65 protein-coding genes, 1 pseudogene and 1 riboswitch (1 of these 67 running past the window's edge) are annotated in these 55,889 nt (G+C 47.6%); of the genes and pseudogenes, 14 read left to right on the forward strand and 52 right to left on the reverse strand.

Translation table 11 applies throughout. The annotated features are described in order from the left end of the window. A partial coding sequence (locus BLP63_RS09505) for a fasciclin domain-containing protein (RefSeq protein WP_139159804.1) occupies window positions 1–581 on the reverse strand: 581 nt, incomplete at its 3' end. Window positions 582–844: 263 nt separating this feature from the next. Here BLP63_RS09505 and srtB point away from each other — a divergent pair. Beyond that, on the forward strand, window positions 845–1,624 hold the full coding sequence (gene srtB, locus BLP63_RS09510) for a class B sortase (RefSeq protein ID WP_170829387.1): 780 nt from the start codon (window positions 845–847) through the stop codon (window positions 1,622–1,624). A 202-nt stretch (window positions 1,625–1,826) separates the two neighbouring features. On the opposite strand, the gene BLP63_RS09515 is transcribed toward srtB, so the two are convergent. From BLP63_RS09515 to BLP63_RS09595, 18 genes are all read right to left on the reverse strand, one after another. Next, complete coding sequence (locus BLP63_RS09515; protein WP_092590932.1) at window positions 1,827–2,243, reverse strand: secondary thiamine-phosphate synthase enzyme YjbQ; 417 nt, start codon at window positions 2,241–2,243, stop codon at window positions 1,827–1,829. A gap of 65 nt (window positions 2,244–2,308) precedes the next feature. Next, window positions 2,309–4,255 carry an ABC-F family ATP-binding cassette domain-containing protein gene (locus tag BLP63_RS09520; RefSeq protein ID WP_092590934.1) on the reverse strand — a complete coding sequence of 649 codons (1,947 nt, stop codon included), beginning with the start codon at window positions 4,253–4,255 and terminating at the stop codon, window positions 2,309–2,311. Window positions 4,256–4,553: 298 nt separating this feature from the next. Further along, window positions 4,554–5,198 (reverse strand): tetratricopeptide repeat protein, encoded by a 645-nt coding sequence (locus BLP63_RS09525; RefSeq protein ID WP_092590936.1) that lies wholly within the window; start codon window positions 5,196–5,198, stop codon window positions 4,554–4,556. A gap of 70 nt (window positions 5,199–5,268) precedes the next feature. After that, window positions 5,269–6,498, reverse strand: coding sequence for a protease inhibitor I42 family protein (locus tag BLP63_RS09530; protein WP_092590938.1), 1,230 nt, complete (start codon window positions 6,496–6,498; stop codon window positions 5,269–5,271). 259 nt (window positions 6,499–6,757) lie between these two features. Then, entirely contained in the window at window positions 6,758–7,645 is an 888-nt protein-coding gene (locus tag BLP63_RS09535) for a hypothetical protein (protein WP_092590940.1), read from the reverse strand. A 99-nt stretch (window positions 7,646–7,744) separates the two neighbouring features. After that, window positions 7,745–8,644, reverse strand: coding sequence for a pentapeptide repeat-containing protein (locus BLP63_RS09540; protein WP_242870866.1), 900 nt, complete (start codon window positions 8,642–8,644; stop codon window positions 7,745–7,747). Between the two features lie 58 nt (window positions 8,645–8,702). Then, a complete protein-coding gene (locus BLP63_RS16855; RefSeq protein WP_170829388.1) occupies window positions 8,703–8,843 on the reverse strand; it encodes an OadG-related small transporter subunit in 141 nt (46 codons plus the stop codon). Between the two features lie 87 nt (window positions 8,844–8,930). Next, the gene (locus BLP63_RS09545) at window positions 8,931–10,058 is read right to left on the reverse strand and encodes a sodium ion-translocating decarboxylase subunit beta (RefSeq protein ID WP_092590942.1); all 1,128 of its coding nucleotides are present in this window, start codon (window positions 10,056–10,058) and stop codon (window positions 8,931–8,933) included. A gap of 2 nt (window positions 10,059–10,060) precedes the next feature. Beyond that, on the reverse strand, window positions 10,061–10,510 hold the full coding sequence (locus tag BLP63_RS09550; RefSeq protein ID WP_092590944.1) for a rhodanese-like domain-containing protein: 450 nt from the start codon (window positions 10,508–10,510) through the stop codon (window positions 10,061–10,063). Window positions 10,511–10,526: 16 nt separating this feature from the next. Continuing rightward, a complete protein-coding gene (locus BLP63_RS09555) occupies window positions 10,527–10,961 on the reverse strand; it encodes a pyridoxamine 5'-phosphate oxidase family protein (RefSeq protein WP_092590946.1) in 435 nt (144 codons plus the stop codon). A 136-nt stretch (window positions 10,962–11,097) separates the two neighbouring features. Next, window positions 11,098–12,609 (reverse strand): protein adenylyltransferase SelO, encoded by a 1,512-nt coding sequence (locus BLP63_RS09560; RefSeq protein WP_330387131.1) that lies wholly within the window; start codon window positions 12,607–12,609, stop codon window positions 11,098–11,100. After that, complete coding sequence (locus BLP63_RS09565) at window positions 12,596–12,922, reverse strand: hypothetical protein (RefSeq protein ID WP_092590948.1); 327 nt, start codon at window positions 12,920–12,922, stop codon at window positions 12,596–12,598. The genes BLP63_RS09560 and BLP63_RS09565 overlap by 14 nt, the downstream gene beginning before the upstream one ends. 1 nt (window position 12,923) lies before the next feature. Beyond that, window positions 12,924–13,226 (reverse strand): DUF2089 family protein, encoded by a 303-nt coding sequence (locus BLP63_RS09570; protein ID WP_092590950.1) that lies wholly within the window; start codon window positions 13,224–13,226, stop codon window positions 12,924–12,926. A 258-nt stretch (window positions 13,227–13,484) separates the two neighbouring features. Next, window positions 13,485–13,724, reverse strand: a complete 240-nt coding sequence (locus BLP63_RS09575) for a hypothetical protein (protein WP_092590952.1) — start codon at window positions 13,722–13,724, stop codon at window positions 13,485–13,487. A gap of 169 nt (window positions 13,725–13,893) precedes the next feature. After that, the gene (locus BLP63_RS09580) at window positions 13,894–14,121 is read right to left on the reverse strand and encodes a DUF2164 domain-containing protein (RefSeq protein ID WP_092590954.1); all 228 of its coding nucleotides are present in this window, start codon (window positions 14,119–14,121) and stop codon (window positions 13,894–13,896) included. Between the two features lie 173 nt (window positions 14,122–14,294). Then, the gene (locus BLP63_RS09585) at window positions 14,295–14,711 is read right to left on the reverse strand and encodes a hypothetical protein (RefSeq protein WP_092590956.1); all 417 of its coding nucleotides are present in this window, start codon (window positions 14,709–14,711) and stop codon (window positions 14,295–14,297) included. Window positions 14,712–14,939: 228 nt separating this feature from the next. Next, window positions 14,940–15,617 (reverse strand): PspA/IM30 family protein, encoded by a 678-nt coding sequence (locus tag BLP63_RS09590; RefSeq protein WP_092590958.1) that lies wholly within the window; start codon window positions 15,615–15,617, stop codon window positions 14,940–14,942. A gap of 133 nt (window positions 15,618–15,750) precedes the next feature. After that, the gene (locus BLP63_RS09595; RefSeq protein WP_242870867.1) at window positions 15,751–16,836 is read right to left on the reverse strand and encodes a hypothetical protein; all 1,086 of its coding nucleotides are present in this window, start codon (window positions 16,834–16,836) and stop codon (window positions 15,751–15,753) included. A gap of 364 nt (window positions 16,837–17,200) precedes the next feature. Here BLP63_RS09595 and BLP63_RS09600 point away from each other — a divergent pair, with 364 nt between their 5' ends. The 3 genes from BLP63_RS09600 to BLP63_RS09610 all read left to right on the forward strand — a co-directional run bounded on the left by BLP63_RS09600 (window position 17,201) and on the right by BLP63_RS09610 (window position 19,762). Beyond that, the gene (locus tag BLP63_RS09600; protein WP_092590962.1) at window positions 17,201–17,899 is read left to right on the forward strand and encodes a response regulator transcription factor; all 699 of its coding nucleotides are present in this window, start codon (window positions 17,201–17,203) and stop codon (window positions 17,897–17,899) included. Continuing rightward, a complete protein-coding gene (locus BLP63_RS09605; RefSeq protein WP_092590964.1) occupies window positions 17,892–19,307 on the forward strand; it encodes a sensor histidine kinase in 1,416 nt (471 codons plus the stop codon). Before BLP63_RS09600 ends, BLP63_RS09605 begins: the two co-directional genes overlap by 8 nt. Before the next feature lie 86 nt (window positions 19,308–19,393). Then, window positions 19,394–19,762 carry a hypothetical protein gene (locus BLP63_RS09610; RefSeq protein WP_092590966.1) on the forward strand — a complete coding sequence of 123 codons (369 nt, stop codon included), beginning with the start codon at window positions 19,394–19,396 and terminating at the stop codon, window positions 19,760–19,762. Between the two features lie 112 nt (window positions 19,763–19,874). On the opposite strand, the gene BLP63_RS09615 is transcribed toward BLP63_RS09610, so the two are convergent. The 6 genes from BLP63_RS09615 to BLP63_RS09640 form a co-directional block, all read right to left on the reverse strand. After that, a complete protein-coding gene (locus tag BLP63_RS09615; protein WP_092590968.1) occupies window positions 19,875–20,387 on the reverse strand; it encodes a RidA family protein in 513 nt (170 codons plus the stop codon). Window positions 20,388–20,429: 42 nt separating this feature from the next. Beyond that, entirely contained in the window at window positions 20,430–21,383 is a 954-nt protein-coding gene (locus tag BLP63_RS09620) for a threonine/serine dehydratase (RefSeq protein WP_092590970.1), read from the reverse strand. Window positions 21,384–21,473: 90 nt separating this feature from the next. After that, window positions 21,474–22,529 (reverse strand): DUF4346 domain-containing protein, encoded by a 1,056-nt coding sequence (locus tag BLP63_RS09625; protein WP_330387135.1) that lies wholly within the window; start codon window positions 22,527–22,529, stop codon window positions 21,474–21,476. A gap of 30 nt (window positions 22,530–22,559) precedes the next feature. After that, a complete protein-coding gene (locus tag BLP63_RS09630; protein ID WP_092590974.1) occupies window positions 22,560–22,799 on the reverse strand; it encodes a hypothetical protein in 240 nt (79 codons plus the stop codon). A gap of 17 nt (window positions 22,800–22,816) precedes the next feature. Then, window positions 22,817–24,025 (reverse strand): MFS transporter, encoded by a 1,209-nt coding sequence (locus tag BLP63_RS09635; protein ID WP_092590976.1) that lies wholly within the window; start codon window positions 24,023–24,025, stop codon window positions 22,817–22,819. A gap of 42 nt (window positions 24,026–24,067) precedes the next feature. Beyond that, window positions 24,068–24,817 (reverse strand): DUF6904 family protein, encoded by a 750-nt coding sequence (locus BLP63_RS09640; protein ID WP_092590978.1) that lies wholly within the window; start codon window positions 24,815–24,817, stop codon window positions 24,068–24,070. A gap of 231 nt (window positions 24,818–25,048) precedes the next feature. On the opposite strand from BLP63_RS09640, the gene BLP63_RS09645 reads away from it, so the two are divergent. From BLP63_RS09645 to BLP63_RS09665, 5 genes are all read left to right on the forward strand, one after another. Beyond that, the gene (locus BLP63_RS09645; protein WP_139159805.1) at window positions 25,049–26,581 is read left to right on the forward strand and encodes a 4Fe-4S binding protein; all 1,533 of its coding nucleotides are present in this window, start codon (window positions 25,049–25,051) and stop codon (window positions 26,579–26,581) included. 237 nt (window positions 26,582–26,818) lie between these two features. Further along, window positions 26,819–27,211, forward strand: coding sequence for a hypothetical protein (locus tag BLP63_RS09650; protein ID WP_092590982.1), 393 nt, complete (start codon window positions 26,819–26,821; stop codon window positions 27,209–27,211). Between the two features lie 109 nt (window positions 27,212–27,320). Further along, window positions 27,321–27,695, forward strand: a complete 375-nt coding sequence (locus tag BLP63_RS09655; RefSeq protein WP_092590984.1) for a DUF2089 domain-containing protein — start codon at window positions 27,321–27,323, stop codon at window positions 27,693–27,695. Between the two features lie 14 nt (window positions 27,696–27,709). Then, the gene (locus BLP63_RS09660) at window positions 27,710–28,096 is read left to right on the forward strand and encodes an SHOCT-like domain-containing protein (RefSeq protein ID WP_242870868.1); all 387 of its coding nucleotides are present in this window, start codon (window positions 27,710–27,712) and stop codon (window positions 28,094–28,096) included. Between the two features lie 110 nt (window positions 28,097–28,206). Next, entirely contained in the window at window positions 28,207–28,833 is a 627-nt protein-coding gene (locus BLP63_RS09665) for a DUF975 family protein (protein WP_092590986.1), read from the forward strand. 152 nt (window positions 28,834–28,985) lie between these two features. Here the strand turns inward: BLP63_RS09665 and sfsA are convergent, their stop codons facing one another. From sfsA to BLP63_RS09725, 12 genes are all read right to left on the reverse strand, one after another. Further along, on the reverse strand, window positions 28,986–29,666 hold the full coding sequence (gene sfsA, locus BLP63_RS09670) for a DNA/RNA nuclease SfsA (RefSeq protein WP_092590988.1): 681 nt from the start codon (window positions 29,664–29,666) through the stop codon (window positions 28,986–28,988). Next, window positions 29,656–31,041 (reverse strand): sodium:solute symporter family protein, encoded by a 1,386-nt coding sequence (locus BLP63_RS09675; protein WP_092590990.1) that lies wholly within the window; start codon window positions 31,039–31,041, stop codon window positions 29,656–29,658. The genes sfsA and BLP63_RS09675 overlap by 11 nt, the downstream gene beginning before the upstream one ends. 159 nt (window positions 31,042–31,200) lie before the next feature. Next, on the reverse strand, window positions 31,201–32,022 hold the full coding sequence (locus BLP63_RS09680; RefSeq protein ID WP_092590992.1) for a peptidoglycan-binding domain-containing protein: 822 nt from the start codon (window positions 32,020–32,022) through the stop codon (window positions 31,201–31,203). A 4-nt stretch (window positions 32,023–32,026) separates the two neighbouring features. Then, a riboswitch (cyclic di-AMP (ydaO/yuaA leader) is annotated at window positions 32,027–32,158 on the reverse strand. A 76-nt stretch (window positions 32,159–32,234) separates the two neighbouring features. Continuing rightward, complete coding sequence (locus BLP63_RS09685) at window positions 32,235–32,642, reverse strand: molybdenum cofactor biosynthesis protein MoaE (RefSeq protein ID WP_092590994.1); 408 nt, start codon at window positions 32,640–32,642, stop codon at window positions 32,235–32,237. Window positions 32,643–32,857: 215 nt separating this feature from the next. Further along, a complete protein-coding gene (locus BLP63_RS09690) occupies window positions 32,858–33,574 on the reverse strand; it encodes a lysoplasmalogenase family protein (RefSeq protein WP_092590996.1) in 717 nt (238 codons plus the stop codon). Window positions 33,575–33,616: 42 nt separating this feature from the next. Beyond that, window positions 33,617–34,069: a helix-turn-helix transcriptional regulator gene (locus tag BLP63_RS09695; RefSeq protein WP_092590998.1), complete on the reverse strand. Its 453-nt coding sequence runs from the start codon at window positions 34,067–34,069 to the stop codon at window positions 33,617–33,619. Window positions 34,070–34,389: 320 nt separating this feature from the next. Continuing rightward, window positions 34,390–34,674, reverse strand: coding sequence for a GNAT family N-acetyltransferase (locus BLP63_RS09700; protein ID WP_092591000.1), 285 nt, complete (start codon window positions 34,672–34,674; stop codon window positions 34,390–34,392). A 201-nt stretch (window positions 34,675–34,875) separates the two neighbouring features. Next, window positions 34,876–36,000: a radical SAM protein gene (locus tag BLP63_RS09705; protein ID WP_092591002.1), complete on the reverse strand. Its 1,125-nt coding sequence runs from the start codon at window positions 35,998–36,000 to the stop codon at window positions 34,876–34,878. Window positions 36,001–36,093: 93 nt separating this feature from the next. Further along, complete coding sequence (locus BLP63_RS09710; RefSeq protein ID WP_092591004.1) at window positions 36,094–37,137, reverse strand: ADP-ribosylglycohydrolase family protein; 1,044 nt, start codon at window positions 37,135–37,137, stop codon at window positions 36,094–36,096. A 51-nt stretch (window positions 37,138–37,188) separates the two neighbouring features. Next, window positions 37,189–38,148, reverse strand: coding sequence for a carbohydrate kinase family protein (locus tag BLP63_RS09715; RefSeq protein WP_092591006.1), 960 nt, complete (start codon window positions 38,146–38,148; stop codon window positions 37,189–37,191). Window positions 38,149–38,202: 54 nt separating this feature from the next. Next, complete coding sequence (locus BLP63_RS09720; protein ID WP_092591008.1) at window positions 38,203–38,565, reverse strand: MmcQ/YjbR family DNA-binding protein; 363 nt, start codon at window positions 38,563–38,565, stop codon at window positions 38,203–38,205. Between the two features lie 25 nt (window positions 38,566–38,590). Continuing rightward, complete coding sequence (locus BLP63_RS09725) at window positions 38,591–39,202, reverse strand: hypothetical protein (protein ID WP_139159806.1); 612 nt, start codon at window positions 39,200–39,202, stop codon at window positions 38,591–38,593. Window positions 39,203–39,357: 155 nt separating this feature from the next. On the opposite strand from BLP63_RS09725, the gene BLP63_RS09730 reads away from it, so the two are divergent. After that, the gene (locus BLP63_RS09730; protein WP_092591012.1) at window positions 39,358–40,065 is read left to right on the forward strand and encodes a DUF4386 domain-containing protein; all 708 of its coding nucleotides are present in this window, start codon (window positions 39,358–39,360) and stop codon (window positions 40,063–40,065) included. Here BLP63_RS09730 and BLP63_RS09735 read toward each other — a convergent pair. Continuing rightward, on the reverse strand, window positions 40,062–40,658 hold the full coding sequence (locus tag BLP63_RS09735) for a Crp/Fnr family transcriptional regulator (protein ID WP_092591014.1): 597 nt from the start codon (window positions 40,656–40,658) through the stop codon (window positions 40,062–40,064). The two genes, BLP63_RS09730 and BLP63_RS09735, sit on opposite strands and share 4 nt — an antisense overlap. Before the next feature lie 234 nt (window positions 40,659–40,892). Between BLP63_RS09735 and BLP63_RS16860 the strand changes: the two genes are divergently transcribed. From BLP63_RS16860 to BLP63_RS09745, 3 genes are all read left to right on the forward strand, one after another. Further along, window positions 40,893–41,054 carry a hypothetical protein gene (locus BLP63_RS16860; RefSeq protein WP_170829389.1) on the forward strand — a complete coding sequence of 54 codons (162 nt, stop codon included), beginning with the start codon at window positions 40,893–40,895 and terminating at the stop codon, window positions 41,052–41,054. A gap of 200 nt (window positions 41,055–41,254) precedes the next feature. Beyond that, window positions 41,255–41,596: a LysO family transporter gene (locus tag BLP63_RS09740; RefSeq protein WP_092591016.1), complete on the forward strand. Its 342-nt coding sequence runs from the start codon at window positions 41,255–41,257 to the stop codon at window positions 41,594–41,596. Then, entirely contained in the window at window positions 41,589–42,182 is a 594-nt protein-coding gene (locus BLP63_RS09745) for a lysine exporter LysO family protein (RefSeq protein WP_092591018.1), read from the forward strand. Before BLP63_RS09740 ends, BLP63_RS09745 begins: the two co-directional genes overlap by 8 nt. Before the next feature lie 217 nt (window positions 42,183–42,399). Here BLP63_RS09745 and arr read toward each other — a convergent pair whose 3' ends face one another. The 8 genes and pseudogenes from arr to BLP63_RS09790 all read right to left on the reverse strand — a co-directional run bounded on the left by arr (window position 42,400) and on the right by BLP63_RS09790 (window position 49,352). After that, window positions 42,400–42,867 (reverse strand): NAD(+)--rifampin ADP-ribosyltransferase, encoded by a 468-nt coding sequence (gene arr / locus BLP63_RS09750; RefSeq protein WP_092591020.1) that lies wholly within the window; start codon window positions 42,865–42,867, stop codon window positions 42,400–42,402. A gap of 57 nt (window positions 42,868–42,924) precedes the next feature. Further along, on the reverse strand, window positions 42,925–43,494 hold the full coding sequence (locus tag BLP63_RS09755) for a YdeI/OmpD-associated family protein (protein WP_092591022.1): 570 nt from the start codon (window positions 43,492–43,494) through the stop codon (window positions 42,925–42,927). Between the two features lie 194 nt (window positions 43,495–43,688). Further along, window positions 43,689–44,465, reverse strand: coding sequence for a ribonuclease H family protein (locus BLP63_RS09760; RefSeq protein WP_092591024.1), 777 nt, complete (start codon window positions 44,463–44,465; stop codon window positions 43,689–43,691). Between the two features lie 88 nt (window positions 44,466–44,553). Continuing rightward, window positions 44,554–45,003, reverse strand: a complete 450-nt coding sequence (locus BLP63_RS09765; RefSeq protein ID WP_092591026.1) for a GNAT family N-acetyltransferase — start codon at window positions 45,001–45,003, stop codon at window positions 44,554–44,556. Between the two features lie 123 nt (window positions 45,004–45,126). Further along, window positions 45,127–45,954 (reverse strand): 4Fe-4S binding protein, encoded by an 828-nt coding sequence (locus BLP63_RS09770; protein ID WP_092591028.1) that lies wholly within the window; start codon window positions 45,952–45,954, stop codon window positions 45,127–45,129. A gap of 157 nt (window positions 45,955–46,111) precedes the next feature. Then, the gene (locus BLP63_RS09780) at window positions 46,112–46,564 is read right to left on the reverse strand and encodes a GNAT family N-acetyltransferase (protein WP_092591030.1); all 453 of its coding nucleotides are present in this window, start codon (window positions 46,562–46,564) and stop codon (window positions 46,112–46,114) included. A gap of 157 nt (window positions 46,565–46,721) precedes the next feature. Continuing rightward, window positions 46,722–47,849, reverse strand: a pseudogene (tnpB, locus tag BLP63_RS09785) (IS200/IS605 family element RNA-guided endonuclease TnpB). Between the two features lie 675 nt (window positions 47,850–48,524). Next, the gene (locus BLP63_RS09790; protein ID WP_092591032.1) at window positions 48,525–49,352 is read right to left on the reverse strand and encodes an exodeoxyribonuclease III; all 828 of its coding nucleotides are present in this window, start codon (window positions 49,350–49,352) and stop codon (window positions 48,525–48,527) included. 781 nt (window positions 49,353–50,133) lie between these two features. Between BLP63_RS09790 and BLP63_RS09795 the strand changes: the two genes are divergently transcribed. Continuing rightward, a complete protein-coding gene (locus BLP63_RS09795) occupies window positions 50,134–50,529 on the forward strand; it encodes an RNA polymerase sigma factor (protein WP_092591034.1) in 396 nt (131 codons plus the stop codon). Between the two features lie 231 nt (window positions 50,530–50,760). Here BLP63_RS09795 and BLP63_RS09800 read toward each other — a convergent pair whose 3' ends face one another. From BLP63_RS09800 to BLP63_RS09825, 6 genes are all read right to left on the reverse strand, one after another. Beyond that, window positions 50,761–52,086, reverse strand: coding sequence for an ABC transporter substrate-binding protein (locus BLP63_RS09800; protein WP_092591036.1), 1,326 nt, complete (start codon window positions 52,084–52,086; stop codon window positions 50,761–50,763). A gap of 88 nt (window positions 52,087–52,174) precedes the next feature. After that, a complete protein-coding gene (locus BLP63_RS09805; protein ID WP_092591038.1) occupies window positions 52,175–52,891 on the reverse strand; it encodes an ABC transporter ATP-binding protein in 717 nt (238 codons plus the stop codon). Beyond that, window positions 52,888–53,610, reverse strand: a complete 723-nt coding sequence (locus BLP63_RS09810) for an ABC transporter ATP-binding protein (RefSeq protein WP_139159807.1) — start codon at window positions 53,608–53,610, stop codon at window positions 52,888–52,890. The genes BLP63_RS09805 and BLP63_RS09810 overlap by 4 nt, the downstream gene beginning before the upstream one ends. Before the next feature lie 19 nt (window positions 53,611–53,629). Then, window positions 53,630–54,574, reverse strand: a complete 945-nt coding sequence (locus BLP63_RS09815; RefSeq protein WP_092591042.1) for a branched-chain amino acid ABC transporter permease — start codon at window positions 54,572–54,574, stop codon at window positions 53,630–53,632. 13 nt (window positions 54,575–54,587) lie between these two features. Next, entirely contained in the window at window positions 54,588–55,469 is an 882-nt protein-coding gene (locus BLP63_RS09820; protein ID WP_170829390.1) for a branched-chain amino acid ABC transporter permease, read from the reverse strand. 207 nt (window positions 55,470–55,676) lie between these two features. After that, a protein-coding gene (locus BLP63_RS09825; RefSeq protein WP_092591046.1) for a cyclase family protein crosses the window boundary here: on the reverse strand, window positions 55,677–55,889 show its 3' end. The gene runs 543 nt beyond the window's last position; only the last 213 of its 756 coding nucleotides appear in the window; its start codon lies beyond the right edge, outside the window; it ends in the stop codon at window positions 55,677–55,679.

A 55,889-nucleotide genomic window follows, 5' to 3' on the forward strand; every position in this document is an offset into this window, starting at 1 on the left:
TCAGCCTTTTGGAGAAGGGATACCAGCATACTGAAGTCACTGTTTGAGAGGGCGACGTCTACGACGGTTGCTGGGACTTCAGGCTCAGGGTTGAGTTTGAAAGTGGAAGGTACCAGTACACTGTCAATGATGTGAATGACGCCGTTCGTTGCCATGACGTCTGCAGTGACGACACTCGATTCGTTAATCTTGACGCCGCTGGTAAGGTCGACTTTAATCGTTTCGCCGCTGAGGGTTGGCGCCGTCATACCATTGCTTAAATCTGTGCTGAGGACTTTGCCTGAAACGACGTGGTAGAGAAGCACTTCTTTAAGCTGTGGGTGATTCAGCAAATCTTCTGCTGAAATATCGAGCGCGGCGAGAAGCTTTTCAAAGGCTGCGTTGGTCGGAGCGAATACGGTGAAAGGACCCTCTGCCTGAAGGGCACCTACCAGCTCTGCCTTTTGAAGCGCTGCTACCAGAATACTGAAGTCTTCATTGCCAACTGCGATTTCTACTATATCCTGATCTTGAGTGAAGCCTGGAACGCCAATGCCGATCAACAATACTAAACTCATCAATAAACTCATAAGCTTTTTCATTTTGAATACCTCCTGATTTATATTGGTGTGTGATATTTTTTAATTCCGTGTTGATTTGATGTCTATAAAATATCACATATCGTGTTATTTGTCAACGTCTTTTTGAAAATAATTCTCAATTACTTGATTTTTATCACATTTCGTGTTATATTGAGTACGAGGTGATAGATATGACTTCCTCTAAAAACGCTCATAAAAACCCTGATAATAACCTTAACAACAACTTGAAACATTCTTCTAAAGGGAAATGGTTGAATATTATAATGGCTGCTTCCGTGATTCTCCTGCTGGGCACCGCTTTTGTAGCTTGGCAGCGGGCTGAAGCTCAAATTGCTTATGAAACTTTATCACAGGAAAGAGCTATGCAAGAGACTACTGAAACTGGCGTTTCCACTGAAACATCCCAATTTTCTACCATTGAAGCCTCTTTAAATAAAACTGCAGGCCTTGAACCTAAAGTTAGCGACAGTGCTTACTATTTTAAAGAAAACCTCAACAAAGAGTGGCTGAATATCAACCCGGATTTTATGGGCTGGCTTAGAGTTCCTGGCACAAATATTGACTACCCTTATGTACGCGGCGGGGACAACGATTACTACCTGAAGCGTGACTTTTATGGAAAGTACAGCGAGGCGGGCACCTTATTCATGGATTATAGAAACCTGGGTAGCTTCAACGATCAGCACACGTTGATTTATGGTCACAACATGAAAAACAAATCCATGTTTCACAGCCTGACGTATTATCACGACTTTGAATTTTTCGAAGAAAACCAGGTCATCGAACTTTCGGGCCTGTATGAAACAAGAACCTTCAAGATTTTTTCAGTGTATGAGATCTCCGCGGATGACTATGCTTTTACACTGGATTTTGAGTCGTCTGATCAGTATCAGGATTATTTGGAAGCACTGAACAGACTGTCCCTTCACTCACAAAAACAGGCGTTCACAGCAGATCCAGGTCAAAAGCTGTTGACTCTGGTCACCTGCAGCTACGGCGTGAATAACGGTCGGACCATAGTGCACGCGGTTGAGATAAAGTGACACTTAGAGGGGCAAGGGCCATAGGTGCCAGCCACCTCTTCCCCTTCCCCATTTGTTTCCCGAACCATTTCCTCACACCGCTTCTCTGAATCTTTTCCCTGCAAAATAAAGCGACACCTCACAAAAGAGAGCTTGCTCTCTAATGTAAGGTGTCGCTTTTGTTTATGCACGTCTGTTGGTATTCATGCTGCCTTTGTAAAACCTATTCCCCAATAATCTTCACCAGCACCCGCTTGCGGCGCTTTCCATCAAACTCCCCATAGAAAATCTGCTCCCACGGTCCCAAATCCAGCTTCCCGGCCGTGACCGCGACCACGACCTCCCGCCCCATAACAGTGCGCTTGAGATGCGCATCCGCGTTGTCCTCGTAACCATTGTGATCGTACTGGTCATAAGGCTTCTCCGGCGCCAGCCGCTCCAGCCAGCGTTCGAAATCCCGATGCAGACCGCCTTCGTCGTCGTTGATAAAAACACTGGCCGTGATGTGCATGGCGTTGCACAGCAGCAGCCCCTCCTGAATCCCGCTCTCTCTGAGACAGCTCTGAAGCTCACTGGTGATGTTCACGAATCCTCGCCGCGTAGGCAGATTAAACCACAGCTCTTTTCTAAAATGCTTCAAGTCAAAAACCTCCAGTCCATTGATTTTACTGACCTGCAATATAATTTATGTTGATGGCCACGACATCAACCTTCTCTTTTGTTCTGCTCAATCTCCTCAACCTTCTCGTTGAGATAAGTCCAGCGCTCAATCGCTTCGTCCAGCCGCGCCTCAAGGGCTGTCTTTTCTTCTGTTAAGCGTCCCAGCACTTCGAAATCCGACGCAGCCGCCAGCATCTGTTCTTCGAGACCTTGAAGCTCTGTCTCCAGCCCGGAGATGACCGAGTCGATCTGGTCGAACTCCCGCTGCTCTTGATAAGACAGCTTCATAGGCTTGGCCTTTTCTGCTGGCTGGGAGGTGGTGGGGGACTTGGTGACCATCGGCCCAATTGATTTCTTTGTGGTCTTTTCGTTTTGAATGTCCTCTTCCTCCTGGCCTTGGCGGTCCATGAACTGCCTGTAGTCCGTGTAATCGCCGGCGAGCTGCCTGACACGGCCGCCACCCTCAAAGGAGAAAATGCTGGTCACAATACGGTCGAGGAAATAGCGGTCGTGGGAGACCACCATGACGGCGCCTGGAAAATCGTCCAAGTAATCCTCCAGGATGCCGAGGGTCTGGATGTCCAGGTCATTGGTGGGTTCGTCCAGCATCAGGACGTTTGGGGCGCCCATAAGGATTCTGAGCAGGTACAGACGGCGCCGCTCGCCGCCGGAGAGTTTGGAGATGGGCGTCCACTGGGCGCCTGGCGGAAACATGAAGCGCTCCAGCATCTGGGAGGCGCTTTTAACGCCGTCGTTCGTCGTAATGAATTCCGCCTGCTCGCGGATGTATTCAATGACGCGCAGATTCAGATCCATATCTTCGTTTTCCTGAGAGAAATACCCAATGCGGACCGTATCACCAATGGATACCCTGCCCTGATCCGGCATCAGCCGGCCTGCCGCCAGCTTCATCAAAGTGGACTTCCCAATGCCGTTGGGACCAATGATCCCAATCCGGTCATCCCGCAGCAGCGTGTAGGAAAAGTCCTGAAGGACGGTCAAGTCGCCATAGGCCTTGCTGATCTGGTCCATCTCAATGATCTTTTTACCCAGTCTCGAAAAGCTGACCTGCATCTCAACGCCGCCAGCACTTTCCGGGCCCTTTTGGGCAGTGAGCTGGTCGAAGCGCTCCAGCCTGGCCTTTTGCTTGGTAGACCTGGCTCTTGCGCCCCTGCGGATCCATTCCAGTTCTGTCCGGATCAGGCTCTGGCGCTTGCGTTCTGAAGCCTGTGCCATCTCTTCCCGCCGGGCTTTGAGTTCGAGATAGCCGGCATAGTTGGCCTGATAACTGTATAGACTGCCGCTGTCAAGCTCCAGAATCCGGTTTGAAATGCGGTCGAGCAGATACCGGTCGTGGGTCACCATCAGCAGCGCGCCCTTGCGTTTAAGAAGATATTTTTCCAGCCAGTCCACCGTGTCGTTGTCAATGTGGTTCGTTGGCTCGTCCAGAATCAGCAGGTCCGCTGGGCTGATCAGCACGCTGGCCATGGCCACACGCTTGCGCTGGCCGCCAGACAGTGTCGCCACGTCTGCCTCGAAGGCCGTGACGCCAAGCTGGGTCAGAATGTTCTTTGCTTCCGCTTCCGTGGTCCAGGCCTCCAAATGGTCCATCTTTTGGGTCAGCGCGATCAGCTGCTTCTCCCTCTGAGCATCCCCCGGGTGCGCCTGAACCCCTTGCAGCGCCCGCTCATAGTCCCGGATCAGCTGCATAACCGGAGAATCCCCCTTAAAGACCTGCTCCAGCACTGTGGTTCCTGGCTCGAACTCTGGACTCTGTGCCAGATAAGCTACTGTCATCCCGCTGCTGATGGTCACCTTTCCCCCATCCGGGGTCTCCACCCCGGCAATCACCTTCAAAAACGTGGACTTCCCCGTCCCGTTAATCCCAATCAGGGCAATCCGTTCGCCTTCATTCACGGCAACGGAAACGTCTTCCAGCAACCGTTTTTCGCTATAGCTCTTTGTAATTTTATCTGCCGTTAATATATTCATCTTGTGCTCCTTCGTCGAAAAGTTCGTGAATTAATTTTACCACGATTCAGCAAAAAAGACTTTCATGACTTTGGTGGGGGACAGGGACACGCGGTGTGGGACTGGGCCGCGTGGCAAGGGACAGGGACACGCAGTATGGGACTGGGCCGCGCTGCGCAGCTGGGGACTGGCACGGCAAAAATTCTTCAAAATAGAAGCATCATACATAGATCGCCCACGTCCTGAAACAAGACAATTAAAAAAAGCTGGCTGATTGATCAGACAGCTCCACAACTGAATACTTGCCAACAACAGAAGTCTACACACTCTCCAAACCCTGAGCCTCTTCCCACAGCTTTCGCCAATACACGGAATGCTCAGACCAGTCATAGGGCAGCTGGTCCTTAAGGGCCAGCCAGCGCTGCTCAACTCTCCCCTTGGATTCGTCATCAATTAGCTCAGCGGCTTGGTCCCGGTATACCTCAGCGGACCTGAACCGAATGCTCGAGCAGTACACTGCCATACTCGCCCACAGGTAAGCTTCCTCCGGATCTTTCTCAACACCATGACCAGAAAGGTACAACCCTGCCAGATTACACTGAGCGCCTGGGTTGCCATGCCGGGCAGCCCTGATATACCACTTAACCGCCGCCTGCGGATTGTGTTCGCAGGCGTTGTGCTTTGGCCTGTATCTCATATAATAGTTTGCCACACCACATTCAGCGGAGGGATACCCCTCTTTAGCCGCCCTCATGTAATTCTCAAAAGCCATATTGTCATTTTTTCTGATGCCGTGTCCAAATTCACTTGCGAACCCCAAGGTGAAAATCGCTGGAATATAACCACTGATTGCCAGTTTTTTTATAGTTTTGATAGCCTTCGCGTAATTTCGCTCTTCAGAAGTGCCGTAAAAATAAGGATAAAGCAGTCCAAATTCCTGCTTCTCATTAGCACTGCCCCACATGATCTCACCCCCTCTTCAGGTGAAATGGCGCACAGCCCGGCGCCATTTCACCACCTGATCTCTTCAAGCTCTATTGAATCCTTCTAACGCTCTCTACGAGACCATCTTCCCCAACATTCACAGCGTAAATCCTCGTCTCAACCGCCGTCTCCGGTGCCTCCCATGGTCTGTAATACTGGAAGGTCAATCGGACGCAGCCCTGTTCAAAAACTTTAAATGTCCAGGTGTGATGCCCACCTGCACCCACGACATTTTCCGAGGTCTCTCCCGCGACATACGCGTCACTTTCAAGCGCCAAAATCCCCTCCACGCTTAAGCTGTAGCCCCAGCTATAGCCCGTTGAAGGATTTTCCTCCAGCGTCAGTGTCAAGGTTTTCCAGTCTTCAGAAACTACGAATTCAGGTGGCGTCACATCCAAAAGATCAATGACATTCATCAGCATGGCAGCCGCCTCAGCTCTTGTCACAAGACGTTCCGGTTCAAATTTTCCATTGTCCCCGGCGATCAAGCCAAGGTTCCAGAGCGCGAGCACATACCCGCGGCCCTCTCCTGGAATCTGTTCAAAATCACTGAATGGCACGCCGGCCCCAGGCCCTTCAGACTTCTGAAGCTCCAGCGCCTTAGCCAGCATAACCGCAATCTGATAACGATTAAGCGGCGATTGGTCATAAGTCTGAGTCTGATTCATGATACGAAGCGCCGTCTGCTCTCGAAGCGCCTCCCGAGCCCACTCCGGAATCACGGTCCAGTCAATTTCCATATCCAGCGCTGTATAAGGCTCAATGCCCTTAAGGTCCCGGACCAGATGGCTGACCATAAACACACCTTCAAGCGCTGTGATGTTGCCTTGTGGCTTGAAGCTTCCGTCCGGATAACCGTTTACCAGCCCCCAAAGGTACGCCCAGCGTATGTGTTCCCTCGCCCAGTGCTCTTCAATATCAGAGAAATGCTGTCTGTACGCGTTCTCTGGCTGGTCACCAACCTGAATCCTATGCGCCTGTTCAAGGCGCTCCTGCAGCTGAAGCTGAGTCTCGCTGCTGAGCAGAAGCTGCGCCCTGAGCTGACTTCTGAAAAGCAGCTGCGCCTCCGTCAAAGCTTGAACGCGGTCCTGGTCCCGCTCCTGAATCATAGGCTGGGTACCGCAGCCCGTCATATCCTGAATCCGGTCCCGGTCAAGCACAGGGTTTTCCGCCCCACTTCCAGTCCCACCCGTCGTCTCTGCAGCCAGTACAGGTGTCCCGGCAGCCAGTGCCATTAACACCATTGAAAAAATTAAAATGACTCCACAAAGTTTACGCACTATGTTCACCTCCACATTTTGGTCGTTGAATAAGAACCTCCATCCCGTGCGAAGAAAATCCCCGTTGACTGCATATTATATATACCCATTCCAAAGCATGAATACCCGTTTGCCGATGGTTCCCTTCCCCCAAAACATCCCCTTGCCACCACACCCCCACGACCTACAAAAAAATCCAGCGGCACAAACTCTCAAACCGGAGCCGTGCCGCTGGATCTACAGCTTTCAAATCACGCGCAGTACCTTTTTCCTTAACCCACTATTTTTCTGAAGTAAATACAACGCGCCCGTCAGGATCACTTATAGTGAGCCGTTCAAATAAATTTTGGTCTCCGTTAAAGCTATTATCCGAATCCAGGAAGAACCCGTCCACATAGTATTCATAAGTCAGCCCCAGGTTATCCTCCATGACAGCCATCAGCTCATAAGTTTGGCCACTGTCCAGCGTCACTTCCTGATCTATAGGAACAAAAATATCGTAGCCCGTAAGCTCAGTCTCATGGGTATTGACTGGGACACCATCCTTTAATTCAAGCAGCTTGACGCTTTTGATTTCTCCCTTGTAACGATCCGGCTCAAGGGAGATCATAACCTCGCCGTTCACTCGCCACGTATTTGAACCCTCAGAATGACTGAACCCGCCATTGAAGTGCGCGCCAAAATTCGGCAGATAGTCATATCGAAGTGGACCATAAACCATCAGTTCTTCAATCTCGCGACGCCCCCCCTGTTCAAAGACTATGGCGGTATGCAGCTCCTCAAAGACAGAAACCGAAAGCGTCCCTGTCAGGGCATAGTCTGTTTCAGGAACCATCGGCACCTCCTGGCCATTGAGGACAAGTTTGACTGCAGTCCCTTCCTCAAAGCGCTTCGGCAGCACGGTCACGTGAACAGGTACTGTAAAGGCTTCTGGATTCAGCTCCCCAAAATCGAATTCATGAGATACCAAGAGGCTCGCTTGAGCATTCAGCTTCTGCTCAATGTTATAGGTTAAGCTGCCAAGCTCTGAATCCAGGCTATGTAATTGCGATTGCAACTGATTGCCCTGCTGAGCGACTTCCCTGTTCAAACCACCAATTTTCAGGATCACGTAGGCGTTCAGAACAAGAGACAGGATGAGCAGCAGAGATAAATGCTTTGTTTTCATAGCTTTTACAGCCTCCATAACCTTTTTTGAACCCAGTTGAAGGGGTGGCCTCTCACTGATTTCCCACCCGTTTATATTTATAAACATGCCACTGCCGCTTCACCGCCAGTGTACCGGCCTCTCCAAGCCATCCGGAAGCTTCGTCTCCAAATCCCCCTTGGCAGAATTCACCTGTGCCTGGGTCAAATAAAGGGCTTCTCGTAAATCAGCACCATGAAGCCTCGCATCCCTCAGATCCGCGCCAATCAACTCTGCCCCAGCCAAAACAGAACCGCTGAGGTCAGCGGCAATTAAAACAGCGCCCCTGAAATTGGCACCACTTAGGTCCAGGCCCCTGAGACTCGCACCCGCAAAATCCGCGTACCGCCCAAGCCGCTTCCTTAGCGCAGCAGGCGCCGCCTTGCCATTTCCATAAACGCCGCGGACCTGCTCCCCGACTTCAGTCAGCATCACATTCGAACGTAGCCTGAGCGCATTCACATCAATCCCAACCAAAGCCTCCGGCGTCAAAAAAGTCAGACCATCCACTTCAACCAGCAACGCTGTCAAATCCCGCTTCAGCCGTTTTCCCTGGCAGCGCTCCAGCGCTTCACTGAGATACCACAGCAGCTCATAAAGATGGCGCATGACGACAAAAGCCTCAAACATCAGCTTGGAACTCCCCGGCAGCCTCTTCCAGCTTCCTTCTGGAAAAGTCACCCTGGACACTCTTTGTCCGGCTCCAAGGCAGTCGAATCCAATACAGCCTTTGTAACCCCGTTCTGACAGCGTCTCATGGACTCCGCAGCGAAAATCCGCCTGCAAATGAGGACACGCTTTCCCAGGCGCCTTATCCAGGGGAAAGCCCTCCGACGCCGCGAAATGGAGCCCTACACAGCAGAGGCCGTAGCACTCAGCGCAGTTTGATTTAAGGACGCGAGCCCGCCACACTTTAAGCGCACCCGCATTATTAATTTTTATAGGCTTATAATCCAGCGCCGCAGCATTCACTTCCATCATAGCAATCCTTCAATTCCTTTCTTAGTGGTCCCCCTCAGCGGTGCCGCCCAGCAGCTCTTTACGAGGGCCCAGCGCCCTTCTTTACCGGAAACACCTTGTTCAGCAGCTTAATCATCAGATATATCAGAAATACAATCGAGAAAATGCCAGACATCCCCCGCCACATGAGCTCGAGGGACATGAGAAACGTCTCATTCATAAAATCTACCCCTTTTCAAATCGCCGTGAAACTCAAGCTGTCAATTGGCAAAAGCGCCAGCGACAAGCCACAACGCGTCTATACAGCCTAAAGGTTCTGAACCAGCATCAGGATCAGCCCCCCGGCCAGCACCGATGCAATCTGCCCGCCCACGTTGGCCCCCACCGCGTACATCAGGATAAAATTCTGCGGGTCCTCCTTCTGCGCCATCTTCTGAATCACCCGTGCAGACATTGGAAATGCGGAAATCCCCGCTGCCCCAATCATAGGATTGATCTTTTCCTTACGAAATAGGTTAATCACCTTCGCAAAGAGCACACCGCCGATGGTATCAAAAACAAACGCAATCAGCCCCATCCCAATTATGAGGCCGGTCTGCGGGGTGAGAAACCGCTCAGCCTGCATGGTCGTGGCAATGGTGAGCCCCAGCAATATGGTCACAATATTGACGAGCTCATTCTGTGCAGCCTTGGCCAGTCTGTCCAGGACACCGCATTCCCGAAGAAGATTTCCAAACATCAAAAACCCAATCAGCGGCACGGCGTTTGGCGCCACGAGCCCTGTTAAAATCGTAATAACAATAGGAAAAACAATCCGGGTCGACTGCGAGACACTTCCGGCCTTATAAGTCATACGAATACGACGTTCTGCTTTAGTAGTCACCAGGCGGATTGCCGGCGGTTGAATCACCGGCACCAGGGCCATATAGCTGTAGGCCGCGACGGAAATAGGTCCCAATAGGTCCTTGGCGAATTGATTGGCCACATAAATTGAAGTGGGTCCGTCCGCCGCCCCAATAATGCCAATGGCCGCCGCTTCTCTAATGCTGAACCCCGCCAACGCCGCGACCCCCACCGTAAAGAAGATGCCAAACTGCGCTGCCGCTCCAAAAAGCAGCATAAACGGATTGGCAAGGATGGGCCCAAAGTCAATCATAGCTCCTATCCCAATAAAAATCAGCAGCGGAAACAGCTCTGTGGCAATGCCCATGTCGAATAAGACGTTGAGCACGCCTTCTACCGCGGTGCCTTCCACCATTTGCGTAATCGCGCCGGACATGGGCAGATTCACCATGATGGCGCCAAAGCCCATGGGCAGCAGCAGCGCAGGTTCAAAATCCCTGGCCACCGCCAGATAAATCAGCGTACCTGCAATGATCCACATGACAATTTGCTGCGGTGTCACGGCCATAAGGCCGCTTAGGAAAATATCCATATTTAGTCCCCCAGGCTTACCGTCTCATACGGCCAATCTATGATGCCGCCCAAATCGTAAATATTCTTGTAGCCCATGCTCGCCAGCAAGGCTGTGGCTATGCTGCTTCTGTTGCCGCTGCGGCAATAGACAAAATAAGTGGCATCAAGATCAGGCATAACCTCCGCGGCATTTTTTTGCACCTGATCAACGGGCAAAAGAATAGCGCCGGGGATTCGCTCCTGGTCATACTCTTCCTTTGTCCGCACATCGATCAGAATAATCTCTTCACCGGCATCCATCCGAGCTTTTGCATCTTCCGGCGTGATGAGTTTCACCTCAGTTTTTTCAGGCTGCTCTGCCGGTGCCTCAGCGGGTGCCTCACCCACTGGTGTTTCAACCGCAGGCTCTGGCGCGCACGCCGCCAGACCAAGGCTCAATAAAATCAACAGTATTGAAATCCATTGTCTCATTCAACGCAACTCCTTCTTAGATCTTACCCTGCAGCTCCTGAACAGGCCCATTCAAAAGCAAATAAGCATGCAGCCTGACACCAATAATTCTGCAGCTTTCACTTGATAATATTTGCTCGAGCTCAGGGTGCTGTGCCTGAAACTGCATGCGTATCTCCTCTGTTCTGTGTCCATCCCCTATTTCAAAATAGACCCCTTCAAAGGTTACAGAGCATACAGGCTCCACAGAGCCAGGCTCCAGAATCTGCCGCGAATCAATTAATAGGCTGACATTTTCATTTTCCTTCAGGTTTCTATACTTCCTCGAATTTGTCGAAGTGGTCAGGTAAAGCGTCTTCCCATCTTCTCCAAGGAGATAGGTCATCAAAGAGCAATGGGGCATAGCCTTACTTTCCGTACAAAGAACACACAGCGTATTGCTGCGGAGCATAGCTTCAACCATGTCGTGCATGTGCTCACCTCCAGGCTTCAAGTGTTATAACGGGTTATTACCCAATTTTTTAGCCGTCCTCGTCATTTCTCCAAAAGTTATGCCCAAGAGATCTAAAATATTCCTTTTGGCATCCTTCTAAATTGGATAAATAAGTTTAAGTCCCGCAGAAAGTCCGGTATGGTGTCGCGCTTTGAGGCGGCGGCGCAGCGTAAGCCGCTTGATCAGGCGTATGGGCATAAGGCTTTGCCAAAACGGCTGACAAGCGGTCAAGAACGCCGAAGTCGCCAAAATTCACAGCAGCTTCAAGGGCGGCTTCCACTCTGTGATTCCTTGGGATCACCGCCGGATTTGCACGCTTCATCCTCTCCTGAACCTCAGTATCTGACTGGGGTTGTCTCTGAAGCCGTTCCTGCCACCGTTTCTGCCACTGCTGAAAATCAGTCTCCTCGAATAACCCCTTCACCTCAGCACGATTAAACGTTAAAGCCAAAAAGGTATTGGTGTAGTCCGCATGATGTTTGTGCATGATCTCAAGGAGCGCTTCTATAAGCCCTTCATCCTCAGGCTCATTATTGAAAAGCCCCAGCTTAGCGCTCATGGCGTCAAGGAAATGGCGCCGGTATTGGGCTGAAAAACCAGAAATGGCTTCCTGGGCGAGGCTAAACGCCTTTTCTTCATCTGAATCGAGCAAAGGCATGAGCGTTTCCGCGAACCGCGCAAGATTCCACGCTGCAATATACGGCTGATTGCCATAGGCATAGCGCCCCTGGGTGTCTATTGAGCTGAAGACGGTCGCAGGATCATAGGTGTCCATAAAGGCACACGGGCCATAATCTATGGTCTCCCCGCTGATTGCCATATTGTCCGTGTTCATGACCCCATGAATAAACCCTATGCTTTGCCACTTCGCAATCAGACTGGCCTGTCGGTTCATAACGGACTGAAGGAAGTCATAGTAAGGGCGGCCAGAGCCAGCCAAGTCTGGATCATGCCTGGCAATGGCGTAGTCTGTCAGCTGCTTCAAGTCTTCATCAGAACCCCTGCTATAGGCGAACTGAAAGGTCCCTACCCTGAGATGGCTGGAAGCGACACGCGTCAGGATTGCGCCGGGCAGTGCCGTTTCCCGGTAAACGGGCTCACCGGTAGACACCACAGCGAGGCTGCGGGTCGTGGGGACCCCGAGGGCATGCATGGCTTCACTGATCAGGTATTCCCTCAGCATGGGGCCAAGCGCCGCGCGGCCGTCTCCGCCACGGGAGTAAGGGGTTCTGCCTGAGCCTTTAAGCTGCAGATCAAAACGTTTCCCGCTGGGCGTCAGCTGCTCTCCTATAAGGATCGCGCGACCATCCCCCAGCATGGTAAAATGACCGAACTGGTGACCGGCGTAGGCTTGGGCCAAGGGCTCCGTACCAGCAGGTATACGGTTTCCCGCCAGAATTTCAGTGCCGGTCTCGCTGTTTAAGGCCTCCGGATCAAGTCCAAGCTTTTCTGCCAAGTCACTGTTGAACCGCACGAGCTTGGGCAGCCTGACCGGTGTCGGGTCCAGAAGGGTGTATAAGAGTTGAGGTAAACGTGCGTAGCTGCTGTCGAATTTCCATCCAAAGCTGTTCATTGTCATAAGCTCACCACTTTTCTCATATTGGCTGTTGCTTTCAGTCCAAATCATGGATATTCATCTTTTCGAGCTCCTGCTTCTGTTTGTCTTTAACTTTTGCTCGGCAGGCGAGATAAATTGCAATATTTATAGCCGCTGGGATCAGGTAGAGCAGTAATGCCAGCAGGATAGGCACAATGTCGCCAGTGTAAATCATAGCGCCAAAAGACAATAACAGGGCTAATCCTACGTAAATGATTGGCAGCACCAACCCCAGCCATTGGTTTTTCTGCAGGGACAAAAAGATCTGAAGCGCTGTTAAAAGTACAATGATCAGAATCAGCACAGGCAGCACAATCACACTTCTGACTGCATCTATAGTCATATCACTGGTTCTCCTTTCGGGTTTTCCTATATTCGGCAATTAGAATCTTCGCGGTGTCAAAGTCGAGTTTTTCATTGACGGCCAATCGTTTGATCAGCGCAATATAAGGCTCGTTTGAACTGTTTTCGCTGATTTGGATCTTTTGGATCAAGCGATCCAGCCTTAACCTCACAGTAGGGTACGTTACCCCATAGAGCGCAGCTACTTCTTTCAATGAACCTGAAGCGAGCAAAAATTTCTTGATAAAGACCATTTCTTCATCATCGAGATTACTCATCCAGTCCGGCATGACATTAACAGACAAAATACCACCTCCAGCGTAGAGTCTTCAAGCTCTTTGTTTAATAATATTAATTGTATTCCTTAACATTGTTAAAGTCAATGCGAATGGAAATGTTTAATATAATTAAGCACTTTCTTTATCTTTCTTTAATAATACTGCGCCAGGATTAAAATTATGTCGCTTCAATGCGTTGCAATCAGCGATAAAAGTCAAAGGGCCAATCTACAGAATATTCCACTCTGCAAATCAGCCCTTTCTAAATAAATATCAGTGAACCTTCTACCTATCCTGCCTATGCAGCGCGCCAAAGGTCATCATGGCATTCAGCTGCGCTGGACTGCGAAGTGACGGCGCTGTCATGGCGCCAGAAATTTTGTGGGCAGGCTTATCACATTCGCTGCATTCCAGAGAACAGTAAAGGTCAATTTCCTCTTCCCTGACCCAGCGTTCGGTGACAAGACTTGCTCTTCCCATCAGCCAAAATAATGCAATCGCAAACAAGAACAAAACCACTAACATTTAGGCGTCCTCCCCAAATCAGACTGTAGCGCTATGTAACTAAATTTAAGGAGGCGGTTGAAGTTTTTTAGTGATTTTGATTATCATTATCACTTTTACAAGTTAATATTACCACATACATCATGCAGAGTCAAACCTTCAATATGACCGAAATTCAATAATCCTTACTTTACTTAAGATACCCAAGAAGGTCCTCATTTTTGTCGTTGATATACTTATACGCATCATAGACCCCCTGGTTATACGCATGGGGTGCTAAAGTCTCCAAAAAGAATTCGTAGATCAGGGTGGCTGCCAAATCGCCCAAATCCTCATCGCGCTCTTTCAAAAAATAAGTCTTAATGGCCTGGAGCATTTCTTTTTTCACTTCCTCGGCAATGATGATCTTTCCCGCCATCTCGTTCCCTCCATTTCCTCAAAATTATGGTGAACCTTCAAATTCGACCTCAAGCTCGTCCTTAAGCTCACCCTTCAACCTTACTATAACACGAAAAAACAGGCGCTCTATACGGATTTACATGCTCCGCAGAGACGCCTGCATCTGTTGCCTTGAAGCCTCAAGCCTCAAGCCTACTCCATCTTCTCTATGAAAGTGAGCACCAGCTGGCCCTCCGCATTTGGCTTGTAGCCAAATTTAACACGGTCACCGTCTTCAAGTCCCTCAAGCTGGTCATTCACCTCAGTGGTTCTGAAAGCCGCAACATCTGTAGGACTCATTTGAATCTCAATGGAATTGTTGTCAATCTGGCCGTTGTAAACGCCTTCCGCGTCCGTAGCCTGATCCGCGATTTTAGCCGTAGGCGCCGGCAATGTCACTTCCGGTGCCGGCGACGACACCTCTGGCGCAGGTGCAGAAACTTCAGGGGCAGGTGATGACACCGCCGGTCCGTCAGGCCTCGCGCACCCGCCAAGAGCGCCCAGGGACAGGATGAGAACTGCGACCAGCACTAATGCAGATAGATGTTTATGCTTCATTGCTTTTTTCACTTTGGTAACCTCCTTTAGATATGGCATTAGACGGTAACACCAAATAAAAGGTTCCAAGTCGACTTCAGTTCAAGCAACAAAATAGTTGCCTGATTTCTGCGATAAAAAAACGCCCACAGCGAACTGCAGGCGTTTTGGTCACAAGCTTTCAAGCTATAAAACTACGGGTTCAAATACCACAAGCCTATATATTTTTGCCGATGGTCTCAGGGGAACCACCAACCCCGCCTATACGCCAAGCTCACCCTTAAGCTTCTCCAGCTCTTCCTCCACAGAAGCAGAGCCTTTTCCAGCGTATTTTTCCTCCAGGGACTTAGCCTCATCCACTTCCTCGGTGTTGAGCTCCGCCATGGCATTCGCCTCATCCAGCATCCTGCTGGCCTTGTCTTCCATGCGGTTAAAGGCCTCCATAGCGCCTTGGGATCTTTCCGTTGCCGTACTGACCTTATTCAGCGTCTCTTGCGTCTTGGCCACTGTGACCTTGGCTTTGATCATTTCACGGCGGGCTTTCAACGCCTCAATGTCAGAGACCAGCTTGTCATGCATCTGACGCATCTTGACAGCATTCTCATGGGCAGCGGCATAAGCGCTCATGTAGCCAGCGCCTACGTTCTCAAGCTCCTGCTTCTTGGCTATAAAGGTGCGGGCGTCGCCCTCATTGCCAGCCTTCAGTGCCTTTTTAGCGAATTCTTCATATTTGGCGACCTCTGCCTGATTCTCATCCACCAGCCGCTTCGTACGGGTCTCCTCTGCCATGACGCCTGCCGTGCTGCGCTTGACTTCCGCGAGGTCCTCCATCATGTCATTCAGGTATTGGTCGATCATTTTTGATGGATCTTCCATTTTATCGAGCAGCACGTTAATGTTCGCCTTGATAATGTCGCTGAATCTTTCCAGAATTGCCATTTTATCTCCTCCTCAGTCGCTATAGCACTGCCCGTCACGGGCAGAATGCTTCAATAATTTCACCTTCAACAAAATCATAAAAATTGCAGATGTCCCAAATCCCGGAGCTGTCCGGAACAAGCCTATGAACGGGCTATAGTTCTGGCCCCTTATACGGATCGTTGTCCTCATATTTTTTTGCCAGATCCTCCGCTTCCTTGTTTCCAAACTGATCCAGCGGTGTCTTAAGGACGTCCTCCATACGTTTGGCCTCGAGGTTTTTCTGCTTGACGGCATGTCGCCACCAAAGGAAAAGCACCCCTGCAAGCACCACGCCCCCAAAGACCAGCATTACTGGAATCCACGGGGATCTCGTCACCGTCATGATCCGGTCTGCCGAGTCCTTAAACGCAGTGCTGAAAAATTCCTCGTCTGACATACTGCTGTCAAAATAGTAACGGTCGAGATAGTCCAGCAGGATATCCCCGGCTTCCGTGTCAATGACCGTCTTTGCCTGAGTACCGGCCACATAACGGGTCATATAGCTGTTGTCATACTCGAAGAAAATCAGCAGCAGATGCGCTTCATCCGTGAACAGCCGGTCGTATAACTGACGGGCAAAGCTGTCCAGTTCATCCATGGACGGCCGGTTCGAGCCGTTGACATTATCTGTGATATAAAGGAACGGCTGAACACCAGTCTCGTTATAAAAATGCCTCATGCCAGACAGTAATTTAGTTTCGTTGCCAATCCAGTCAAGCTCATCATAATAATAATCTGTTTCATTGACGGAGCCCTTAGGCAGCGCCTCACGGACAACGGTTGATGTCGTGATCCCCCCGTCTCCCGAACTTCCAACCCCTGAGCTGAAAAGCGCGGAGAACAGGATTGCGCCCAGGATCAACAGGATCACCAAAACCAGAATTGCAATGGCACAGCCACTGCAGCCGCTGCCTCCGGATCCTGGCGGTCCTCCGCCGGATGAACCTCCGCCGGATGGCCAGGTATTTCTCGTCGTTCGTCTGCCTATTGTGTTTGGAAAGAAGACCGGGCCAGAAGAACCTCCGCGACTTGCGCTCCCGCCAAAGGGCCCCATGCCCCCGCCGCTGCTGCCGCCAAATATTCCGCCGCCGCCGCGACTGCTGCCTCCAAAAGAGCCCCCTATGCGTCCGCCGCTGCTCCGGCTTCCGCCAAAAGACCCCCCGCTGCTTCGTCCGCCAAAACCACCGCTTCTGCCCAATTTCAAAACCTCCATCTCAACTTCAAAGGCGTTGCCTTGCGACCTGATGACGCGCTTAACTAATAAAAAATTCTGATACCATTATATCCTTTACAACGCTTTCACGTATTAAATTAACCTTAAATGACCATAGATTTTCCATAAACACAGGAACTGCACTCAGTCTCTCACCTGTTTTTTTGCCGATGGTCCCTTTCCCCACCCGCTCACAACAACCCACATCAGACCCTGCCATTAATTCTTACCCAAATAATCCGCGATAGCAGCAATACTTACGAAAGTTTTACCCCAAACTGGTCACACTTCCCTTGAATAAGGGTATAAATCCAAAATAACCTGGGCTGTGATAATTGGGAGTGATCTTATGGCTTCAGAGAAAATTTTAATTGTGGACGACGACCGCAACATTTGCCGTCTCGTCACCCTATATTTGTCGAATGCAGGCTACACTGCGGTCAGCTGCCACGACGGCAGCGATGCCCTGGATCAAATACGCAGTGCGCATTATGATCTGATCCTCCTCGACCTGATGATTCCTTCCATCAACGGATGGGAGGTCTGCAAGCTGATCAAGGCAGAGCATGACATCCCCATCATCATGGTGACCGCCAGGGATATGATTGATGATAAATTATCCGGCTTTGAAGCCGGCGCGGATGATTACATAGTGAAGCCCTTCGAGCCCAAGGAACTGGTCGCCAGGGTCAAAGCACGGCTTAAAACCCGCACGTCGGGTGAGCCAGTCGTGAAAACCGAGGTGCTCGAGTTTGACAACCTCAGGATTGACATCAACCGCTATACCGTTTGGCTGGATGATCTTCAGATTGACCTGAAGCCCCGTGAAATCCAGCTCCTGCATTTCATGCTTAAAAATCGAAATATAGTTTTCACCAGGGATCAGCTCCTGGAAAGCGTCTGGGAAAATCCCTACGACACGGACACCCGAACCGTAGATGTCCACATTAAAAACCTGAGGCAAAAGTTGAAATCCGACCGGTCCACCTGGTCGATCACAACCGTCTGGGGCATAGGCTACAAGCTGGAGGTGCCTGCCCATGTTTAACAGCATCTTCAGGCGCATCATGATCCCAAACCTGATTCTGACCCTGATTTTAGTCATCAGCCTGACCATGGCGGTGTCTAATTTGTATAGAAATACGCTGGTGGATGAAAAGCATCGCAGCCTTGAAGCCGGCGCACGGGAACTGAGTCTCGAAGCATCCTCTTACCTGAGGGGCGCAACTACGCTGGAGGAGCTGAACGCCGCGGTCAATGCCGTAGGCTCGAGCTCAGAAGCCATGGTCTATCTCATCCAGATTGACCAGGCTCAGTTTCAGGAAAACGCGACGCTCCAAAACACAGGCCTCCAGGATGATTTTGTAGAAGAAAACCTCACCTACATCCTTGCAGGTAAAAGTGTTTTCAGCACGGCGCCCTACTCAGACACCTTTGCCGCCTACGTCCTGTTTCAAGGGTATCCCATCTACCTTGATGGTGATGTCCACGGCGCAGTACTCTTGCTCTCCCCTGTGGACAGCCTGAGAGCACTGTTTTATGACATCAATCTGACCGCTGCCGGCATAGCCGCCTTGGTCCTACTGATCAGCTTTCCGCTGATCTGGTGGCATTCCCGGCGGATCTCAGAGCCTATTCGGAAAATGGAAGCCGCGACGCGTCTGATCGCGGCCGGTGAGCCTGCGGTTTTGAAGCCCATTCAGTCGGATGATGAGGTTGGACGACTATCGGCCTCCTTCCTTCAGATGAAGGCCGCGCTTGAAAAGACGGAAGCCCTGCGCAAAGAGCTGATCGCCAACGTTTCTCACGAGCTCAGGACACCGCTGACGTCCATTCGCGGCTTTGTGCAGGCCCTCATGGACGGGGTTGTGCCACAAGAGGAGGAGCCCGAGATCCTGGCGCTCATTCAAGAGGAGACTCTGCGCCTCACGAGTCTGACAGATGACCTGCTGGAGCTCGCGAAGCTCCAGGCCGCCGCGAAGCCTCTGCAGCTTGAGCAGGTCGAGCTTGAGCCGCTTGTCCAGCAGGTTATAAACAGCTTCAGACAGGTGGCTTCAGAGCATAAGCTTGATCTGAAAGCGGAAATTGAGACAGATCTTAGCCTCATGGTTGACCACAACGCCTTCAAGCAGATTTTATGCAACCTCCTGGATAATGCCATCAAATATTCTCAGCCTGGTGGAACGGTTGCCGTTCATGGCCGTATGGTTTCCGGCGGTGTCGAGCTCGTCGTGGCGGATCAGGGTATTGGCATTCCAGAAGAGGCTTTGCAGCTGATCTTTGACAAATTCTACCGCGCCGAATCCGGAATACAGGCCGGTACCGGCCTTGGGCTCTCTATTACAAAGCAGCTGATTCACCTCCACGGTGGCCGTATTCGCGCAGAAAAAAACGTCCCCGTAGGGACGCGGATTGTAATGACTTTTCCAAAGAAGTTCAGTTCAGAGAGTCCGTAGTGCTTTAATCAGAATTCTATTTTTATACGGATTAATCTCCATAAACATAAGGCTTCAGCCCTGAAGATGAAAGAAGGTGGATCCCTGTGAAAAAACCTATATTGCTGCTGACGATTTCTGCGCTGATCAGTCTGGCTTTCTTTGGCTGCAGCAGTCCAAGCCCGTCACGGACGGTGATCAAGGATGTGCCGGACGAGGTCAAAGAAGCTTCCCAAGAGCTGCTTTCTGTAGCACCTTCTGAGGGGCAAAATGAGACATTGACAGAGACTGCTGAGGGGCTGCCAAACGGGACAGCACCCTCTTCGCTGATCGTGAAATCTGAAAATGCCGTGACTGAAGCTGAACGCCAGGCGCTGCTGAGTGCACTTAACCAAGAGCTCGATACATTGATTCAACTGCTGGATGACCTGGAGTCTGTTGAGGACGCTGATCTTGATCTGAGCGGCTTTGAATGACGCATCGTCTAAAAAATATTCAGAACTTCGCCCAAGGGCTGAAGTTCATTTTTTTGATTAGAGAAGGTGTTTGGTTGGGGACAGTCCCCAACCAAACACCTTCTTCCTCCCTTTACTTGGATTTCAATGCCGCTATCATCTCCACCTCGCAGGCTGCCCCGCCTGGAAGCGCGTTGACACCCACCGAAGACCTCGCGGGACGGCCTGCATCACCAAAGACTGAGACCAGGAGATCCGTGGCGCCATCCGCGACTTTGGAGTGGTGGACATACTCCGGGGTGCAGTTTAGGAAAACCGTGACCTTGAGGATTTGGTCTATGTTATTGAGACCATCGGCAAAATGGTCGAGGAGGGTTAGGGTGTTAAGGGTGCAGAGCATCACCGCGTCGTAGCCCTCCTGGTCACTGATATTGTCGCCCAGCTTGCCTTTATAGACGAGCGCGCCCTCCTTCTTTGGGGTCTGACCCGCGGTGTACAGCAGCTCGCCGCGACGAGTCACCGGCACATAGTTGGCCGCGGCTGGATTGAACCCGGGCAGATCAATGCCCAGTTCACGGAGTCGTTCCAAAGGGCTTTTAGTTTTCGGATTCACGGGTGTTTCAACGACAGCATCCTCTGAATGCATAGCTTTCGCTCCTTTCGCTAATTCTCAGTAGAAGGGTTTGATCTAACGGGCAGACATTTCGCGCACTATGTCCGCCGGATCCACGTTGCCGCCTGAAATCACAAAGCACACCTTGTCCTCAGGCGAAACGGGCAGTTGGCCGTTCAGGGCGGCTGCGACAACTATGGCAGAAGAGAACTCCGCCAGGATTTTGCCGGTGCTCAGGAGCTCAATGCTGCCGGCGGGGATCTTTTCTTCGGCCACTGCGACGACCTGGTCCACATACTCTTGAACAATTGGGAAGTTCGCTTCTCCCGGCTGAAGGGTCAGGATGGCGTCCGCAATGGAATGTGCAGGTTCAAGCAGGATGCGCTCTCCAGCCGCAAGGCTCTTGGAGTAACGAGGCATGAGGGCCGGCTCGACGCCAATCACCTGGACGTCCGGCGACTGCAGCTTGACAGCGGACGCAATGCCGCCTATCAGCCCCCCGCCTCCTATGGGCACAATCACTTTGTCGACCTCCGGCAGCTGTGCCATGATTTCAAGTCCAATAGTTCCCTGTCCCGCAATGATGGCCTCGTCGTCATAGGGGTGAATGAGGGCGTAGCCGTGGTCACGGCTGAGCTGGCCAGCCACTTCGTGGCGCTTTTCATAGGGGCATTTTACAATCTGCGCGCCATAGGCCTCAATGCCTTCCACCTTGATGTTTGGTGTACTGTCAGGGACGACTATGGTGGCTTTGATTCCGAGAAGCCTTGCGACAAACGCGACGCCTTTGCCGTGATTGCCTGAGGACGCGGCGACGACACCATTTTTTAGCGCCTCTGCTTCCATGCTGAGCATTTTATTCAGCGCGCCCCGGATTTTAAAGGAATGGGTGCGCTGCATGCATTCCGGTTTCAGATAAACCTGACAGCCAAGTCGGGCATCCAGGTTTTCCATGCGGATTATGGGCGTTTCGATAATATAAGGCTTCAGCTTTTCCTGTGCGGCTTTCAGTGCTTGTAGTGTTACCATGCGGCGTGGGCCCCTTTCGTCAGATCTACGATACATCTTCGTCTCATTTTCTTCATGTCACTTCTATCCGGTGTCATATCTTTGATAAAGCTACGCCTTATCCTGTAAATACTTAAAGCCATAGGTCAGGGACAGCTCCGCAGCCATAAGCTCTTTGCCCAAATAGGCCGCGTGGCTCAGCTCGCTGACCATGCCGCGTTCCAGGATGGTCCAGTAGAGGTCTCTGGCATTATCCCCCTGGATGATGTGCAGGAGTTGGTTCTGATTGCTGTAGTGCTCCACGAGGATACGCCCGCTGTCCGCTTTAGGCACTATGACGAAGTAACCCTCTTTATCGAGCTTGACCTGGTTGGGATCTTTAACGGCGGCAGTGATGGTCACAAAAGTGTTCGGGGTCTGTGGCGGGGAAGCGGTGCTTAGTTGGTCTGAGCCGACCATCGGAAGAGTCACCTTGAAAGTGTCAGGCAGTCCCTGTCCCCAAATGCGCATTCCCTGAATGCCCTGCTCCTGTGATCGTGTGCACTCGCTTTGAGCTTCAATTTCCCTCAATATCTCAGCCTCATCCTGGAGCCCAATGCGGTTTATGACTGTCACCTGGGTTCTGAAGGCCTCAATCTCTTCCCTCGAAGCATTAGCTAAAACAGCCTTGCGACCTTTTGAGCCCACAACGCGCATAGCGTCATCCACGCCGTTATTTACCAGCGCTTCGAGGGTCTGACCTGCGAAGTGACCCTCTGAGTCCTTTCCGCATAAAATTAAGACTTTGATATTGGCCGCGGCCAAAGTATTTTGAATGATCTTTTCAATGCCTATATTTTCTGTCTCCAGCTTGCCCACAATGCTGAGGCCATTTGGCTTAAGCTCTGCCAGGCGCTCCACGAGGCCAGCCGTGGCCAGGGTTACGACGCCAATACTGCTCTCCGGCGTCAGCGAAAGCACGTGATATTCTCCTATGGCAGGCAGCTGCCAATAAGTGTGCTGGGTATTGGTAGCTGGTGAAACAGCCGCAGGCGCTTTTTCAGGCGCTGAGAACTGCTTTGAGAGTTGCTTTGAGTGCTGCTTTGAGTGCTGCTTTGAGACTACATCAGCTTCAACGGAATGAATACTGTTGAGGTCTGAAAAGACTTCATCAAAAGCATTGGTAATGTCTGCTGACCAGCAGTGCGCACACCCCGGTCAGGTGTATTCAATGGGTTCCATTAATTCAACGCCCAGTTTGACTTCCTTAAGAAGCGCTTCAGCTTCAGATTGATCCGCCCGGTCAGCGTCGAGGACGGCCTTGGAAAGCTGTCCCTCAAGCGTCAGCAAAGTCTCTTTCATGCAGCCGCACTTTCGGCATTTGGGGGTGGCTATAGCGGTACGGACCATCTCCGGAAGCGGGAGGGCGCCTTTAGAAACAGGGTTTGAAATCAGCATGGTGAATCACCTCTTTGTTATTGTGGGTTGCTTTGACCCTCGGCAGGCATTCTTTTTTCTGGGAGCAGGAGCGCCGCCAAAACGCTCAGGGCCAGCGGCACCAGGATATACGTACTGCTCATCAGGAGGCCCTGAAGGTCTGAGAGCTTTCCAAACAGCAGCATCATCAGGCCGCCTATACCTCCGGACATGCCCATGATCAGGCCTGTAGCCATGTTGATGTTGCGGGGCAGCAGCTCGTGAGCCATAACGACATTCGCGGTATTCGACCCGCCCAGGGCAATGCCCATCACGACGAAGCCCGCCAGCATCAGCGTCCCGGAAGATAGCACAATAGCCGCCATACACAGGATCGACAGACCGTTGAACAGGATCAGCGCCTTCTTGCTGCCCATGGCGTCATTCGCTACGCCGCCTATGATTGTGCCAAAGGAGTTCGCGAACAGGTAGCCGGACAGCACCGCACCGGCAATCTTGACGTCCCACTGGCCCAGCAGCATGATTTGAACGCCAAAGGTCACCAAAAAGCTGCGCACCAGTACCCGGCTCGAGGAGATATAGACCAGGAACGAAAGCCACCTGACAGCCCTCAGCTCGAGCTTTTCAGACGGCGAAGCCGCACCCGACTCCGGGGGGTTCAAAGCCACGGTGTGTATTCGGGCCAGGTGCATGAAAAAAGCCGTCACGAGCCCTGGCACTATGAAAAAAATCAGAGATTTCAGGCCAAACCGCTCCACGATAGGAATCGCCACCACCGGGGCCACCGACGCCGCGAAGCCACCAATGGTCATAAACACAGACAAACTGCGCCCCCGGGAATTCTTCGCGAGCTTCACCGCCATAGCTGAGCCAAGCGGATGATACAGCGCGGAAGCCAGGGCGCCAATGCCGACCACAAACACCAGCAGATAATAATTGCTGATCACACCGGAAATCGACATCCAAAAGGCAATCCAGATCATGGACAGGGTCAGCAGCCACGGCTTGCCTTTTTTGTCGACCACATAGCCTATAAACGGCTGCGCAAAAGAGCCGCTGCTCGTGATTACAAAGGCAATAAACGCCTGCTGTGCCAGGGTAAGCCCCATGGCAGCGACAAACATAAAGAGGATAGGCGGTACCAGGTTCATATAAAAGTCATTGAAAAAATGTCCCACGGACACGGCAATCAGTTTGGTAAAGTAGCCCTTGGAGGCTATCCGGCTCTCGGCAGTCTCGTTAATCATCTGAGGTCCTCCTTCTTGCTCATTTTCTCGGCCACAGCGCCTCTACCATTCCACCTCAGGATAGCTCAGGTCCAGCCTCACCTCATCCGGCGCAACCCCCATGGCCTTCGCGTAGTCTTTAATCTCACGCCTGAGCCCGAGATACTCAGGCGCATCCAGCTCTGTCAGCCGCTTCGCGAGCAGCGTCAAATATTTCAGCCGCTTTTCCTTTTCCATTTTGAGAATCTCAACATTCAGCTCATCCACGTACTGCGTGATGTACCCATCCGTCCATGGGTAGCCCTGAATCATGAGATTCAGCAGCCTCGAAATAGCTTTCTGCTCCAGAGCCGCGCAGAGACAACTGAAAACCGCGGACTGCAGCATGCGAACCTGAGCGATATCCTGGTCCCAGATGACTTTCTTCTGCAGCATGGACTCTCCATATAGCCGCGTTTCCTTCCTGGCCTTGAGCAGGCAAAAGTCGTTCAGCGCCATCAAAACGAAAAACATTTCAGGCATCAGAACCTGAAAGTCATAGTAGACATTTGTCACAGGCAGTACTTTTCCACTTGCCTTCATTTTATCGCTGGTCATATTGTTGTCCACGACCCTTATGCCCCGGTCCCCCATGGCCGCATGTCTAAGATCATAGCAAAACCCGAGAATCCTCATTTTTGAAGACTCGAACGCGCGGTTTTCCTCTTCACCGCCAATAATCCTGTACAGCGCGTCGTATAAACTGTCAAAATCCTCATAATCTCCGGCAATAGTCACACCGGCGTGTTGAGGCGTCAATTCCACTGTAATCATTTTAGGCCTCCTCGTCATTCGCTTTCTCATTACTATAATATTGCATTTTTTATCTCCAGGGAACTCATTTCTGGAGATTCTTGGATAGCGAAGAAAAAAACTGCCCCAGGTGCTTTTGCCGATGGTCACCTCATCCCCCCCATCCCGCCACAATTTACATTTGACATTCCCGTAAATTGTATTTATAATAATACTCAATCGCCCACCCCCAGGGATAGGGGGTATTCACGCTTGATTAACGTTAAAACGACAACCTCAGGAGGTCTGACTATGGAACACTACTACATAAAAACCAACCGAACCTTCACCACCGTTCGAAAATACAGCTGGTTTCTGACCGTCCTGGTAGCTGTAGGCGGCCTTTGGGTGCCTAAGCTCGGGCTGCTGGTCATTCTGATTATGGCAGGTTTGATCACCACCTCATTCTTCTCAGGACGCTTATGGTGCGGCAACTTCTGCCCTCACGGCAGCCTGTTTGACAGAATCATCATGCCCATCAGCAGAAACAAAAAAATTCCCAAGCAGTTAAAATCCAAGCTTGCGGTTATTGGGTTCTTCGCCTTTTTTACCTTCAGCTTTTCAAGGAAGGTCCTGCGTGTCATCCAGCTTTGGGGCACCATGGCGTTCCTCGACCGCCTTGGCTTCGTCTTCGTGACGACTTACCTCATGGTTATGATTGTGGGCGGGCTTATGGCCATCCTTGTCAACTCCAGGGCCTGGTGCCAGTTCTGTCCTATGGGCAGCCTTCAAAAGATCTCCCACAGCTTGGGTAAGGCCGTTGGCGTCGCACCAAAAACAGAGCGGAAAGTCACGATCTCAAATAAAGATATGTGCCACACCTGCGGAAAATGCGCGAGAGTTTGTCCGTTCCAGCTGAAGCCGTATCTCGACTTCTCCGGGAACAACCAGTTTGATGACTCAAACTGCATCAAGTGCGCCACCTGTGTTGAAAACTGCCCTGCCGGGATCCTGTCCATAGGCACGCAGAAAAAAGCTGTTCAGCTCCTGACCAGCACCCCTGCCCCCGGCTACGAGAACCGGCAGACCATTCACGCAAAAATTGCGGACATCAAGGCTCTGAAGGACGAAACCTGGGAGTTTACCTTTAACTTCGTTACACCGGAAATTGTAGACTACAAAGCGGGACAGTTCATCACCCTGAAGATTGAAGATGAGCCCCTAAGCTTCCGGGCTTACTCCATCTCCTCCTACAATGAGGACAGCAGGAGCCTGAAGGTCATCATCAAGAAAGTTGAAAATGGCTATGGTACGGGCATTATCTTCAGCCGCTTCAAGGTTGGGGACATGGTTGAGCTGGAAGGGCCCCTGGGCGATGAGCTCGTCCCGTCGCCTGAAGCAGAAAAGCTGGTGTTTGTGGCGAACGGCATAGGCATCACGCCGTTTATCGCGTTAGTCAAAGACGTCCTGCTGAACAAGCCAAATCTCAAGTCCGTTAAGCTGATCTACGGAGAGCGCTATGAAACCGAATTCCTCTATCATGACTACTTTAAAGCCTTTGCGGACGCCTACCCACAGTTTGAATACCTTCCAGTGGTTTCCCGGCCTAAGGGCATCGAGTACCGAAAAGGCCGCGTCACAGATGTCCTGAAGGATTCAAAGCTTGATCTGGAAGGGGTCAAGGTCTACATGTGCGGTTCAAAGCGCATGGTGGAAGACAGCGTTTCAATCCTGATGAGCCGCGGTGTCAGCGTGTCCGAGATCTTTTATGAGAGTGAAGACCGGATTAAATTGCCTGCGGCGTAATTTATTCAGGAAGAGCAATGGAAATGGGTGAAAGAATCCCGTTTTCCATTGCTCTTTTTGTTTTTTTGTCAGCACAGCAACGCTGGATATTAATTTAATTAATTTATAAGTTAATTATATTAATATTTTAATTGACTTCTAATCAAAATTGATATATTTTATAGTCAGATAAACAAAATTAATTTCAAATTTAATAAATTGAATAATATTGGTGGATAGAAAAGGTGGTGAATGCGCTTGACCATTTTGGAATTACTCGAACAAGTCGAGCGAGGTGACATAACTGCAGAAGAAGCAACTATAAAAATCAGGGCGCCTCGAAACGGTGAGGCCGAAGCGCTGCCTGCTTTGACTGAAACTGAAGCACCCGCCAAATGGCTTAAAATTCGAATTGTCGACCCAGCCTCCAGCTTCAGGATGAGCCTGCCGCCACTGCCCCTGCGGTTTACCAGCAGACTCGCCGCGTTTCTGTTTAAGCTTTCAATGAAGCACAGTGATGCACAGTTGCAGGATGCTATTGACCCAAAGGACATAGCGCGCATTCTGGAGACCTTCAAAACACTGCCGCCGGTGCAATTGGTTTCCGTTGAAGATGACCAGGGCACTCAAATCGACATCTTTACCAAATAAACACCGCTAACAAGCACGCCAGACCGGCACTTCGAGAAGGCCTTCACACAGGAAGGCCACGTCGTCAAACCTGACCTGTCACAAGCGCATAGAAGAAAGAGGTGATTTTATGGCCAGAGAGGTCATAGGCCAATGCCCCATTTGCCAGGACAAGCTGCGGGTCACTCAGTTGTCCTGCAAAACCTGCGGCACGCAGATCTCCGGGGAATTTGAGCTGTGTAAGTTCTGCCAGCTCGAAAAGAATCAAAAGTACTTCGCGGAAATCTTCATTAAGAATCGCGGCAACATCAAGGAAATTGAAAAGGAAATGGGCATCTCCTACCCTACCGTCAGACGACTCCTTGACGACGTCATAGAAGCCCTTGGCTACAAGGAAGAGGCCAAGAAAGACGCTGTCAATCAAAGTGAAATTCTGGACCAGCTCAGCAAAGGCGAAATTACTTCCGAGCAAGCACTCAAACTGCTTAACGGCGAACCCGTTTAAAGGAGGAAATCCACGTGAATGATGAAAAGCTCAAAATCCTGAAAATGATTGAAGACGGCATCATTACCGCAGAGGAAGGCTCAAAGCTTCTGAACGCATTGGCTGAAAGCGCTGACCTGCCAACAGCAGCCAAAAAAAACGAGTCTGGGAACGCAAAATGGCTGAGGGTCAAAGTCTTAAGCACGGAAAACGGCGTGAAAACCAAGGTGAATGTCAATGTCCCTGTTGCCCTGGTTGAAACGGGCCTTAAAATAGGAAAACGCTTCGACAAAAACGTTGAGGATTCCCTGAAGGATGTCGATCTCAATGAAATCCTCGAAATGATCAAAAATGGCGCGGAAGGCAAAATTGTCGAGGTCGAGTCTGATAATGGGGACATTGTGGAAGTTTATGTAGAGTAACGCGAGGACCACAGTAACCCACAAATGTTAACTTTGTCTTAAATTCTATTTCAACCCATATTTTTGCGATATAATAGAGCCGTAAAAATCCCGCTTTAGGAGGCAATATCATGTCGTTTGAAGAAATGAAGCTCAAAGCCAAAGCACATCTCAGCGGCAACTGGCCTGTTGTCATCATCACCATTCTTATTTTTCTCGCACTGACTCAGCTCTTCACCAACCAGAACCGGGTCGTCACCTACACTCAAGGCGAAAGTCAAGTCAACAGTTCTTCAGCGTTCTTCAACCTGCTGAGCTTTATCCTCACCGGACCGCTGACCTATGGTCTCATGGTTTTCTTCAGACGCCTGCGTGAGCAGCGTGCCAACATCGCGGATCTCTTTGACGGCTTCAAGCGCTTTGGCGACACCTTCCTGCTGAACCTCCTCACCACAGTCTTTGTCATCCTTTGGACGCTGCTTCTGATCGTTCCAGGGATCATTGCCGCAATACGCTACACCATGGCCTACCTGATCATGACGGAAAATCCTGACATGACTGCCCTGGAATGCATCCAAGCCTCCAAAATGATGATGGACGGCCATAAAATGGACTTCTTCAGCTTTGTGCTCAGCTTTATAGGCTGGTTCTTGCTGAGCATCCTGACCTTTGGACTTGGCTTCCTATACCTCATCCCCTATTACAACGCCTCCAAAGTGGAATTCTATGAAACTCTGAAGCAGGGTAATCTCTATTAACCCCTTTATAAAAAGAAAAATGGAAGCTGGCACACCTGAGCCGCTTCCATTTTTATTTGGGGCATTTGGTTGGGGGACATTTGGTTGGGGACTGTCCCCAACCAAATTTTTTATTAACAGCCCATTCTTCCTTCTTAACTTCACATGGTCACCTAAAGCCTGACCTCCACAAAATCCCGCGCCGCAAGGACCGTCTCCGTCACGAGGCAGTCCAGCGCGATCACCTGACCCCCTGACTCAGCAAGCTTCCTGAGCGACTCCCCAAAAGCCGGGTGCATCACATCGTTGGGCTCAAAGTGGTCCACATTCTTCATCTGGATGATGAACGCCACCATTGCTTCATAGCCGTCCTCAAGACAAGCCCTCAGTTCGTTCAGATGTTTGACCCCCCGCTCGGTGGGCGCGTCCGGAAAGCGCACCACGCCCTCCTCTTCCAGGGTCACACCTTTGACCTCGACAAAGATCCTTCTGTCAGGGGCTTCGAGGTAAAAATCAAACCGTGAGCTGCCGTATTTCTGTTCCGGCTTGATCAGCTGAAGCTTTCCAAAATAGCCGCTGGACTCCGCCCACTCCCGGAAGACCTTGTTGGGGGCCTGGCTGTCCATGTTGACGAGCCGGTCCCCCTTCCAGACTGAAATCAAGTCATAACGGGTCTTTCGTCCGGGATGGCCGCAGTCCTGGACCAGCACCCTGGCCCCTTCCGGCAGCAGCTCCCTGCACCGGCCGGTATTTTTCACATGGCAGATTTCAATTTTCCCGTCGACCTCTATGTGCGCGACGAAGCGGTTGGGCCGTTTTATGAAGGTCCCTGGTTTTATGTTGTCATAGCGCATGATGATTTCTCCTTAATCGTCCAGCGAGCATAATTAAAATGGGGCCGCTGATCCCAAGCAGGATGGGATCAATGTTGGGGGGCAGTGACCATCGGCTTAAAAGCATGAGAAGAGGCCCGGCAATCATGGCCGCATAGGCATAGGACCTGCCAACCTTGCCGGGCATAAAAAGCGCGGCGCAAAGGGGCGCGAACGCCACCGTCCCCCTGAGGCCCATGGAGACGAAGCTCCAGCCCAGAATGCCGGAGCCCAGATTGCCTATGGTCACGGCCGCGGAAAGGGCCAGAACCACAAAAATAATCAGCCGGGTGACAAAGAGCATGCTGCGGTCACTTGCCTCAGGGGACACATAAACTTTATACAGATCCTGTCCCACCATGGCGCTGATGCCAAGGGCCATCCCCGCGCCGCTGCCCACCAGTGTGACCAGCAAGGTCGCGAGGATCCCGCCCGCCAGCACCGGCGGCAGGTAGGTCAGGACAAAGACCGGCAGCGCGTAGACCGGGTCCATCTGCGGCGCGTGAATGCGCATAAACATGCCCACGTAGATCCCCGCGAGGCCAATGAGCGGAATCAGAGCCATGCTGATCCAGGCCCCCTGCCTGGAGGTCTTCAGGGACTTTGCCGCAATGATGGCCTGGATGTAGACCTGGCCAGTGACGACGCCAACCACGACGGAGACCACTGAGCCCATATTTTTAGTGAGACCGTGGGAAAGCAAGTTGAAGTACTGAGCAGCCGGCAGTGCCGTTTGAAAAGCTTCAAGGCCACCTGCCACCCTGATGGCCATAATGCCGCTAAGCCCCACCCCCGCGTACATGAGCAGCGCCTTGAGTACCCCTACTATACCCGTGCCCCAGACACCGCCAAAAATGACGTAAGCCATCATGAGCATCAGCACCAGGGCCGAAGCCCCCATGGGTCCCAGGCTGCTGAGCGCGGTGATTAACGCAATGCCGGACAGGAACTGAGATATGATGCTCAGGAAGCTTCCCAGGCTCGTGAGTACGGCGGCCATGGTCGCCGCCTTTCGTCCAAATTCCGCGGAGATCAGCTGGGGCAGCGTGACAAGGCCGCTCTGATAGAGGGGTTTAGCGTAGAACAGCCCGAGGATCAGGCAGCCAATACCATTGCCTAAGGTGAACCACCAGGCTGAGAAGCCGTCTGTAAAAGCGAGCTGCGCTGTGCCAATAGTTGACGCGCCCCCAACCAGGGTGCCTATAATCGTTCCCGCTACAATCCCGGACCCGGCCCTCCGGCCGCCGCTCGTAAAGTCCCTGCTGGATTTGATCTGACGGCCGGAATAAATCCCGCCAAGGGTCATGATTGCCAGTACTATGGCAGCGCCGATATAATGGGATAATTCCATGGTCATGGCAGAGACGCCTCCTCGTATCTTTTAATCTTCAGCCGCGACGTGAAGCCTTCAGGACACAGCTAAGGGGAGAAATACCCAAGTCGGAAGCGATTTAAACGCTGCCCCACCGTTAGGCTTTCTCCCCCTCTTCTTTTCATCTATTTTTGCGGTTGGTATTTACTGTCCGGACTTGTAGGCTTTTTGAATCGCTTCCTGGTGCTTGCTGTCGACCTTATTAGTCGAATGCGTCCGGCTGTCCAGGAAGTGAACATCAAAGTGTCCATCCATTCCGTTGCCTTTTACGGCATCCAGGTTTTGGCCCGTGCCAAAGCCGCCGCTGCGGTTGTCCACCACTGCGAGCTCAGCCTTGCTGTCAAGTCCAGCATGAGGCATAGCCGTCATAGAGCCGGCAATTTTATACCCGTCAACCTCTATGATCACCGGCCGCCGCGTCCAGTTCCAGCTGCCGCCCGCGATCTCTTTTAAAATCGCTGTATCTTCTTTGGTCAGCGCTTCCACGTCCGCGTGGTTGCCGCCGTATGTACGCTTGATCTGCAATTTTAAGCCAGTATTGACATCTGTCAGCGTCGCAATATCCCCTCTGGCAAAGATGTCTTTGACCATACCAAACCAGGATAAAAGCTGTACACTTTCAGTTCTGTCGCTGCCACTTCTTGAAACTGGCTTCTCAATGCCGCCAGCACTTACAAGCTCAGTGAGCTTCCCAATGGTCGCCGCACCCGCAATTCCGTCTGCCACAAGGCCCTGATCCCTTTGAAAATTTATGACTGAAGCCTTGGTCACACTGCCAAAATAACCGGTCACGTCCAACGAAAAATAGCCCAGCTGCTTCAAATCTCGCTGAAGCTCAGACACGTCTTGATTGCTCAGCCCCTGCTTCAGGAGCGCGCCCTGGGTGTAGGCATAGGCCGGTTGAAATCCTCCAGCTGAAATGATCAGCGCAAGGGTTAGTGCCGCAAGTTTTTTCTTCACTTTCATGGAAGCCTCCTCTTATTAAGCTGACGAGGTTAGTTGACGGGTTAGGTATAAGAGTTTACCCTACCGCGACTGCGGTTTCACCCCAAAGTAGTTCGTCCCCCGCTCTTCAAATTTGAAGATTAAGCATCAACTTCAGTTTAACATAATCTATAAGTGAAGCCTACAGAAATGCTGAATTTTTGCTGTTTGTATTCATTTTTGTCTTATTTTAGTTAGGCCTTCTCCTCGATTTCGCTGACACATTGTGTCTTGATTTTTTCCACGAGAAATTGCAGCCCGTTTATAACGTTGGGCCTGATGTCTCCGCCAATCAGCACGTACATGATATCGTCGCCCACTTCGAGGCGACCCTCATTCAGCCATACTTTGATATAGAAGACGCCCTCCAGCTTTTTTGCTTCTTCAATAGCCGCATCCACTTTGACAGCATCATAAGAAAACAGCATCCCTTTAACCGTCGTCCCGTCATCGATGCCTTGCCGTACGAGGGCTTTGGGGGTTTCTCGGACGACGCCGTTGTGAACTAAGAACATACCCACTTGCGCGGCTTGTGGATCTGCCTTGGCTTCTTTCAGCCAGGCCTCCATAGAAGGGGATGGTTTTTTGCTGTTCATGTCCATACTTGCACGCTCCTTGTCTTTTGGTTGGTGTGACGCCAGGGGCGCTGACCAATATTCCCTTTAACTTTACTATAACAAAAATGCGTGGTTGGGGACAGGGGCGCGTGGTTGGGGACAGGGACATACCAAAAAGAAAATCTCTACACAGGCTGCCGGCAGTCTGTGTAGAGATTTTAAGCATGGTTCTCAGCATAGTTTTCAGCGACTCAAAAGCATTAAAGGCGGCTTGAGTTTAAAGTCAGTTTTTCCTCGCCGGCTATGATCAAAAGCAAGGTCCAGCCCAGCATATAGGTTCCCCAGATGATATTTTCCTTCCAAAGCAGAAAAGGTTTGAACGCTGGGTGAAAGATTGAGAAGGCCACCACTATGTCGCTGAAAAACAGAACGCAGCCCGAAATAGCGATCAGCCAAGCGTCGGATTTCGTGAAATACCCGCGATAAAGGGTCGAGACCATGGTCATGCCTGTATAGCAAAGGACGATGCCGAGGATGACAGCAGCCACGAACATGAAGCCCACGGCGTACTGCGCGAGCAGGCTGAGGAAAATGCCAAAGACGATCACAAATGGAAGGAGCGTCAGCACCTCGCGTTTTCCAAAGCTGAAGCGCCTCTGAAAGGCGGCGATCAGGAATATGTACGCCGCAATGAAGCCCACCATGCCAAAGAGCTCGCGGTTTGGAAGGTCAGGACTCGTGGCCCTGAGAAAGACGAAGAAGTAGTCAGATAGGATGGTACACAAGAACGCTAAGATTAGAAGCCTCTGTGTCCAGAATTTTTTGCGCAGGATCAAAACGGTCAAAAGCATGGCTGTGCGGACGCCAAATTTCAAATAGAGCGCAGGGCTTTCAAGGGCATAGAGCGTGGTAAAGATCAGGATCAGCAGCGTCAGGGACAGGTATGTCGCCAATACCATCCGGTTCGAATTGTTCACGTGAATCGCCTCCAAGAAGCAGATAGGCAGCTTACCTAAAAATCACGACTTTTGTATTTCATCCATAACCGCGCGGGTTTCCTCAATGCTAAAGGAGGCAAAGAGTCTTCTGTTTTCCTGATCAAGGATTCTGTAGTGATGAGAGAACAGATTCTGCTGAATGCGGTAACCCTTTTTCTCCTCAACGGTCTTCCACCAAACCTTCCCGCCCCAGGTTTTGGGGTAGTCCACTTCAAGGTCTTTAAACGCCATGGAAATGATGATGCCCGACATGTCACCTCCGAATGCGTCCCGCAGAATGGTGCTGTCTGAAAAAATACTCGCTAAAGCGACGGCACCGGTCCAGCCAAGGCTTTTTCGGCTTTTTTCAATCTCCACCAAAGTCTTTTTGGAAATGCCCAGCGCAATAGCCATTTTGTCCTGAGTTAGCCCATATTCTGTGCGAATCAGCTTGAGTTTTTCGTCCATAATGTTGGTGAATTCGGCTTTCTCCATAATACATACCTCATTTATTCGAATTTTGTTTATGGTGTAATTTTACACCTTTTGAACACAAAATGCAAGCAGGGCGGGACAGGGACACGCGGTGGGGGACAGGGACATATGGTGGGGGACTGGGCCGGACCAAATTGTCAGGAGGGGACTGGGCCGGACCAAAAACTTGTCACATCCCACGGCCTGCAGTTGTGACCACATCATTTCCGTATGCAGGAAACAAAAAAAATGGCCAGCGGGCTTCTATTCAAAGAACACCACCGACCATTCTTCAATTTGTCTGTCCTTTCGTTACAGCTCAGAAACTGAACCTCTACACCTTAAGCCTCTTCAAAAATCAAATCATGATACTCGCTATTCTTCTCCATTTGCGCTTTGGCATAGGAGCACTCCGGCGTGATCTTCAGATTCTCCGCCCGCGCCCAGTCCGTCAGAGCCTTCAGCAACAGCTTACCGACGCCCTGCCCATTCAGCGCCTCAGAAACATAAGTGTGCTCCACCGTAATCCGGTTTTCCCCGGAATACACGTAGGTGATGGTCGCTGACCACTGATCCTCAGCTTCCCCTATATAAAAACTTTGCGTGCCCTTTTTTACCTCATACATGACTCGAACCCTCCTTCAGCCTCCTGAAATTGGCCTATTGTAATGCACTTCACTAAACGTCCGTAAAACATGAACGTCCTATAACTATTGTAACATAAGTCCCTAAGATTCCAGCCCTCAAAAACAAAACCTCCGCCGATGGTCCCACTACCCCAACCGCATCCGCTCAGCCTTTCTCGCAAAATTTAGACGCCGCAGCCTCTAAAATACAATCTCGCCCGCCCTGTAACCCGCTGGCAATGCTTCTTCGCTTAAAAATTCAAAGCTGTCATCACGCAAAATTGGCAAAAAGACCTCATAAGGGATCCTGTCAAACTCACAGGCATAATTGCTGGCCCCAAACCATTTCCCCTCTTTACTGGTCTGATTAAGACCTCGTGCAAATTTCGTATAGTTGGAGCAGTCGTGGACCACAAGCGCCCAGCCCTCTTCCTCCGCAGCCTTCATGAATTTGAGCGTCAGTTCCCTGCTCCAGACCGGTGAAATGTAGCCTTGTCTTGAGATATACATATTCTCACCGTGATAATTGTCAATGTTGTTTGCGTTCAGATGCAGCTCCGCGCAGTTGATAAAGTCGAGCTTTGTCTTAAGGATCTCTTCTTTTTTCTTAAAGAAGGACTCAAAAAACTCCGGTGTCATAGGCGTTTCAATCCCTACATGCTTAATGTATTTCTTAGCGATCCCAATATTTTCAATCACCTTATCCGAGCAGTTTGTCGCGCCCAGGTTAAACCGGAGCTCATCAAGGCCCGCTTCACCAAGCGCCTTCAAATTCTCTTCTGTACACAAAGTCCCGTTCGTGTACAAATGCTGGTGAATTCCCGCATCCCGGAATTTCTTAACCACCGGATAATATTTTTCAATTTCCATAAACGGCTCCAGATACACATAGGAAATCCCCGTTGGCTTTTGTTGGATGGAAAGCAGCAGATCAAGATCCTTCTCATAGAACTTCGTGCCGCCAATTTCCCACATGCCCTCACCCACCGGTGGGATGTCCTCCAGCTCACCGTAGTTGTAGCAGAATTTACATACAATGTTGCATTTATTGGTCTTCCTGATAGCGCTCAAACCCGTTCCCAGGAGGCACGAACGGCAGCCATCCGGAAACTTCTCTTCACTGCCCACATAAAACGTTCTGTTCTCCAGCGTCTTCAGGTGCTTAATCTCTGACATGTGCTGCGCATGTCTATGGTCAATTGCAGCTTCAATTTGCGCGAAAGTGGCATAGATAATTTCCTGCTGCTTAGTCATAATTTCCTCGTCCTCGGGCAAGCTTGAAAAGAATTCGAACCACATTAACGCGTCTTTTTTTGATATTTTCATGTTTTTAAGCTCCTTAAATACGGCATATTGTATGGGAACCTGCGGCTAATGCCTATTGCCCCGTTTTCCTCAAATTTAATGTTCATCTAACACCTATCTAATCGCCAGCTTCAGCAGACCATCCGCCATTTGGATCAAGACTTCCTTCAATTCAATATTATTGATCCATCCCTGCGGGAGCTTTCCAAGCCCCAAATAAGCCCCTAAGATGTTTCCGGTAATAGCCCCAGTGCTGTCACTGTCCCCATCATGGTTTACCGCAGCAAACAAAGCTTTCTCAAAGTCCATCTTATATCTCAGTGCGCAGTAGACGGAAATAGCCAGCGCCTCTTCACCGACCCAGCCCTCTCCAAGCTGAGAGATCGCCTCTACATCAGGAAGGGGCATAGTCGAAGCCTCCTGTGAAGCCGTTAACTCCAAAGCCTTCTGCAAGACTTCACAGCATTCCTCATTATATTTAAACAAAGTCAATTTATCAAGGGTAAGTCGAACCGCAGCCTCCAGCTCATGGCCTTCAATCAGCAAAGAAATCAGAAAAGCCAGTGCCCCGGCAGACAAATACCCGGAGGGGTGTCCATGGGTCAATGCGGCAAAGTCCGCGCCCCTTTCAAAGGACTGATCGATCCCATAAAACAAGCCCGCAGGCGCAACGCGCATCACACCGCCACATCCTTTGCTGCTGTTAATAGGAGCAGCAATTTTCCCAACTTTACCGCTGCCCAGCGCTGTCAAACAGGAATTTCCCGGCGCTCTCCTGGCATGAAGCGCCTTTACGCCGAGCAGGCCATCACCCCCGACCCATGCAGACCCCACAGAACGCCCCCTGCCACCAGAGCTTTGCGTCCGAAGCCATCTTTGATAAGCTTCAAAGACAAATGGGAGGGGGTCAGCAGTACCTTTGACTTGTTCTGACCCATAGGCCCTGAGTATCCCCTCCGCGGTGAACAGCGTCATTTGTGTATCATCCGTTATTTCGACCACGCCGCTTGAGGCGATCACCAAATCCTGAATCCCCGCGTCGCCATAAGCGCTTTGAATCTCGCTAAACCTCATAAATTCAACAGGCCAGCCTAATGCATCCCCAATAGCGCCACCCACCATACAGCCTCGAAAAAATTCTTTGGTTCTCTTCACCATAAGCCCACCCGCTCGTTTAAGTAAGTCTAAAAGACCTCTGCCGCCACTTCATTAAAGAAACGCACGCACATCCTCGTGCCCAGGTATAGCCTCCATTGCGCCCACTTTCATACAAACCAAAGCCCCTACTATATTTGCGAACCTAGTCAGATCTTCAACTTTTTTAAAATCCAGATGCAAATCCTCAGGCCGTTCAAGCTCTGCAACCCTGTATAAAAATCCCCCAACGAAGGCATCCCCGGCACCGGTTGAATCTATTGATTTGACATTGATGCTGTCTACATGAGCGCTGCGCTGTCCAGCCGAAACATACGTGCCTTCCCTGCCGCGGGTGACAGCGATAATTCCGGCGCCAAAGCCATGAAGCTTTTCGACCGCCGCTCGAAGCTCAAGGCCTCCCGTCAGGATTTGCAGCTCTTCTTCACTGAGCTTGAGGAAGTGTACCCCCTCCAAAAGTGGCAGAACCTCTGAAGCGAAGTCGGAGCCCCTGTCTTTCCATAGGTCTTCCCTATAATTGGGGTCAAACGCTATAAACTTCCCGGCCACTTTTGCCTGCTGCAGCAGCTCCAAATAAGTCTCTTTGATCACACCCCCCAGCAAAGCGGTGGCAGAGCCAAAATGGACTATCCCGCACTTCTCAACCACCGCCTGATCAAGCTCAGTTTTTCTATGGAAAGCATCTGCACCCCTGTTAAACATAAAATCCCGCTCCCCATGCCGGTCGAGAGACACAAAGGCCAGCGTCGTCGAATACTGTGGATCCCGGATCAGCATGCTGGTATCAACACCCCGCTCCCTGAGCGTTTCCTCAAGAAAAGTACCAAAGGCATCCGCCCCAACCTTCCCGGCAAAATAAGAACGGGCCCCAAGCTGACTCAAGGTCACCGCAACGTTTGCCGGCGCGCCGCCAGCTTTTTTGATAAAATGCTCACCTTTTGTCAGATTCGCGTCCACATCCGTGCAAATGAAGTCCACCAGCAGCTCTCCAATGCAAAGCACTTGATTGCTCACAATACCCACCCCTTATCGCAATACCCCGCCGCGCCACTATTTCGTTTCGTCGGATCACGGACGGCCTCGTTTTCTTAGCTTTGGCTTGATCAAGTCATAACTGCGCTCAATCATGCCCATGACATCCTCGTCTGGCACATCCCCGCCAAGGGCCACTGTATTCCAGTGGACTTTGTTCATATGATAGGCGGGTGTCACATCCGCAAACACCTTACGCAGAAAATCCGCTTCGAGGGGGTCGCATTTTAGATTGACGCACAGCTTGCCATGGCGCTCGTAAATCAGTGCGAAGGATTTTTTGTTTGATCGATGCCGCATCACGGTCCATGCCCCAGCGTCCGTAATGTCGTCAAAGGGATAATCTTCGTAGGCCGCTGGGAATGTCAGGCAAAAGTCAATAAGTTCACGCCGGTTCATGGGTGCGCCTCCTAAGTTATAAGAACTATTTTTTTCGAAACAAATAATTTTCAGCTGTCAGTTTATACTTCGGTCCTTTCATTTTCTCCTTAACTTCTGCCAACTCCACATCTTTATTTTTTGGCATTACAAAATATTCAACCAGGTTGGAATCAGTGATTCTATTATTCTTTCCAATGACGCCAACGAACTCAAAATCATTGTCAAACCTTGATAAAGTGGCATCTCCATGACTATCATTACATAACAAAATTCCACCCGTTCTTAAGTACTTTTTCGTCGCCTGTCCAACAAAGCCTGCATACTGAGAAATGATCAAATCAACCGGTTCAATATTTAATTCCCTTGTATAATCTTGACCTTTGAACACTATGTCACAGGGTTCCTCATACTCTTTATTCTCATTAATGTATTCTTTTAACACTTCCATACTTTTGAAAAAACTGATCGCCCCTTTGAAATTATCAACATAAATCACCTTAGGTATAACCAAAGACGGGGCAATATCAATATGACTTCCCGGATACAATGCACTTCTTAAGTCATACCTTTTTGCAACTGCTCTGTAAAGTTCTTTTCTATTACCTGTCCTGTCTCGATATTCTTGAAATTCCTCGATGATATTTTTGCTTTTCACTGCATGACCCCTCTCAATCCTTTTGATTCTAAAAGAAGCGTCGAAAAAATTAACTTTATCAAACTGAAAATTCATTTTTCTTGATTTATGTCAATGAGAATACTTCTTAATTAGAGTACAATCTAACCATATTCTAATTCGAGGAGGTTTTATTCATGAGTATAACGTTTAATCAAAACATGCAGCACAAAGCAGCTGTTTTTTCTGGTATTGCATTGCTGATCATGACCTTTGCGGCCTTTTTCACCTATGGATATGTTCACAGTTCATTAGTCATTGAGGGCGATGCGATCAATACATTAGAAAATATCCAAGCCTCTCAGTCACTGTTTCAACTTGAGATTCTTGGATGGCTGCTTATTATTGTTGCCGATTTAATTGTGTCCTTGGGCTTTTATTTGTTCTTGAAGCCGTTTCATCGCCAATATGCATTATTGGCTGGTTGGCTTCGTTTACTCTACACTGTGGTTTTGGCAATAGCAGTATCACATCTTGTTTCAGCCAATAGCATTGTTCAAGGACCAGCGATTGGCAGCTCATTAGATCTAACGGCTGAACAAGCTATGGGCTCCATCACCGCCTTTGAAGCAACCTGGTCATTTGGCTTAATTATTTTCGGACTTCATTTGGTCACAGTCGGATTGATAGCATTAAAAACAAAAAAGATACCCAAAATTCTCAGCATCCTTATTGTTATAGCAGGCTTCAGCTATACGCTCGTTCATTTCATGTACAATTTTACCCCACAGCTTGAAAGTCTTGTTGGCGTACTGGAATTAATTCTTATGGCTCCAATGTTTATTGGTGAATTGGGGTTTGGTATATGGCTACTGATAGTGGGAAGAAAATTGCAGGCTAACTAATCCACAATTTTGAGATGACTAGCTTCTGCACGCTTCTTTATTCGACTAAAAGATTCTGGCGTTATTCCAAGGTAGCTTGCCAGTTGGTACTGGGGAACTCGGTCAATTAAATCTGGCCTTTTTTCCATCAAAGCATGAAATCGTTCTTCCGGCGTTGATGAGATAAACGCGGAGAACTCATCCCTCATTGCGCCCATATCCTCCTGAATCATTTTACGCGTCATGGCTTCCAATACCGGATGCATGTCGTATGAGTCCTGCTCAGCAGCTAAATCACCTACAACCAGCGTGCAGTCCTCCAAACAGCTGAGAGCATATTGAGATGCTTTATCCGTAGTATGCTGATTAAAGATCGTTATACTTTGTTCTTCTGTAAAAAAGTTGTAAGTACTCTCATTGCCATTTTCATCCACAGCATACTGCCTAACACAGCCTTGTAACACGAAATAACATTTGTCAGGAATCTCTCCTTGATGCAAAAGGATAGTTCCTTTCTCAAAAGTAGCGACAGGGATGTCTATTATCAGTTCTTTCAATTCTGCTTCACTTAGATTGGAAAAGCGTTTCATATATTGGATAAGCACATCCTTCATGTTATGCACCTCTCTTTAAATTAAATATCTTCTCCTTTTATTATAGCAGTATGCGACTATGTATAGGAAAGAATCGTACAGCAAAAAGATTTCAAAGATTATGGATTGAATAGACAATGAAAGTCTGATCCTAATAGAATTAATCAATGATGGCAACCGTTGGTTAACTATCGCATTTAAAATAAAATCATCCTGGCTTTTACAGTTTGATAATAAATTTATGGGGAGGCCATTATGGACCTATTTTTATTTATTTCAGTAATTGTTATTTCTACTTTCATTTTTTTATATTTTGTAATGCGTTTTGACTCAAAAAAGAAACAGCTTCAGTTAGAAGAAAAGAAGCTTGAGTTGGAAAAGAGAAAGTTAGAGATGAAAGAACATTATCAAGAATAAGCAGATGAAACGAATTAAAAGAGATCTTTATTCAACTACCCATACCATGCGCTACTCGGAACTATAAGTTTCTCGGCACCAGTTTCTTGCGAAAATTCAGCGCCTCTCTTTGCCATGTTTTAGGGTATAATGAAGAAGTGAGAGTTTCTTAACGACAAATCTTCATCTATACACCCTATTTCAAAAAGGAGCGCTGCAGCATGCTGTTCAAAATACTCCTCTACTGGGCCTTCATGGCTATTGGCATCTATATCGGCATTAAACGGAAGCGCAGCAGTATCCGGTGGGATGCGAGGGAAGTCACTTTCTTCAAGTGGCTGCTTACAATCTCCCTTGCGCTTTTAATCTTTATCCTTGGGGTTGGGATTGGCTCCAATCACGAAGTCGTCCACAACCTCAGACGCATTGGCTTTTCTGCTGTCCTGATCGCCATGAGCGGCCTGGTGGGGAGTGTCGTCTTTGCCTATGCAGGGAGAAAGCTCATAGGGCTGGATCGCTACTGCCAACTCGCAGATAAAGGGGCGGACAACCACCATGATTAGAATGATCTTGGCAAGCATTGCTTCAGGCGCTGCCGTCGGTTATTTCCTGGAACCCGCTTTCCTGATTGAGCACCAGGGGTTCCTTATTGATAGCCTCATTTGTGTGGTCCTGGTAGCGATTGGCTACGAGTTCGGCCGGGGCGAGAATCCGTTTAAGGACATTCGCAAACTGGGCTGGAAGGTTTTTGTTGTGCCCATCATGATCGCCCTTGGAACGCTTCTGGTTGGTGGCCTCTCAGGGCTCATCGTAGGAATTTCCTTCAAGGACGCCATGGCGGTCAGTGCGGGCTTTGGCTGGTACTCGCTGAATGCCGTCCTGCTGGCGGACTACTCGAGGGAGCTCAGCGCCATTTCCTTCCTCTCCAACATGGTTCGCGAGACCGTTGGCATCCTCCTGATCCCCATAGTGGCCAGGTACATTGGGTATATAGAGGCCGTCGCGGTGCCGGGCATTTCAGCCATGGATCTGTGCCTGCCCATTATTGAACAATCCACGAACAAAAACATCATTATCTATGCCATATTGTCCGGGACACTGATGGCCATCCTGGTTCCGGTTCTGACGCCGCTGATCATCCAATTGTAAAACCCGATATATTTGTTTGCCATAGATCAGAACCTTAGTTTTGGACTTATTTAGGACTTATTTAGGACTTCCCGAACAATAAACCACTTAAAACGTTCAGATTTGAAGCGTTTAAGTGGTTTTATTTTCGACTTGTTTTTGCTGTGGGGTGTGGGGGACTGGGACCATCGGCAGAGCCTCAGTGAAAAACTCCCTGCCGAGCCCTTCCAGTCGTTCTTCAGTCCTCATTTTTGACGTCATTCAGCGAGTGGATCCCTTGTTGCTTAAGTTTCTCCAATGCGTCTTTCATTGCCTGAACTTGCTCAGCGGGATGTCCCTGCCATACTGAAACTTCTCCTACAACCCTGAAGGGTGCCGTAGAGCGATAGGATTTGGTTGGATTGCCAGGAAATTTTTTGTCCGTTAAATCCGGGTCGTCTTCGATTTCTCCAGTGGGCTCTACAAGATAAATCTTCCCTGGTCCCTCACCTGCGGCGAGCTCAGCGCCCCAGATGGCAGAGTCCAGTGTCGCCGTCAAGAAAATATATCTGGCATTATTTCTCTGACCAAAGTTTGAATTGAAGCCGGCTTCTATGAGATCACCAAGCTTTAAGTCAGCCTTGGTTCCATGGAAATAGGTTTGAGCGAAGGGTGACGCGCCTTGTCTGCTTTGATTGACTTCGTGATTCTTTTTCGCTTTCGTCATTAGCTTCTCCTCCATGGTTTTCAGTTGATTTGGATCATAACCTCCTTTTTCGTATCACTACTTCTCGTAGTATTTGTCAATTCCTCCGTACCCAATCATTTTGTTTTCCCTTGTTTTCCTGATAAAGTTTTCTAAACGCTTTTTGAACTCCAAAGGACGCTTCCGCGCTCCATCAATATAGGCAATTCGAATCCTTTTGTAGGCCTCCGGGAATTTTTCGTAGTTCTCCCAAGCCTTTTCATCATGCCTGATGGCTTCAAGAATATCCGCAGGAAATTCGTAGGGCGCTTTAATTACATCAAGAATCGCATCTCTGACCTTTGGGTGAATCAGCCCCTGTTTCTCAAGCCAAATCAGCCTTTCAATATTTGCTCTGGAGTACGTACTACCCTTTCTTCGAGGAGAAAACCGCTGCATCTTGTGTAATGAATCTAAATTCTTAACCGTGCTGTCAATCCATCCGAAACAAAGTGCCTCTTCCACAGCGTCGTTATAGGAAAGACCTTTCTCTCCAGACGCTTTCTTTGGAAACACGAACCATATTTCCTTTTCTTTATCGATGTTTTCAGCAAGCCATGCCCTCCACTTCAGCCTCTCACTTGTAAAAAAGGTTTTTAGAGGTTCCATTGTTCTCCTCCCCAAAAGGGAATCATCAGGGACGGTTCCTGATGATTTTCCTGATGATTTCCTCTTCACCTCATAAAAAATTAATACAGCTGCTCCATATTAAATCCATAACACCCGGCATAAAACTTTATCAGTTTTTCAAGCGCTATAATGCAATTTGAACTTTCATGTGTTTAACCCAGCGATTGTTTCGGTTAAGTTTTCAGCTTCATTGCTTCACGCTTTTCACGGGCCAAAAAATCACAATACTCATTTTCAAAGTGATGGTTATGGGCTTTCACATAGCCAAATTCGACGCGCCTGCCTTCACAAAGCTGTTCCAGCTTCAGCCACTGGTCGACATTCTTTGCTTTAGTGCCGTTTGCCGTATACCAGTCATTTAATTTCCAGTGCACCATCCACTCCGTAATCCCTTTTCGGACATATTGGGAATCCGTCATAATTCTTAAGTCCCCAGGATAGATCTCCAGTGCCTTAATGACCGCCTGAAGCTCTATTGATGAGGAATCCATCAACGCACTGGTAAATTCATGTGCTTCATAATGACCCTCCAGATCCTTTTTCAAAATGCTGTAAGCGCCTTGCTGGTCCTTTTCGTCGTAACTTCCATCCGTATATACCTCTGATAAATTATTTTTTTCGGTGCGTGAAATAACGCTGATCCTGCCATGGTCTTTAACCACTAAATTGTCACGATTATTAAACGCTGCAATATCCTTTCCATCGACCATGGAAAATTTCAATTGAAAGCCGACATAATAACTATCTGGACGCTTATTGTGCAGTAGTCTTCGCAACTGAAATTCATTATCTGAGAGGAATTGAGACAAATCATGATCGCCAGAGATTATGAGTTCTTTCGATTCAATATTAAAAATCAAGTCTGCTTGAGTTTGTCCATCAGAAATTAACAGTCTGTAATTAACCCCGTTTTCTTCCACTATTCTCATTTGCATCTGTTTTATTAGCATAGGTAGACTCCTAAACGCTGCTCAGTTAATTCGTTCATCACGGACAAATTTTGCACCTATCTATAGTGGCCCTTGAGCCATTAAAGAATCAACATTTAAAACGCTCCCACTTAAGATAAATCATATCAACAAGCTGTTTGCCGTCTTCAAATATTGGATGATCATAATTGTCCGTGAAAAAGTTTTGTATTCGATGCGATGCTGCAAACCCGCATTTCTCATAAAAGCGGAGTACAGCAGGAACGTCACCTGTTCCGACAAGCATCTCATTACAATCGGTATAATGTGAAAATAGAAACTCTATCAGCTTTTTTCCATAACCCTTTCTCTGACAATCAGGCATAACCGCAATGCTCTTAAGCTCATAAATACCATCCGTCTCTTTAGTAACCACACATTCGGCTTTTACTCCATTATCGTTCAGAACAAACATTTCGCCACGTTCAAGATACTTGTCTATCATGCTTTCCTGTTCGTCAGCCAATAAAAGCAAGTCAATATATGCTTTCTTATCGTTTGAAACTTTCGTTATTTTCATAAGCAGCCACCCCCTTTGAACCTCCTTGAATCAAGTCACGGGATTCCCCAGCATATTAGAAACCTGCATATCTTCTGTTTCGATCACATAGTGATTTTTGAAGGTTGTTTAATTATGATGTTGTTACCTTTCACTTGGAATCATGCCTTGACATGGAACACCTACCTGGCATTTGCCGCAGCCGTAGCGGATCCTCAGGTTTGGACCATGGGGATTAAGTCTTAGCTTATCCAAATAGGCGCTGCAGGCGGGATGATCTTTGCCGTATATTACGCCTTTATTGCACTTGATGGCATTTATTGGACAAGTTTGAGCGCACATGCCACACATGGTGCAATATTCAAAAGGAGTGGCATACGGCCGGGCAGTCGGCTCAATATAAAGATCCGTAACAATGCTGCCAAACCTTCCCGCAACACCCCTTTCGGTGATCAAGCCTTTTGACAGGGAGAAGGTACCAAGACCGCTAATGTAGGCGATATGTCTTTCAGACCAGTTTGATTTAAATTCTTCCAGCATTTTAAAACGGCTGTCCCCAGAGGGATATATTGCATGATAGCCCTTTTCATTCAATAGATCTATCAGGTGATTTGCAAGTAATCCAATCACGATTTGGCCTTCTATCCTCCCATGGAGCCATTCATCCGAGGGATAGAAATAACTCTGAGTATTGGAGGTCCTGATCTCTTCGGTGAAGGGCAGAAAGAAGGATATGACACTTTCCGCACCAACCAGCCAATCTTTCGGCAGCATGACCTTGGGGTGAATGATTGTAGGCTGTCTAAGCTCTATAAATTTTGGATCCTCAGCCGACGCCACTTTTATAAGAGGATCATCGAAAATTTTCACACCGATGAGGTCCGCTCTAATTGCATCATCCTTATTGATATAATTCTCAGGGGCATGATTTATAAATTCATGACAGGCTTTTATGATTCCATTAACGTCCATATTTTCACCACCTGATTAATTCTTCCAAGAATAGAATTGCTTCTCTATGATTGATTGCCTCCAAATGTTCGACAACGCTATTGCCACCAATCGTTATTCCCTCAATAACAACTTTTTTTCTGATTAAGTCAGAGTGTTCCCTTCGATTGCATTACTATTACAATCTATAAATAAGTTTAGGCGTTTTATTTCCCTGTGATATTAATGAATCCACTTGAGTAAAAATAGTTGCGCCCAATCTCAAATAGAATTCTCTTGCATCTGGACTAGTTATAATTGTAAATTCTTTAATGCCCAATTTTTTACATTCTTCAAGAGCATGATTCCATAACATTTTGCCATATCCTTTTCCAATATACATAGGTTCAATAAATAGATATTCTAACGAGACCTCATCGTCATTTAGCAATATTCCATAAAAACCAATTATTGTTTCATCGTCCTTTAGAATATAGGTTGGATTATTCAATATGAATTCTTCAGTAATTAAGTATATTTCTTTGAATCTATCCATAAAATCGGAACTATAGCCCCAATAAGATTCAGATCTGATTTCTAAACTTGCTAATACATTTGTGTCCTTTGGCAATGCACTTACTATAGTGTTCATTGGCTACACTCTCCTATTCCAAAAATTGAACCATCAGGTAACCATCAGGGACGGTTCCTTATGATTTTATGTACAGCTGAAAATGAGCGGATTTTGAACCTCTCATGACTGAAGTCACGAGATTCCTAAGAACACCATTCTATCGAACAGTTTATTATTAGGCTATCCCCGTCGCACCAACGGTTAGAAGCCTTAGGGCTTCATTTTTAATATTTATGCTTGCGTTTAGATCTCTGTCGTGGATTATACCACACTCCGGACAAATCCAATCTCTCACAGCAAGATCCTTAACGTCTTTATTCTTATACCCGCAATTAGAGCACAATTGGCTTGAAGGAAAGGCCCTCCCCACTGTAACAACCTGCTTGCCATACCACTTTGCCTTATACTAAAGCATGCTTATGAAGGATGACCAGGACGCATCAGCGATGGATTTCGCCAGTTTGTGATTCCTCAGCAAATTAGAAACCTGCAAATCTTCTATTCCGATCACATCGTGATTTTTGATGATCTCGTAAGAAAATTTGTGTAGGTTGTCTTTTCTTGCATTGGTGATTTTTTCATGGATTTTAGCAACTTTAACCCTTTGTTTCTCCCAGTTTTTTGAATGCTTCACGCGCCTCGAAAGCACCCGCTGTGCTTTTGCGAGCTCAGCCTCATATTTTCTGAAGCACTTGAGGTTTTCGCGTTCAGTGTGATCTGATACTTTGGCGAAGTGCTTGATACCCACATCGATGCCGCAGACCGAACCGGTATTTTCAATTTCATGTATTTCTACTTCGGCGAGAATGGAGACAAAATATTTGCCCGATGGATGACGCCTTATTGTAGCGCTCAGAATCCTGCCTTCAACTTCTCTTGACTTAGCGAACTTAATAAGACCTAACTTTGGCAATTTGATTTTGTTGCCGACAATACCGATGTTCTCATTCGTAAATTTGGTCGTATAGGACTGGACTTTGTTCTTTTTCGACTTGAAGCGGGGGCGATCATTTTGTTTTTTAAAAAATCGTTTAAAAGCATCCTCCAGACACTTTAGTGATGACTGCAGGGCGATACTGTCCACTTCCCTCAGCCACTCGAACGCTTTCTCTCTTTTGAGCAAAGTCATTTGTGTGGCGCAAGTGTTGTAAGTGAGTCCTCTCCCCGTTTCCTCATAGGCCTTGTTCCACGCACTCAGAAAGTGGTTAAACACAAACCGGCTGCATCCTATTGTCTTAACGATCAGTACTTTCTGCGCTTCATTTGGATAAATGCGAAATCGATACGCTTTGTGAACCAACATCCTTTTTCACCTCCATAGAAAGCTCTCTTTGTTACTGCAAATCAAAAACAAAAAAATCACTAAAATCCATTAAAAAGCGATAGGAAGCTCATTTCATTACCCTACCGACAGTCATAGATTTTAAGTGATTGAAGGACGCCGACGCTGATTTTAATTCAATATTATGCTATCATCGTATCAAACATTTGTTCTTTTTCAAAGTAAAATCGGAAAAAATATTGAGCCATTTTATTGAATTTCTATTAGCGCCCTTGTTGGGATATCGTAGGAACATTGGTTGATGATGAAGGACGCACACAATACTATTATTGTGTGACTCATGCCTTTAAACCAAGTGCTGATGAGCGATTCATCCCATGACTGAAGTCATGGTGTTCTCGCCACGCTTATAAAATTACACAATTTGGAAGTCTCGTCCGTTTTTAAACCCATTATCCAATATTACGATAATGGGTGAGTTAAATTGTAAAACAATTTCATCAATTTCTCGATTTGCACATAGTAAAGATTTCCTCGATTTTCGAAAGCTGACCTCCAAAAGCCTCTCAATATCTAAATACTTTTTCAAAGAACTTCTGCAATTTCACTGCTGTTATCAGGTACGGACTCTGTATCCCAACCATGAGTACAAAGACTGTTATACCGATTGTCTTTTCCCCTATTTTAATGCGTTTGTTACAAATCAATATCCAATATAATTGGTGCGTGATCTTGCCTTTCACCAGAGTCCAGCATCTCAGACTTAATAACCTTGCCTGCTAACCTGTCACTCACAAGCCAATAATCAATCCGCCATCCGGAATTATTGATTTTACTCGTTTTTACCCTTTGTGCCCACCAAGTATACGCGCCTGTCACATCACCATGAACATGACGGAATGTATCTGTAAACCCTTTATTTAATAAATTTGTGAAGCCCTCACGTTCCTCATCTGTAAAGCCCGCTGATCTACGATTATTTTGCGGATTCGCTAAATCGATCTCTTTATGAGCTACATTATAATCCCCAGTGGCCACCACAGGCTTCTCCTGATCCAACCTCTGAAGATATTCAGCATACCTCTCATCCCAAACTTGTCTGTCCTTGAGCCTTTTTAATTCATCACCCGCATTCGGTGTATAGACCTGAGTCAGATAAAATTCTCCGAAATCTAAGGTTATAATCCTACCTTCTGAATCCATGGTATCCGGCGCCTGAATCTCAGGATAAATAACATCCGGAGAATACTGATCTTTATATAAAAACATCGTTCCTGCATAACTTTTCCCAGCTGGCTCCTGAGAACTTCGCCATGTATACGAATATCCTTTAAAATACGTTTCTAAATATTCCATATGTTTCTTACTTGGCCCACTGGCAGGTAATTTCGTTTCTTGCAATGCAATGACATCCGGATCATTCTCCAAAATTGTATCCATTACCTTTCTTGTGAGCACCGCCCTAGTTGAATCACTAGTTAAGGCTGCATTTAATGAATCAATATTCCATGAAATTAATCTCAAAATATCCTCCCCTGTTTCAAAAATAGGGTTAAGGCTTCAAACCTCCTCCCGACTGTTACCAGACAATTTAAGCTCCGGATTGTTCCCGCTATGTCAGACAATTTTCTAATTCTTCTTTTAAGGTAATTGATAAGCTTTGAACATCCGGTACATTGATATTCAATTCATTATACCAAATATAAGTTCAAAAAAAGTTATGCCGATGGTTTTTCTAATCCCACGTTAAATCATCAGGGACGGTTCCTTTTGATTTCTTTTGATTTCTTATGATTTATTGTACAACTCAAAAGTAGCGGATTTTAAACGAGGCCAATGATTGTTGAACCAGAAAATGCAATGCGTTAACCGGTATCGTTGGTGACCTGAATTTATTGTAACAAGTCGTCGGGGCTCTATCGAAATGGTCGATTCTTATGATGACACCGGTGGCTATTGTCTGCGGTTTACTAATTTCAGTGACTCTCTGCGTTGGATTCACATCTCAAAACCAAGTGGCTCTCATGGCCGGACTGGTTAGCTCTGAGGATTGGACGAATCGACTAAGTATTCCAAAATCCTCACGTGATCGCATCACTGCCGAAATACAAATTATCCGCTGGATCATTCACAAAGCAAAAACTCTGCCGATGGTTCACATTCTTCAACCCCAGCCAGCATAACATAATATGGAAGTCTCGACTGTTTTTAAACCCATTATCCAATCTTGTGATAATGGGTGAGTTGAATTGTAAATCAATTTCATCGATTTCTCGATTTGTAGCTGGTACATCCAACAAAGTTGATGAAGTCGGACGACTGCATCATTGCGGTTGAAGATGAGATTGCAGAACTGTTTGAAATGACAAGGCGTGCTGAGCGGAGTTATCTTCGCACGCTTTATCGCAACAGAGCACATTATTCGCTGAATCAGAACGATGGGATTGAGCATGATGTTATTTTCGTCGCGATGTCACCCTGTGAGATCTATGAACGCAAAGCGACTTTTGAAGAGCTTTATGCCGCAATTGCAACACTGCCGGAGCTTCAGGCCAAGCGCCTCTATGCTCATTACTTCCTGGATATGAGTAAGTCTGAGATCGCCAGGGCAGAGGGCGTCAGCACAAAGGCGGTTTGCAGATCCATTCAGTATGGGCTGAAGTCACTTGAGCAGATTTTGAAAGAATATCAGTTATTATAGATAAATTTTCTGAGCTCAATTCAATTCAGCCTTAATTGATTTCCACATTCAATGCAGTATTAACCACTCATTTGAAAAATCGAAATCGAAATGCATTTTGACTTATCACATTGACACAAAAAATGAAATTGTGCAAAATCTAAGATTCTGCACAATTTCATAGAACAAAGGGGGATTTTTATTCTCAAATTTTTTCAGAGGAAGGTCGTTTAATTTTGATTCTGTGTCAGATTACTTCCAGCCAGGGAAAGGATAGACCGGATCAGCTTCTTTATACATTTCAGGCCATACACAGAACCAGTCATTAGCTGTCATATCCGCTGTATTAATGTCTTCTGGTATGTATTGACCAACACCCCAATGGAAATCAGCAGCATTACCACCAGTTGCATTCATTTTGTAAGCATAGCCCGCAAGAGTAAATTCATTTTCTGTAAGAACCTTGACTAATGCGTCTTTTTCGATACTACCAGCCATATTGGCTGCTTTCGCAGCAAGTTCAACGGCCATAAATCCACACAGCAAATCATTTCCTGGAATTGAATTGTATTTTTCTGCAACATAAGCAGCTAAATAATCCTTGGTTTCTGACTCATATTTATTTTTAAAAACCGAGTAAGAAAAGAAACCTTTTTTTGCAACAGTAGGGTCAAGTCCACCCATTTCAGGATTAGTCCATGACAGCGTATCCCAACCCATACCTTCAATAATCATGTAAGGTGCTGAGTAGTCTAGTTCTTTACATTTTTCTATGAAGCGAACGCAATCCTCAAAATAGTGAGGCTGGAAAACAATATCTGGTTGAATCTCCTTAAGTTTAGATACAATTGGAGTCCAATCTGATTGCATTGGCTCAAAATATTCATGATAAACAATCTCGTATCCGTTTTCTTCAAGAAATGGTATCACCGCATCAGCAACTTCATGCCCATAAGAGATCTCAAGATTCAATATAGCTACAGTTTTAGGTTTTTCCTCGCCCTTTATATTCCATTTTTCGAAGTTGGCAAAGAAATCTGCAACGTCGTGCCACCACATGCCACCACGCCATTGATCATCCATTTGGATATTAACAATATTTTGGCCAAAGGCATCATTGGCAACGTAACTATCTGCTGCAATACAGAACATCATCTTATCATTTTTCGCAACTATTGGAGCTGCTGCAAGAAAAGGCGAAGTATATGGAGATAAAAGAATGTCTACTTTATCCTGGGTAATCAACTTTTCGTAAAGCATTGGAATTTTTGACTCATCAAATTCATCATCATAATATTTAAGAACTACTTCTCGGCCATTGATCCCACCCAACTCTTCATTAACATATTTAACAGCAAGTTGAGCACCTTCAAACGCCATTTGGCCCGCATGGGCAACTGGTCCACTCAAAGTAAAAGTTGATCCAATAACAAGCGGTTCATTTTCTGTTGTTTCTGTTTCATTAGGATCTGGCGCTGGTGCTGACTCAGTACTTTGGCCGCATCCTGTAAGTGCCATGGTTATAAGAAGAATTAGTGACAATAATAAAGCGATCTGTTTATTCTTTACTGTGCTCATTTCTCCAACTCCCTTCAAGATGGTGGATCAAGATTTTTTTATTAAAGCTCAAAATTAATGCTTCCTCTGAAAATCTAAAATCATTATGCTACATACCAATGTAGATTTTTTTGACCTCTTCTGTTTGTAAAAGTTCTTGAGAACTTCCTTTCAATGCAATATTCCCTTGAGTCATTACATAACCTCTTTCAGCAAAATCAAGAGCTATTTCGACTATCTGCTCTACGATAATTACCGGTACATTCAGTTGATTGGTCAATTTCTTTAGCATGTCATATAATTCCTCTACAACCTTTGGTGCCAACCCCATTGAAATATCATCCAAAAGAAGTAACTCTGGGCAGCCCATAATTGCCTTTCCCACTGCGAGCATTTTTCTCTGACCTCCGCTAAGTGATTTTGCGAGATCATTGCGTTTCGTCTTTAAAATTGGAAAGAAGTGATAGACAGTCTCAATATTTTCCTTTCGTTTTTCTTTTGCAATTTTTCTGTGACATGAAATATTTAGGTTTTCTTCAATTGTAAGTGTGTCAAAAGTCCCGCCTTCTTCAGGTACTTGGATGATACCTTTTTCAACAATCTGATGTGGCTGGAGATTATCAATTCTTTCTCCTCTAAATAAAATCTCTCCGGATTTGATTTTAACGATACCTGAAATTGATTTAAGCAAACTGCTCTTTCCAGCGCCATTCGCACCGATCATAGCGACGCATTCCATATCAGCAATTTCCAATGACACCCCACAAAGGACATCAACTTCAGGATCGTAGCCAGCCCTTACATTTTTCACCTCGAGAATGTTCATTGTTCCTTGCCCCCTAAATACGCCTCTATAACGTGTTTGTTCTGCGAAACATCATGCGGCGTGCCTTCAGCAATAACAATGCCTGAGTGGAGAACAGCAACCCGGTCACATATTTCTTTGATAAAAACCATGATATGTTCAATCACAATCACTGTTATCCCTGCCGCAGCAAGTTTTTTCATTAACGCCATACGCGCTTGAATTTCCTCACCAGAAAGGCCGCAAGAGACCTCATCGAAAAGAACAATATCAGGATTGCAAGCTAGAGCCCGAGCTATTTCCACATTTTTTTTATCCGGTAAAGAAAGATCCTGTGTTGGAATGTTTTGTTTATCTTTTAGATCCGTCAACTCCATTATTTCATCTAAAGTAAATAATTCTTTGCCTGGACTGTGTTTGCCGGCATTCGCTCTTGCCACTCGAGCATTCTCATATGGTGTCATACTTTTGAATGGCATTACAGTTTGAAAACATCTGCCAATGCCCATTCTTGCAAGCTCCCAAGGTTTTTTCCCTAGAATGTTCTGACCTTTGTAAATAACTTGGCCCGAGTCAGGTCCGAAAACACCGCAAATTATGTTAAAGAGTGTGGTCTTTCCGGCACCGTTAGTACCTATTATCCCGTAGATCTGGTTTTCATTGACACTAATATTAATGTCAGAAAATACTTGATTGCCGCCAAAGCTTTTTTTGAGATTTTTTACTTCCAATATTGGCAACTCTATCACCTCAATTGCGTTAATTTTTATTGATAGGCTTAACTTTCAACCGTTTCATAATCAGTTTACGAAGTCCAGGATAAATTCCTTCTCGACTTGTCATCATAACAGTCACAAGTAATAGTCCTAAAAGCAAGTGATGACCACCGCTAATAGTTACAACTGACCTTGAGAACTCTTGAAATAAAATAACGATCACACTGCCAATAGCGGCACCAAGAACTGTACCAATACCACCTATATAAGGTCCCAACAATATAAAAATACTAATGCTGGTTTCAAAAGTAGTAGCAGGATGGACGAAGCTGCTGTAAAGAGCATACAGCCCACCTGATAAACCTGTTAGTATTGCACCAATTACCAACGCGGTAGCTTTTGTTCTGTATATATCAATACCTACCATTTGCGCAGCGATAGGAACATCTCGAACTGCTTTAAAGCTGAGTCCAATATTTTGTTCAGTCAGCCATTTTACAAATAGAATTACAGCCGCGGTCGCAACAATAATAATGATGTATAAAAGATATTTGTCATAGCTTTTAAGAAATATGCCGCGAGTTGCAAACAAAGCTTTGTTATTTACAAAAATGCTGTGCATAACCACGCCAAGTCCAAACGTACCTACAAGGAACGGAAATCCTTGAACCCGCAACAGTGGATAAGATAAGATTAGAGCAAAAAGACCTGCTAGAAGTGCCCCGCAAATAACAAGCATGAAAAGCGGCAAATCATATCCATATCCTATCGGCAAACCAACTGTATAGGCACCAATTCCAAAAAAAACGGCATGACCAAATGAGATTTCACCTATGTACCCACCTAGAAGATTCCAACCTTGCCCCGCTATTACAAAGAGACATATATAGGCAATAAAGTTCGCGGCGAAGCCACCTTCAGTGCTGAACATGAAAATAATATAAGCTGCAACTGCCAATCCGGCTCCAATTAACCATTTTTTATCCATAACACACCTTCTTTCATTTTTTGCCGAATAGACCTGAAGGTTTGACAACAAGAAGTATTAACAAGCCAATAAACAAAACCGCATTTTTTAGAGCTGGAATCCAGAAGAAACTTGTTAGAGATTCTACTAAGCCAATTAGTAGTCCAGCAATTATTACGCCACCCAAACTTCCCATTCCACCTATTATGACTGCTACCCACCCTTTAAAGGTCAAGTCTAGCCCAACAGATGGGGTAATCTGATTAGTCAGCGCAAAAAACGTGCCTGCAATAACTGCAATGGAACTTGAAATTCCGAATGCCATTGCGCATATTTTTTGATAATTTATTCCGGTCAGCATTGCGGTTACACGATCATCGGAACACGCACGTAGAGAAATTCCAAGATCAGTTTTCTTTAAAATAAGATTCAAACCAAAATAAACAACCACAACGGCAACTAAAGACATTATGTGAACAACTGGCATTTTAAGGCTCGAAAGTTCAGCTACTGTATTTCGATAAGGAACGGCAATCATTCTATAAGTGCCAGACCAAATCATAAACTCAACCGCCATTATGCTCATGGCAATACCCCATGTAACCATAACTTGAGCCTGATAACGACCTTGCCAAATTTCCATATCCATGAATGGCTTCATGAAAATCACTTGAATAAAATAACCAATAACAAAGAATGCCGGAATTAAAATAATCAATGACATTAAAGGGTCTATGCCCAAGGAATTAAACCCCAAAAACCCAAGATATGCAGCCAAGATAGCCAAATCACCGTGCATATATGAACAAATTCTAAGTTTTCCAAATACAAGCGCAAAAGCCAAACCAAGCAAGGCATATATCGAACCTGTACCAATACCTCCTAAAATGGATTGTAAGAACCCTGTACTTCCCATAAGAACATCCTTTCTAAACATTTTTATTTCAACGGATGTATTTACATTTATCAGACAACCTTCTGATGAGTTCAGCAGTTAAAGTCCATTTAGAATCATATCTAACATAGAGATCAACCTTCAGCTTAGCCAATTTGTAGTATTATTGAAGAGTATTTATTGTTATACCTTGGAGGATAATCCCCCAAGGTATAACAGATATTTTAGCTATTCATCTCCTTTAAGAATGGCAACCGCTCGAATTGGAGATCCTGATCCTTCGCGAATTTTAAGCGGCAAACCAAAATATAGAAATCTTTTATTCGCTACCAAATTAAGATTGCATAAATTTTCAGTATTTGACATATCATATTCTCCACAAACAAAGTGGCCAGCAAAGCTTGGATCATCAGGATGGTCGATTGCAGGGGCATCAATACC

Origin of the sequence: Acidaminobacter hydrogenoformans DSM 2784, from assembly GCF_900103005.1 — a bacterium.
Classification (GTDB): Bacteria; Bacillota; Clostridia; order Peptostreptococcales; family Acidaminobacteraceae; genus Acidaminobacter; species Acidaminobacter hydrogenoformans.

What these genes read in the sequence shown, in the direction of transcription:
- BLP63_RS09695 (WP_092590998.1), bottom strand. Translation starts at nt 34,069, where the DNA reads ATGGAGAAAGCCGAATTCACCAACATTATGGACGAAAAACTCAAGCTG.
- BLP63_RS09665 (WP_092590986.1), top strand. Translation starts at nt 28,207, where the DNA reads ATGTCGTTTGAAGAAATGAAGCTCAAAGCCAAAGCACATCTCAGCGGC.
- BLP63_RS16860 (WP_170829389.1), top strand. Translation starts at nt 40,893, where the DNA reads ATGGACCTATTTTTATTTATTTCAGTAATTGTTATTTCTACTTTCATT.
- BLP63_RS09615 (WP_092590968.1), bottom strand. Translation starts at nt 20,387, where the DNA reads ATGCATTCAGAGGATGCTGTCGTTGAAACACCCGTGAATCCGAAAACT.
- BLP63_RS09805 (WP_092591038.1), bottom strand. Translation starts at nt 52,891, where the DNA reads ATGAACATTCTCGAGGTGAAAAATGTAAGGGCTGGCTACGATCCTGAA.
- arr (WP_092591020.1), bottom strand. Translation starts at nt 42,867, where the DNA reads ATGACGAAAGCGAAAAAGAATCACGAAGTCAATCAAAGCAGACAAGGC.
- BLP63_RS09545 (WP_092590942.1), bottom strand. Translation starts at nt 10,058, where the DNA reads ATGGATATTTTCCTAAGCGGCCTTATGGCCGTGACACCGCAGCAAATT.
- BLP63_RS09630 (WP_092590974.1), bottom strand. Translation starts at nt 22,799, where the DNA reads ATGCTGATTTCAAACCCTGTTTCTAAAGGCGCCCTCCCGCTTCCGGAG.
- BLP63_RS09675 (WP_092590990.1), bottom strand. Translation starts at nt 31,041, where the DNA reads ATGACCATGGAATTATCCCATTATATCGGCGCTGCCATAGTACTGGCA.
- BLP63_RS09780 (WP_092591030.1), bottom strand. Translation starts at nt 46,564, where the DNA reads ATGAACACTATAGTAAGTGCATTGCCAAAGGACACAAATGTATTAGCA.
- BLP63_RS09765 (WP_092591026.1), bottom strand. Translation starts at nt 45,003, where the DNA reads ATGAAAATAACGAAAGTTTCAAACGATAAGAAAGCATATATTGACTTG.
- BLP63_RS09755 (WP_092591022.1), bottom strand. Translation starts at nt 43,494, where the DNA reads ATGGAACCTCTAAAAACCTTTTTTACAAGTGAGAGGCTGAAGTGGAGG.
- BLP63_RS09730 (WP_092591012.1), top strand. Translation starts at nt 39,358, where the DNA reads ATGAGTATAACGTTTAATCAAAACATGCAGCACAAAGCAGCTGTTTTT.
- BLP63_RS09525 (WP_092590936.1), bottom strand. Translation starts at nt 5,198, where the DNA reads ATGTGGGGCAGTGCTAATGAGAAGCAGGAATTTGGACTGCTTTATCCT.
- BLP63_RS09740 (WP_092591016.1), top strand. Translation starts at nt 41,255, where the DNA reads ATGCTGTTCAAAATACTCCTCTACTGGGCCTTCATGGCTATTGGCATC.
- BLP63_RS09535 (WP_092590940.1), bottom strand. Translation starts at nt 7,645, where the DNA reads ATGAAAACAAAGCATTTATCTCTGCTGCTCATCCTGTCTCTTGTTCTG.
- BLP63_RS09795 (WP_092591034.1), top strand. Translation starts at nt 50,134, where the DNA reads ATGAAGTCGGACGACTGCATCATTGCGGTTGAAGATGAGATTGCAGAA.
- BLP63_RS09575 (WP_092590952.1), bottom strand. Translation starts at nt 13,724, where the DNA reads ATGTTAGTGGTTTTGTTCTTGTTTGCGATTGCATTATTTTGGCTGATG.
- BLP63_RS09700 (WP_092591000.1), bottom strand. Translation starts at nt 34,674, where the DNA reads ATGTATGAGGTAAAAAAGGGCACGCAAAGTTTTTATATAGGGGAAGCT.
- sfsA (WP_092590988.1), bottom strand. Translation starts at nt 29,666, where the DNA reads ATGCGCTATGACAACATAAAACCAGGGACCTTCATAAAACGGCCCAAC.
- BLP63_RS09565 (WP_092590948.1), bottom strand. Translation starts at nt 12,922, where the DNA reads ATGACTATAGATGCAGTCAGAAGTGTGATTGTGCTGCCTGTGCTGATT.
- BLP63_RS09770 (WP_092591028.1), bottom strand. Translation starts at nt 45,954, where the DNA reads ATGGACGTTAATGGAATCATAAAAGCCTGTCATGAATTTATAAATCAT.
- BLP63_RS09555 (WP_092590946.1), bottom strand. Translation starts at nt 10,961, where the DNA reads ATGCACGACATGGTTGAAGCTATGCTCCGCAGCAATACGCTGTGTGTT.
- BLP63_RS09550 (WP_092590944.1), bottom strand. Translation starts at nt 10,510, where the DNA reads ATGAGACAATGGATTTCAATACTGTTGATTTTATTGAGCCTTGGTCTG.
- BLP63_RS09640 (WP_092590978.1), bottom strand. Translation starts at nt 24,817, where the DNA reads ATGATTACAGTGGAATTGACGCCTCAACACGCCGGTGTGACTATTGCC.
- BLP63_RS16855 (WP_170829388.1), bottom strand. Translation starts at nt 8,843, where the DNA reads ATGAATGAGACGTTTCTCATGTCCCTCGAGCTCATGTGGCGGGGGATG.
- BLP63_RS09620 (WP_092590970.1), bottom strand. Translation starts at nt 21,383, where the DNA reads ATGGTAACACTACAAGCACTGAAAGCCGCACAGGAAAAGCTGAAGCCT.
- BLP63_RS09560 (WP_330387131.1), bottom strand. Translation starts at nt 12,609, where the DNA reads ATGATTTGGACTGAAAGCAACAGCCAATATGAGAAAAGTGGTGAGCTT.
- srtB (WP_170829387.1), top strand. Translation starts at nt 845, where the DNA reads ATGGCTGCTTCCGTGATTCTCCTGCTGGGCACCGCTTTTGTAGCTTGG.
- BLP63_RS09745 (WP_092591018.1), top strand. Translation starts at nt 41,589, where the DNA reads ATGATTAGAATGATCTTGGCAAGCATTGCTTCAGGCGCTGCCGTCGGT.
- BLP63_RS09705 (WP_092591002.1), bottom strand. Translation starts at nt 36,000, where the DNA reads ATGAAAATATCAAAAAAAGACGCGTTAATGTGGTTCGAATTCTTTTCA.
- BLP63_RS09655 (WP_092590984.1), top strand. Translation starts at nt 27,321, where the DNA reads ATGGCCAGAGAGGTCATAGGCCAATGCCCCATTTGCCAGGACAAGCTG.
- BLP63_RS09735 (WP_092591014.1), bottom strand. Translation starts at nt 40,658, where the DNA reads ATGAAGGATGTGCTTATCCAATATATGAAACGCTTTTCCAATCTAAGT.
- BLP63_RS09520 (WP_092590934.1), bottom strand. Translation starts at nt 4,255, where the DNA reads ATGAATATATTAACGGCAGATAAAATTACAAAGAGCTATAGCGAAAAA.
- BLP63_RS09815 (WP_092591042.1), bottom strand. Translation starts at nt 54,574, where the DNA reads ATGGATAAAAAATGGTTAATTGGAGCCGGATTGGCAGTTGCAGCTTAT.
- BLP63_RS09600 (WP_092590962.1), top strand. Translation starts at nt 17,201, where the DNA reads ATGGCTTCAGAGAAAATTTTAATTGTGGACGACGACCGCAACATTTGC.
- BLP63_RS09710 (WP_092591004.1), bottom strand. Translation starts at nt 37,137, where the DNA reads ATGGTGAAGAGAACCAAAGAATTTTTTCGAGGCTGTATGGTGGGTGGC.
- BLP63_RS09685 (WP_092590994.1), bottom strand. Translation starts at nt 32,642, where the DNA reads ATGGACATGAACAGCAAAAAACCATCCCCTTCTATGGAGGCCTGGCTG.
- BLP63_RS09605 (WP_092590964.1), top strand. Translation starts at nt 17,892, where the DNA reads ATGTTTAACAGCATCTTCAGGCGCATCATGATCCCAAACCTGATTCTG.
- BLP63_RS09820 (WP_170829390.1), bottom strand. Translation starts at nt 55,469, where the DNA reads ATGGGAAGTACAGGGTTCTTACAATCCATTTTAGGAGGTATTGGTACA.
- BLP63_RS09590 (WP_092590958.1), bottom strand. Translation starts at nt 15,617, where the DNA reads ATGGCAATTCTGGAAAGATTCAGCGACATTATCAAGGCGAACATTAAC.
- BLP63_RS09800 (WP_092591036.1), bottom strand. Translation starts at nt 52,086, where the DNA reads ATGAGCACAGTAAAGAATAAACAGATCGCTTTATTATTGTCACTAATT.
- BLP63_RS09680 (WP_092590992.1), bottom strand. Translation starts at nt 32,022, where the DNA reads ATGAAAGTGAAGAAAAAACTTGCGGCACTAACCCTTGCGCTGATCATT.
- BLP63_RS09580 (WP_092590954.1), bottom strand. Translation starts at nt 14,121, where the DNA reads ATGGCGGGAAAGATCATCATTGCCGAGGAAGTGAAAAAAGAAATGCTC.
- BLP63_RS09760 (WP_092591024.1), bottom strand. Translation starts at nt 44,465, where the DNA reads ATGCTAATAAAACAGATGCAAATGAGAATAGTGGAAGAAAACGGGGTT.
- BLP63_RS09635 (WP_092590976.1), bottom strand. Translation starts at nt 24,025, where the DNA reads ATGATTAACGAGACTGCCGAGAGCCGGATAGCCTCCAAGGGCTACTTT.
- BLP63_RS09540 (WP_242870866.1), bottom strand. Translation starts at nt 8,644, where the DNA reads ATGATGGAAGTGAATGCTGCGGCGCTGGATTATAAGCCTATAAAAATT.
- BLP63_RS09720 (WP_092591008.1), bottom strand. Translation starts at nt 38,565, where the DNA reads ATGAACCGGCGTGAACTTATTGACTTTTGCCTGACATTCCCAGCGGCC.